General features: G+C 72.3%; 56 protein-coding genes (1 of these 56 only partly in view). 26 read left to right on the top strand and 30 right to left on the bottom strand.

Annotated features, from left to right (window positions below):
* Together CRP30_RS21490 and CRP30_RS21485 are read right to left on the bottom strand one after the other, a co-directional pair.
* Positions 1-214: the 5' portion of a hypothetical protein gene (locus CRP30_RS21490; RefSeq protein WP_097186078.1), read on the bottom strand. Its footprint begins 14 nt before the window's first position; 214 of the gene's 228 nt are visible here — the first part of the coding sequence; it begins with the start codon at positions 212-214; the stop codon falls past the left edge of the window.
* Between the two features lie 265 nt (positions 215-479).
* Positions 480-902, bottom strand: a complete 423-nt coding sequence (locus tag CRP30_RS21485; RefSeq protein ID WP_200814900.1) for a MarR family winged helix-turn-helix transcriptional regulator — start codon at positions 900-902, stop codon at positions 480-482.
* A 67-nt stretch (positions 903-969) separates the two neighbouring features.
* Here CRP30_RS21485 and CRP30_RS21480 point away from each other — a divergent pair, with 67 nt between their 5' ends.
* Entirely contained in the window at positions 970-2,841 is a 1,872-nt protein-coding gene (locus CRP30_RS21480) for an ABC transporter ATP-binding protein (protein ID WP_304528909.1), read from the top strand.
* Here the strand turns inward: CRP30_RS21480 and CRP30_RS21475 are convergent.
* Both CRP30_RS21475 and CRP30_RS21470 read right to left on the bottom strand, forming a co-directional pair.
* A complete protein-coding gene (locus tag CRP30_RS21475) occupies positions 2,790-3,257 on the bottom strand; it encodes an SRPBCC family protein (RefSeq protein ID WP_159961860.1) in 468 nt (155 codons plus the stop codon). The genes CRP30_RS21480 and CRP30_RS21475 overlap by 52 nt on opposite strands.
* Positions 3,254-3,661, bottom strand: coding sequence for a nuclear transport factor 2 family protein (locus CRP30_RS21470; RefSeq protein ID WP_097186076.1), 408 nt, complete (start codon positions 3,659-3,661; stop codon positions 3,254-3,256). The genes CRP30_RS21475 and CRP30_RS21470 overlap by 4 nt, the downstream gene beginning before the upstream one ends.
* Before the next feature lie 82 nt (positions 3,662-3,743).
* On the opposite strand from CRP30_RS21470, the gene CRP30_RS21465 reads away from it, so the two are divergent.
* From CRP30_RS21465 to CRP30_RS21450, 4 genes are all read left to right on the top strand, one after another.
* The gene (locus CRP30_RS21465) at positions 3,744-4,256 is read left to right on the top strand and encodes a MarR family winged helix-turn-helix transcriptional regulator (RefSeq protein ID WP_159961858.1); all 513 of its coding nucleotides are present in this window, start codon (positions 3,744-3,746) and stop codon (positions 4,254-4,256) included.
* 153 nt (positions 4,257-4,409) lie between these two features.
* Positions 4,410-5,318, top strand: a complete 909-nt coding sequence (locus tag CRP30_RS21460) for a diguanylate cyclase domain-containing protein (RefSeq protein ID WP_097186074.1) — start codon at positions 4,410-4,412, stop codon at positions 5,316-5,318.
* Between the two features lie 63 nt (positions 5,319-5,381).
* Positions 5,382-5,807, top strand: coding sequence for a winged helix-turn-helix transcriptional regulator (locus CRP30_RS21455; protein WP_159961856.1), 426 nt, complete (start codon positions 5,382-5,384; stop codon positions 5,805-5,807).
* A 24-nt stretch (positions 5,808-5,831) separates the two neighbouring features.
* Positions 5,832-6,176 (top strand): thioredoxin family protein, encoded by a 345-nt coding sequence (locus CRP30_RS21450; protein ID WP_097186072.1) that lies wholly within the window; start codon positions 5,832-5,834, stop codon positions 6,174-6,176.
* Here the strand turns inward: CRP30_RS21450 and CRP30_RS21445 are convergent.
* Positions 6,130-6,723 (bottom strand): EAL domain-containing protein, encoded by a 594-nt coding sequence (locus CRP30_RS21445; RefSeq protein ID WP_235003606.1) that lies wholly within the window; start codon positions 6,721-6,723, stop codon positions 6,130-6,132. The genes CRP30_RS21450 and CRP30_RS21445 overlap by 47 nt on opposite strands.
* Before the next feature lie 115 nt (positions 6,724-6,838).
* On the opposite strand from CRP30_RS21445, the gene CRP30_RS21440 reads away from it, so the two are divergent.
* Positions 6,839-7,459, top strand: coding sequence for a dihydrofolate reductase family protein (locus tag CRP30_RS21440; protein WP_097186070.1), 621 nt, complete (start codon positions 6,839-6,841; stop codon positions 7,457-7,459).
* A 73-nt stretch (positions 7,460-7,532) separates the two neighbouring features.
* Here CRP30_RS21440 and CRP30_RS21435 read toward each other — a convergent pair whose 3' ends face one another.
* From CRP30_RS21435 to CRP30_RS21420, 4 genes are all read right to left on the bottom strand, one after another.
* Entirely contained in the window at positions 7,533-8,192 is a 660-nt protein-coding gene (locus CRP30_RS21435; RefSeq protein WP_097186069.1) for an ABC transporter ATP-binding protein, read from the bottom strand.
* The gene (locus tag CRP30_RS21430) at positions 8,189-9,019 is read right to left on the bottom strand and encodes an ABC transporter ATP-binding protein (protein ID WP_097186068.1); all 831 of its coding nucleotides are present in this window, start codon (positions 9,017-9,019) and stop codon (positions 8,189-8,191) included. Before CRP30_RS21430 ends, CRP30_RS21435 begins: the two co-directional genes overlap by 4 nt.
* Complete coding sequence (locus tag CRP30_RS21425; protein ID WP_097186067.1) at positions 9,009-11,684, bottom strand: hypothetical protein; 2,676 nt, start codon at positions 11,682-11,684, stop codon at positions 9,009-9,011. Before CRP30_RS21425 ends, CRP30_RS21430 begins: the two co-directional genes overlap by 11 nt.
* A 109-nt stretch (positions 11,685-11,793) precedes the next feature.
* Positions 11,794-12,246 (bottom strand): hypothetical protein, encoded by a 453-nt coding sequence (locus CRP30_RS21420; RefSeq protein WP_143278526.1) that lies wholly within the window; start codon positions 12,244-12,246, stop codon positions 11,794-11,796.
* A gap of 217 nt (positions 12,247-12,463) precedes the next feature.
* Here CRP30_RS21420 and CRP30_RS21415 point away from each other — a divergent pair, with 217 nt between their 5' ends.
* Positions 12,464-13,177 carry a hypothetical protein gene (locus CRP30_RS21415; protein ID WP_143278525.1) on the top strand — a complete coding sequence of 238 codons (714 nt, stop codon included), beginning with the start codon at positions 12,464-12,466 and terminating at the stop codon, positions 13,175-13,177.
* A 21-nt stretch (positions 13,178-13,198) separates the two neighbouring features.
* Here the strand turns inward: CRP30_RS21415 and CRP30_RS21410 are convergent, their stop codons facing one another.
* Both CRP30_RS21410 and CRP30_RS21405 read right to left on the bottom strand, forming a co-directional pair.
* Positions 13,199-13,879, bottom strand: coding sequence for a response regulator transcription factor (locus tag CRP30_RS21410; protein ID WP_097186064.1), 681 nt, complete (start codon positions 13,877-13,879; stop codon positions 13,199-13,201).
* Entirely contained in the window at positions 13,876-15,012 is a 1,137-nt protein-coding gene (locus CRP30_RS21405; RefSeq protein ID WP_159961854.1) for a sensor histidine kinase, read from the bottom strand. Before CRP30_RS21405 ends, CRP30_RS21410 begins: the two co-directional genes overlap by 4 nt.
* Before the next feature lie 181 nt (positions 15,013-15,193).
* On the opposite strand from CRP30_RS21405, the gene CRP30_RS21400 reads away from it, so the two are divergent.
* Both CRP30_RS21400 and CRP30_RS21395 read left to right on the top strand, forming a co-directional pair.
* On the top strand, positions 15,194-16,069 hold the full coding sequence (locus CRP30_RS21400; RefSeq protein ID WP_097186062.1) for an ABC transporter ATP-binding protein: 876 nt from the start codon (positions 15,194-15,196) through the stop codon (positions 16,067-16,069).
* The gene (locus tag CRP30_RS21395) at positions 16,066-16,884 is read left to right on the top strand and encodes an ABC transporter permease subunit (RefSeq protein WP_097186061.1); all 819 of its coding nucleotides are present in this window, start codon (positions 16,066-16,068) and stop codon (positions 16,882-16,884) included. The genes CRP30_RS21400 and CRP30_RS21395 overlap by 4 nt, the downstream gene beginning before the upstream one ends.
* 43 nt (positions 16,885-16,927) lie before the next feature.
* On the opposite strand, the gene CRP30_RS21390 is transcribed toward CRP30_RS21395, so the two are convergent.
* Positions 16,928-17,428 (bottom strand): winged helix-turn-helix transcriptional regulator, encoded by a 501-nt coding sequence (locus CRP30_RS21390; protein ID WP_097186060.1) that lies wholly within the window; start codon positions 17,426-17,428, stop codon positions 16,928-16,930.
* A 99-nt stretch (positions 17,429-17,527) separates the two neighbouring features.
* Between CRP30_RS21390 and CRP30_RS21385 the strand changes: the two genes are divergently transcribed.
* On the top strand, positions 17,528-18,010 hold the full coding sequence (locus tag CRP30_RS21385; RefSeq protein ID WP_097186059.1) for an SRPBCC family protein: 483 nt from the start codon (positions 17,528-17,530) through the stop codon (positions 18,008-18,010).
* Between the two features lie 66 nt (positions 18,011-18,076).
* Here the strand turns inward: CRP30_RS21385 and CRP30_RS21380 are convergent, their stop codons facing one another.
* The gene (locus CRP30_RS21380; RefSeq protein ID WP_097186058.1) at positions 18,077-18,898 is read right to left on the bottom strand and encodes an SDR family oxidoreductase; all 822 of its coding nucleotides are present in this window, start codon (positions 18,896-18,898) and stop codon (positions 18,077-18,079) included.
* 65 nt (positions 18,899-18,963) lie between these two features.
* On the opposite strand from CRP30_RS21380, the gene CRP30_RS21375 reads away from it, so the two are divergent.
* Entirely contained in the window at positions 18,964-19,704 is a 741-nt protein-coding gene (locus CRP30_RS21375; RefSeq protein WP_097186104.1) for an SDR family oxidoreductase, read from the top strand.
* An 86-nt stretch (positions 19,705-19,790) separates the two neighbouring features.
* On the opposite strand, the gene CRP30_RS21370 is transcribed toward CRP30_RS21375, so the two are convergent.
* Complete coding sequence (locus CRP30_RS21370) at positions 19,791-20,303, bottom strand: hypothetical protein (RefSeq protein WP_143278524.1); 513 nt, start codon at positions 20,301-20,303, stop codon at positions 19,791-19,793.
* A gap of 127 nt (positions 20,304-20,430) precedes the next feature.
* Positions 20,431-21,075 carry an NAD(P)-dependent oxidoreductase gene (locus tag CRP30_RS21365; RefSeq protein ID WP_097186056.1) on the bottom strand — a complete coding sequence of 215 codons (645 nt, stop codon included), beginning with the start codon at positions 21,073-21,075 and terminating at the stop codon, positions 20,431-20,433.
* Between the two features lie 155 nt (positions 21,076-21,230).
* On the opposite strand from CRP30_RS21365, the gene CRP30_RS21360 reads away from it, so the two are divergent.
* Positions 21,231-22,361, top strand: a complete 1,131-nt coding sequence (locus tag CRP30_RS21360) for a serine hydrolase domain-containing protein (protein WP_097186055.1) — start codon at positions 21,231-21,233, stop codon at positions 22,359-22,361.
* 58 nt (positions 22,362-22,419) lie between these two features.
* Here the strand turns inward: CRP30_RS21360 and CRP30_RS21355 are convergent, their stop codons facing one another.
* Positions 22,420-24,618 (bottom strand): MMPL family transporter, encoded by a 2,199-nt coding sequence (locus tag CRP30_RS21355; RefSeq protein ID WP_097186054.1) that lies wholly within the window; start codon positions 24,616-24,618, stop codon positions 22,420-22,422.
* Positions 24,619-24,743: 125 nt separating this feature from the next.
* Between CRP30_RS21355 and CRP30_RS22865 the strand changes: the two genes are divergently transcribed.
* On the top strand, positions 24,744-25,331 hold the full coding sequence (locus CRP30_RS22865) for a TetR/AcrR family transcriptional regulator (protein WP_200814898.1): 588 nt from the start codon (positions 24,744-24,746) through the stop codon (positions 25,329-25,331).
* A 50-nt stretch (positions 25,332-25,381) separates the two neighbouring features.
* Positions 25,382-25,945: a hypothetical protein gene (locus tag CRP30_RS21345; RefSeq protein ID WP_097186052.1), complete on the top strand. Its 564-nt coding sequence runs from the start codon at positions 25,382-25,384 to the stop codon at positions 25,943-25,945.
* 26 nt (positions 25,946-25,971) lie between these two features.
* Here CRP30_RS21345 and CRP30_RS21340 read toward each other — a convergent pair whose 3' ends face one another.
* From CRP30_RS21340 to CRP30_RS21330, 3 genes are read right to left on the bottom strand one after another with little or no spacing between them, the layout of a single operon-like run.
* A complete protein-coding gene (locus CRP30_RS21340; protein ID WP_097186051.1) occupies positions 25,972-26,391 on the bottom strand; it encodes a hypothetical protein in 420 nt (139 codons plus the stop codon).
* Complete coding sequence (locus CRP30_RS21335; RefSeq protein ID WP_097186050.1) at positions 26,391-27,530, bottom strand: DUF4240 domain-containing protein; 1,140 nt, start codon at positions 27,528-27,530, stop codon at positions 26,391-26,393. The genes CRP30_RS21340 and CRP30_RS21335 overlap by 1 nt, the downstream gene beginning before the upstream one ends.
* A 57-nt stretch (positions 27,531-27,587) precedes the next feature.
* Positions 27,588-28,811: a sensor domain-containing phosphodiesterase gene (locus CRP30_RS21330; RefSeq protein WP_097186049.1), complete on the bottom strand. Its 1,224-nt coding sequence runs from the start codon at positions 28,809-28,811 to the stop codon at positions 27,588-27,590.
* Positions 28,812-28,939: 128 nt separating this feature from the next.
* Between CRP30_RS21330 and CRP30_RS21325 the strand changes: the two genes are divergently transcribed.
* A complete protein-coding gene (locus tag CRP30_RS21325; protein ID WP_097186048.1) occupies positions 28,940-29,869 on the top strand; it encodes an oxidoreductase in 930 nt (309 codons plus the stop codon).
* A 287-nt stretch (positions 29,870-30,156) separates the two neighbouring features.
* On the opposite strand, the gene CRP30_RS23390 is transcribed toward CRP30_RS21325, so the two are convergent.
* The 7 genes from CRP30_RS23390 to CRP30_RS21290 all read right to left on the bottom strand — a co-directional run bounded on the left by CRP30_RS23390 (position 30,157) and on the right by CRP30_RS21290 (position 38,887).
* Positions 30,157-31,686: a reverse transcriptase domain-containing protein gene (locus tag CRP30_RS23390; protein ID WP_097186047.1), complete on the bottom strand. Its 1,530-nt coding sequence runs from the start codon at positions 31,684-31,686 to the stop codon at positions 30,157-30,159.
* A 235-nt stretch (positions 31,687-31,921) separates the two neighbouring features.
* A complete protein-coding gene (locus CRP30_RS22370) occupies positions 31,922-32,476 on the bottom strand; it encodes an SLATT domain-containing protein (RefSeq protein ID WP_159961849.1) in 555 nt (184 codons plus the stop codon).
* A gap of 208 nt (positions 32,477-32,684) precedes the next feature.
* Entirely contained in the window at positions 32,685-33,368 is a 684-nt protein-coding gene (locus CRP30_RS21310) for an SRPBCC family protein (protein WP_097186045.1), read from the bottom strand.
* Positions 33,365-35,785, bottom strand: a complete 2,421-nt coding sequence (gene cutA / locus CRP30_RS21305; protein WP_097186044.1) for an aerobic carbon-monoxide dehydrogenase large subunit — start codon at positions 35,783-35,785, stop codon at positions 33,365-33,367. The genes CRP30_RS21310 and cutA overlap by 4 nt, the downstream gene beginning before the upstream one ends.
* A gap of 40 nt (positions 35,786-35,825) precedes the next feature.
* Positions 35,826-36,344, bottom strand: coding sequence for a (2Fe-2S)-binding protein (locus CRP30_RS21300; protein ID WP_097186043.1), 519 nt, complete (start codon positions 36,342-36,344; stop codon positions 35,826-35,828).
* The gene (locus CRP30_RS21295) at positions 36,341-37,216 is read right to left on the bottom strand and encodes an FAD binding domain-containing protein (RefSeq protein ID WP_097186042.1); all 876 of its coding nucleotides are present in this window, start codon (positions 37,214-37,216) and stop codon (positions 36,341-36,343) included. The genes CRP30_RS21300 and CRP30_RS21295 overlap by 4 nt, the downstream gene beginning before the upstream one ends.
* Before the next feature lie 195 nt (positions 37,217-37,411).
* The gene (locus CRP30_RS21290) at positions 37,412-38,887 is read right to left on the bottom strand and encodes a uracil-xanthine permease family protein (protein WP_097186041.1); all 1,476 of its coding nucleotides are present in this window, start codon (positions 38,885-38,887) and stop codon (positions 37,412-37,414) included.
* Between the two features lie 195 nt (positions 38,888-39,082).
* On the opposite strand from CRP30_RS21290, the gene CRP30_RS21285 reads away from it, so the two are divergent.
* The 3 genes from CRP30_RS21285 to CRP30_RS21275 all read left to right on the top strand — a co-directional run bounded on the left by CRP30_RS21285 (position 39,083) and on the right by CRP30_RS21275 (position 42,424).
* Positions 39,083-40,600: an AllF/FdrA family protein gene (locus CRP30_RS21285; protein ID WP_235003605.1), complete on the top strand. Its 1,518-nt coding sequence runs from the start codon at positions 39,083-39,085 to the stop codon at positions 40,598-40,600.
* Positions 40,597-42,018: a YlbE family protein gene (locus CRP30_RS21280; RefSeq protein WP_097186040.1), complete on the top strand. Its 1,422-nt coding sequence runs from the start codon at positions 40,597-40,599 to the stop codon at positions 42,016-42,018. Before CRP30_RS21285 ends, CRP30_RS21280 begins: the two co-directional genes overlap by 4 nt.
* 139 nt (positions 42,019-42,157) lie before the next feature.
* On the top strand, positions 42,158-42,424 hold the full coding sequence (locus CRP30_RS21275) for a metallothionein (RefSeq protein WP_097186039.1): 267 nt from the start codon (positions 42,158-42,160) through the stop codon (positions 42,422-42,424).
* A gap of 64 nt (positions 42,425-42,488) precedes the next feature.
* Here CRP30_RS21275 and CRP30_RS21270 read toward each other — a convergent pair whose 3' ends face one another.
* A complete protein-coding gene (locus tag CRP30_RS21270; protein WP_097186038.1) occupies positions 42,489-43,244 on the bottom strand; it encodes a DUF2470 domain-containing protein in 756 nt (251 codons plus the stop codon).
* Positions 43,245-43,321: 77 nt separating this feature from the next.
* Between CRP30_RS21270 and rpsD the strand changes: the two genes are divergently transcribed.
* The 6 genes from rpsD (at position 43,322) to CRP30_RS21240 (ending at position 49,538) form a co-directional block, all read left to right on the top strand.
* Positions 43,322-43,924 (top strand): 30S ribosomal protein S4, encoded by a 603-nt coding sequence (rpsD, locus tag CRP30_RS21265; RefSeq protein WP_097186037.1) that lies wholly within the window; start codon positions 43,322-43,324, stop codon positions 43,922-43,924.
* A 60-nt stretch (positions 43,925-43,984) separates the two neighbouring features.
* Positions 43,985-44,761, top strand: coding sequence for an SDR family NAD(P)-dependent oxidoreductase (locus CRP30_RS21260; protein WP_097186036.1), 777 nt, complete (start codon positions 43,985-43,987; stop codon positions 44,759-44,761).
* A 1-nt stretch (position 44,762) separates the two neighbouring features.
* Entirely contained in the window at positions 44,763-45,314 is a 552-nt protein-coding gene (locus CRP30_RS21255; protein ID WP_097186035.1) for an RNA 2'-phosphotransferase, read from the top strand.
* An 89-nt stretch (positions 45,315-45,403) separates the two neighbouring features.
* Positions 45,404-47,170: a PP2C family protein-serine/threonine phosphatase gene (locus tag CRP30_RS21250; RefSeq protein ID WP_200814897.1), complete on the top strand. Its 1,767-nt coding sequence runs from the start codon at positions 45,404-45,406 to the stop codon at positions 47,168-47,170.
* Positions 47,171-47,386: 216 nt separating this feature from the next.
* Positions 47,387-47,779 (top strand): hypothetical protein, encoded by a 393-nt coding sequence (locus CRP30_RS21245; protein WP_097186034.1) that lies wholly within the window; start codon positions 47,387-47,389, stop codon positions 47,777-47,779.
* Positions 47,780-47,849: 70 nt separating this feature from the next.
* Positions 47,850-49,538 carry a signal peptidase I gene (locus tag CRP30_RS21240; RefSeq protein WP_097186033.1) on the top strand — a complete coding sequence of 563 codons (1,689 nt, stop codon included), beginning with the start codon at positions 47,850-47,852 and terminating at the stop codon, positions 49,536-49,538.
* Positions 49,539-49,639: 101 nt separating this feature from the next.
* On the opposite strand, the gene bar is transcribed toward CRP30_RS21240, so the two are convergent.
* Genes bar through CRP30_RS21225 form a run of 3 tightly spaced genes read right to left on the bottom strand, consistent with a single transcriptional unit; the run spans position 49,640 to position 52,588 of the window.
* Positions 49,640-50,743, bottom strand: coding sequence for a barbiturase (bar, locus tag CRP30_RS21235; protein WP_097186032.1), 1,104 nt, complete (start codon positions 50,741-50,743; stop codon positions 49,640-49,642).
* Between the two features lie 29 nt (positions 50,744-50,772).
* A complete protein-coding gene (locus CRP30_RS21230; RefSeq protein ID WP_097186031.1) occupies positions 50,773-51,738 on the bottom strand; it encodes a carbamate kinase in 966 nt (321 codons plus the stop codon).
* A 52-nt stretch (positions 51,739-51,790) separates the two neighbouring features.
* Positions 51,791-52,588: a PHP domain-containing protein gene (locus tag CRP30_RS21225; protein ID WP_235003604.1), complete on the bottom strand. Its 798-nt coding sequence runs from the start codon at positions 52,586-52,588 to the stop codon at positions 51,791-51,793.
* A 115-nt stretch (positions 52,589-52,703) separates the two neighbouring features.
* Between CRP30_RS21225 and CRP30_RS21220 the strand changes: the two genes are divergently transcribed.
* A complete protein-coding gene (locus CRP30_RS21220) occupies positions 52,704-54,920 on the top strand; it encodes a RecQ family ATP-dependent DNA helicase (RefSeq protein ID WP_097186029.1) in 2,217 nt (738 codons plus the stop codon).
* Positions 54,921-54,968: 48 nt separating this feature from the next.
* Positions 54,969-55,598, top strand: a complete 630-nt coding sequence (locus CRP30_RS21215; RefSeq protein ID WP_097186028.1) for an alpha-ketoglutarate-dependent dioxygenase AlkB — start codon at positions 54,969-54,971, stop codon at positions 55,596-55,598.
* The last annotated feature ends 136 nt before the right edge of the window (positions 55,599-55,734 follow it).

Raw genomic sequence — 55,734 nt, 5'->3', positions numbered from 1 at the left:
GGCTCGCGTCGCGCGTGGTGTCGGCGGCGAAGCGGTCCAGCACGGCGCGCCGGTCGGCCGCGCTGTGCGCGGACCCGATGGCTCGGGTGGCCTCGATGGCGTCGAGCACGACGGCGCCGACCGAGGCGAGGGAACGGGTGAAGCGCTTCCCGCTCTGCAGGATGGCGCTCGCGTCGGTGGTGCGGGAGCCCGGTCGGCCGATGAACGTCGTCATTGTCTTCTCCTCTTTACTGCTGCGCGTCCGATGACGCCCTTTCCATCATCGACACGCCTCGCCCGGAAATTCGGCGTCCCACCTGTGACTCGGCACACGAACGACCATTTCGGTGGTGAGGTGCACCACGGAAGAGTCCATCATGTGACCGGCCCCACGTCGCCTGGCCTGCGGAATCATCGAACCGTCGCAGCGGAGTGCCGTCGACCAGAATGGTCACCGAATGGCTCGCCGGCCATTCGCGACGAGCATTCCGGAGCTGGATTCAGAGCTCGTCGGTGAGGGTGGTGAGGATCCGGTTCAGCGCTGCCCGGTCGTCCGCGGACAGGCGGCCGTAGAGCTGGGCGGAGTCGGCCGTCCGCGCCGCGTCGATCTCGCGGCGGACCGCCCGGCCCTCGTCGGTGGCACGCAGCAGGACCGCGCGCCGGTCGCCGGGGTCGGGGGAGCGCTCGATCAGGCCGCGCTCCTGCAGGGCGTCGGCCACCTCCGTCGCTGACCGGGGCGCGATGCGCAGCCCCTCGGCCAGGTCGGAGAGCCGGACGCCGTCGCGGGCGCTGATGACCATGAGGGCGCGCGCGTGGTGCGGGGACAGGTCCCACGGCGCCAGCGCCTCGCGGAAGCGCCGGCGCTGGAGCCGGGCCAGGCGCATGACGAGGTCGCCCAGCTCAGCCGTCCCGTCGTCCGCCACGGAGGAATGGTAGCGACGACGCTGCGGTTACCACACCGTGAGGTAACCTCAGCATCTTGACGAGGAGGTGGTCGGCATCGACGAGATGACGACGAACGGCAGGGGCGGGGACGGCAGGGGAGGCGACGGCGGTGGCCGGAGCGGCCGCCGGCCCGACCCGGCCGACAAGGCCCAGCTCGAGCGGTCGCCCGTGCGGTGGAGCCGCGTGGCCGGGCTGTTCCGGCCCTACCGGTGGCAGCTGGCCGTGGTGGTGGCGCTGATCGTGGCGTCCTCGACCGTCGCGCTGGCCACCCCGTTCCTGATCCGCCTCCTCATCGACGAGGCGATCCCCGCGCAGGACGTGTCCCTGCTGCTGTGGGCGGTCGGCGGCATGCTCGCCGTCACCGTGGTCACCGCGGTGTTCGGCGTGGTCCAGACCTGGCTGTCCACCACGGTCGGCCAGCGGGTCATGCACGGGCTGCGGACGGCGGTGTTCGGCCACCTGCAGCGCCAGTCGCTCGGCTTCTTCACCCGCACGCGCGGCGGTGAGGTGCAGTCGCGCCTGACCAACGACATCGGCGGCATGCAGTCGGTGGTCACCTCGACCGCGACGTCCTTCGCCGCCAACGCGACCACCGTGATCGGCACCGTCGTCGCGATGGCCGCACTCAGCTGGCGGCTCTCCCTGCTCTCCCTCGTCGTGCTGCCGCCGGCAGTCCTGCTGACCCGCCGGGTCGCCCGTCTGCGCCGCACCATTACCGCCCGCCGGCAGCGCTCGCTGGCCGAGCTGCACTCGCAGGTGGAGGAGGGCCTTTCGGTCAGCGGCGTGCTCCTCGCCAAGACCCTGGGCGCGGGCCCGGCCCAGTCGCAGCGCTTCGCGGCCACGTCCGACGACCTGGTCGCCCTCGAGGTCCGGTCACAGCTGGCCGGCCGCTGGCGCATGGCGACCATGAGCATCGTGTTCGCCGGCATCCCGGCGCTCATCTACCTGGCCGCCGGGCTGCCCGTGACGTCGGGTGGCATGACCATCGGCACGCTGGTCGCGTTCACCACGCTCCAGGGCGCGCTCTTCCGTCCCCTGATGGGGCTGCTCGACATCGGCGTCGCGCTGACCGCCTCGATGGCGCTGTTCAGCCGGGTCTTCGAGTACCTGGACCTGCCCGTCGACATCGACGACCCGGCCCAGCCCGTCCGCCTGGATCCCGACCGGGTGCGGGGCGAGGTCCGCTTCGAGCACGTCGGGTTCAGCTACCCCGACGGGCCGCGGGCCGCCCTCGCCGACGTCGACCTGACGATCCCGGCCGGGACGACGCTCGCGCTGGTCGGCGAGACCGGCTCGGGCAAGAGCACCCTGGCCTCGCTGGTGGCGCGGCTGAACGACCCGACGACCGGCCGGGTGACCATCGACGGCGTCGACGTCCGCGACCTCACCCTGGCCGACCTGGCCCGCCTCGTCGGTGTCGTCTCCCAGGAGACCTACCTGCTGCATGGGACCATCCGCGAGAACCTGCTGCACGCCCGGCCCGACGCCACGGACGCCGAGCTGGAGGAGGCCGCCCGCCGGGCGCAGGTGCACTCCGTGATCGCCGCGCTCCCCGCCGGCTACGAGACCGTCGTCGGCGCCCGGGGGCACCGGTTCTCCGGCGGGGAGAAGCAGCGGCTGGCCATCGCCCGCACGTTGCTGCGTGACCCGCGGATCCTGGTGCTCGACGAGGCGACCAGTGCGCTCGACAACGAGACCGAGCGGGCCGTCCAGGCCGCCCTCGACGAGGCCGCGCGGGGGCGGACGACGATCACCATCGCGCACCGCCTCTCGACGGTGCGCGACGCCGACCGGATCGCCGTCCTCGACGCCGGGCGGGTCGTGGAGCAGGGCTCGCACGAGGAGCTGCTCGCCCGGGGCGGCCGCTACGCGCGGCTGGTCGGTTCCGCCGAGCGGGCGGTCGAGCTCGTCGCCTGAGCCAGCGCGGCCAGCGCGTCGGCCTCGCTCGCGAGCCGGCGCCGGTAGACCGGTGCCAGCACCGGATTGAGCACGGCGAGCGGCCCGGTCATCCGGACGTCGACCTCGAGCACCACGGTGCACCCGCCGTCGGCCTCGGGGACGACGGTCCGCCGCCCCTCCACGGCCGCGGTGGCGTTGCCGCCGGCGAAGGAGGCCGACCGGGCCTCCGCCGCGGTGATCGTCGTCGGCGTGACGAACGTTCCGCCCGCGAAGCGCAGCTCCTCGGTGATCCGCTGGCCCACCCTCGCCGGGCCGGCGGGCTCGGTCTCCATCCTGCGGACGGCCGACCGCCACTCGCCGTCCCGTGACCAGTCGAGCACCAGGGCGGCCGCCTCGTCGGCCGACCACGGCAGGTGCCGGCGCTCCACGCTCACGACGCCACCTCCTGCGCGGCCGCGCCCCAGAACTCGTCGACGGCGTACTGGTCGCGGCTGTGCAGCCACGACTCGGCGATCCGGCCGTCCCGCAGCCGGGCCACGTGCGCGAGGTTGTTCTCCAGCGACTGCTCCCGGTCCGGGCGGGTGGCGGTGTAGGTGCACAGGGCCACGCCCCACTCGCCGTCGTCCAGGACCCGGTGGACGGTGAGGGCCAGGGTTCCGCCGGTGACCTCGGCCGCGTGGGCCACGAACCCCACGACGGCGTCACGCCCGGTGTAGGTGCCGGTGTTGGAGCTGCGGCCCGGCACGTGCAGCACGGTGTCCTCGGTCAGGCTCTGCGCGGCCGTGGCCAGGTCGCCGGCGGCCAGGGCGTCGTACCAGTCGGTCAGTGGTGACGGCATCTCGTCCTCCTCGGTTCTCCCCCGCGCTCATTTCGACGTCGAAATGATGCACCGCGAGGTATTTCGATGTCAAACTCTTTCCGTGGCCGAGGCTGGGGGAGATGCCGTGGAGCAGATGGTCGAGCAGTGGCGCCGGGAACGGCCGGACGTCGATCCGTCGTCCATGGCGGTCTTCGCGCGGCTGACCAGGGCGCACCTGGCGGCGTCCCGGGCGATCGAGGCGACGCTCGGGCGGCACGGCCTCAACCGCGGCGAGTTCGACCTGCTCGCCTCGCTGCGGCGGGCCGCGGAGCCCTATCGGCTCTCGCCCGGTGACCTGGCGCGGGCGATGGTGCTCTCGCCGGCCGCCACCACCAACCGGATGCAGCGGCTGGAGGAGCGCGGGCTCGTCGTGCGGCGCCCGGACCCGGCCGACGGGCGATTCGGCGTCGTCGAGCTGACCGACGCGGGCAAGGCTCTGGTCGACGCGGCGGTCACCGACCACGTGGCGACCCTGGACCGGCTGCTCGCCGATCTGCCGGTCCGCGACAGGCCCGGCTTCACCGCGCTCCTCGGCGCCGTCGAGCGGAACGCAGCGGCTGCACCGGAACGGTGAACTGACCCGTACCCGCGGTAACACTTGCGGCCTCCTGCGGGTATGGCCGCAGAATCGTCGGTGGGGGAGAGCGCGGAGCGGCGACCTGGGTCGTACGGTCCTTGCTCCCGGTGTACGACGACGTGCTCCGGTCCGACGGTGGAAGTTGGCCCGATGACTGTGCAGCCCGAGGTGGCCCAGGCCCCGGATCAGCTGCTGCGCGACTTCGTCGACGCCAGTGACGCGCTGCTCTGCATCGTGGACGGCGACGGGCGGATCCTGCTGACCAACCCGGCGCTGCAGCGGTTCACCGGCCGGACCGGAGCCGAGCTCGCCGGGCGGCTGTTCTGGGACGTCTACGTGGTGCCCGAGCACGCGGCGCTCTCCCAGGACGCCGTCGCGCGGGCGATGGCCACCGGGACGGCCTACCCGCAGGAGGGCGACTGGCTCACCGGCACGGGGGAGCGCCGGCGCGTGGCGATGCGCAACACCGTGCTCCGCGATGACGAGGGGCGGCCCTACGCCGTCGGCTGCGTCGGGCTCGACGTCACCGACGACCGGCGCCGCGAGGCGCAGCTGCACCGGCGCGCGCAGACCGATCTGCTCACCGGGATCGCCAACCGGGGCGCCCTCTTCGACGCCCTCCGGACGCGCCTCGCGGACGGTGCGGACTGCTCACTGCTCTTCTGCGACCTCGACCAGTTCAAGGCGGTCAACGACCGGTACGGGCACGCGGTGGGAGATGCCCTGCTGGCCGAGGTGGCCCAGCGGATGGCCACGGTGGTCGGTCCGGGCCACCTCGTGGCGCGCTTCGGCGGGGACGAGTTCGTGATCGTGTGCCACGGGCGGGCGGAGGACGAGCTCGCCGCGATGGCCGACCGGGTCTTCGACGTCGTCCGGGCGCCCTTCGAGGGTCCGCGGGGTCCGCTGTCGATCGGCGTCAGCATCGGCATCGCCGTCGGGCGCCCCGGTGACGACGCCGACGAGCTGATCGGCCGGGCCGACCGGGCGATGTACGGGGCGAAGATGCACCCGCATCGGCGATCAGAGCGGCCGCGGAGGTCCGAGGACCCCGGGCGCTGACCCGCGACGCGGCGGGACGCGTCCTCGTACCGGGAGCTGAGTCCTGGGTCTAGACTCAGCACCGTGAATGACGGAGTGGCGGGCGTCCTGGCTCTCGTGGGGGAACGGTGGGCGCTGCAGGTGGTCCGCGACGTGTCCCTCGGGCTCCGCCGGTTCAACGAGCTGGAGGCGGCCACCGGGGCGCCCCGCACGGTGCTGTCCGACCGATTGCGCCGGCTCGTCGACGCCGGCGTCCTCGACACCCGCCCGTACCAGGTGCCGGGCAGCCGCGTGCGCACCGAGTACGTGCTCACCGACGCCGGCTACGACCTGCTGCCCCTGCTGTCGGCGATGTCCGACTGGGGCGAGCGCCATCTCGGGGGCGGCGTCCCCGGGGATGTCGTCTACCGGCACGGCGGGTGCGGCGGCCGGGTCACCGCCCGCCTGGTCTGCGAGTGCGGCCAGGAGACCGCGCCGCGGGACCGGCTCATCGCCGAGATCAACCGCTAGTCAGCCGCCGAGGAGAGAGCAGCCATGTCCAGCACCCTGCCCACCACGTCCGACGCCACCTTCCGGGACGACGTCCTGGCCAGCGCCGTCCCCGTGCTCGTCGAGTTCACCGCCACCTGGTGCCCGCCGTGCCGCATGATCGCGCCCGTGCTGGCGCAGATCGCCGCCGAGCAGACCGGGCGGCTGCGGGTCCTGGCCATCGACGTCGACGAGAACCCGCTCACCACCCGGGCCTACGGCGTCATGGGCATGCCGACACTGGCGCTGTTCGTGGGCGGCGAGGTGGTCACCACCGTCGTCGGCGCCCGGCCGCACGCGATGATCATGAAGGAGCTGGAGCCGCACCTGGCGTCAGCGCACGCGCGCTGATCCGAGGCCGGGAACGGCCTCGCGGCGCGGGTGCGGCACCCGGACCGGCAGCGGGGTGATCTGGGCCAGGCCTCCGGCGGGCCGGGCGGCCGTAGTGCCAGCCCTCGCCGTGGTCCACGCCGAGCCGTCCCAGGACGGCGCCCTCGCCCTCGCCCTCCACCCCCTCGGCGACGACGCGCACCGCGCAGCCGTGACCGAACTCGACGAGCGAGCGGACGAGCGTCTCCAGAACGGGGCCGGCGTCGAGGCCGGCCACGATGCTGCGGTCGATCCTGATGACGTCGGGAGCGGTGACGACGATGTGCCGCAGCGACGAGAAGCCCGCGCCGACGTCGTCGATGGCCAGCCGCAGCCCGGCGGCGCGGAGCGGGGCCTGGGTCGCGTTCAGGGCGGCGTAGTGCTCGACCCGGTCCAGGTGCTCGGCCGCCCGCTCCAGGGCCAGCAGTTCCAGGATGTGCCCCGAGCCCACGCTGTGTGCCTGCGCGAAGACGACGTCGGGCGCCAGGCCCCACTCGGCGGGGAACCGGCTGAGCGCCTCGGCGCCCACCCGCCGGGCGGTGTCACTGCTGGAGGAATTTCCTCGATCGTGTCGATGACTGCGGTTCCCGTTCGACGTCTGGGTGAGGGGCCGGCACGCGGCCCACGCACCGGAGGAGATCGCCATGCGCCCGCTCGTCGTCACCACGTTCGTCACCCTCGACGGGGTCATGCAGGCCCCCGGCGGCCCCGGGGAGGACCCCTCGGGCGGCTTCTCCCTCGAGGGCTGGCTGCCGCCGTTCTTCGACGAGACGATCGGCGAGCAGATGAACGCCTGGTTCACCGGCGCCCAGGACTTCCTGCTCGGGCGCACCACCTACGAGATCTTCTACGCCTCGTGGCCGCAGATGATCGGTGACGACCCGGTCTCCCAGGGCATCAACTTCAAGAAGAAGTACGTCGCCTCCCGCACCCTCACCTCGGTGGAGTGGGGGACCGCCGAGCTGCTGCAGGGCGACGTCGGTGACGCCGTCCGTGCGCTCAAGTCCGAGGACGGCGGCGAGCTGCAGGTGCACGGCTCGGCGGGGTTGATCCAGACGCTGCTGACGGAGGACGTGGTCGACGAGCTGCGGCTCGTGGTCTTCCCCGTGGTGCTCGGCGAGGGCAAGCGGCTGTTCGGCGACGGGGCCATCCCCCGCACGTGGCGGCTGAGCGACCACCAGGTCTCCCCCACCGGCGTCCTGATGACCACCTACCGGCGCGTGGGTGAGGTCGAGACGGGCGCCGTCGGCCCCGAGTACGAGTGAGCCGCCGTGAGTGTGCGGAAGTCGGCCTTATCCCGCCCGGATGGGGCCGATACCTGCACACTCGCGCGGGAAGTCAGCCCTCGATCACCTGGCCGTCGCTGAGGCGGACCACGCGGTCGGCGTTGGCGACCACCACCGGGTCGTGGCTGGCCAGCAGCACACCCGTCCCGGCCGCCGCGTAGACCTCCCGCAGGGTCGTCAGCACGTGCGTGGACAGCTCCTCGTCCAGCCGGCCGGTGGGCTCGTCGGCGATGAGGAACGCCGGCCGGACGACGAGGGCCCGGGCGATCGCGGTCCGCTGCTGTTCCCCCAGCGAGACCTCGTCGGGCATCCGCCCGGCCAGGTGCTCAAGGCGCAGCGCCGCGAGCGCCGCGAGCGCCGCCGGTCCCGGCTCCGCGGCACCCGCCAGCCGGGCCGCCATCGCCACGTTGTCGGCGAGGGTGAGCTCGTCCAGCAGCCCGAACCGCTGGGGGACGACGGCGACCGTCGCCCACCCCGCCGCGTCGGGGCGGGCGGCGCCGGGCACGTGCACCGACCCGGCGTCGGGCTGCTCCCAGCCGAGCAGGCAGTTGAGCAGCGTGGTCTTCCCCGAACCGGAGCGGCCGAGCAGCGCCACCACCTCGCCCGGCCGCACCTCCACCGAGACCCCGCGCAGCGCGTGCACCTGCTCGCGACCGCGGCGGTAGCTCTTGTGCACGTCCGTCGCCGACAGCGTGCCGGTGGTGGTCGTCACGACGGGTCCCGCAGGACGACGCCGTCGGCGGTGAGCTCGATGAGCACGCGGCGGTCGGGGAAACGGGCCAGCGCCTCCTCGGGCAGTTGCACGCGGCCGTCGCCGTCGATCACCGCGAGCCGCCGCCCGGCGACCTCCTCGTGGGCGACCGTGCCCGAGCGGAGGTGGATGACCTGGTCGGCGGCCGCCGCGGCGAGCGGATCGTGCGTGGCCATGACGACGGTCGTGCCGGTGCGGGTCAGCTCGGAGACCGCGCCCAGCAGGTCGGCGGTGGTCCGGCTGTCCAGCTCGCTGGTCGGCTCGTCGGCGACCACCAGTGCCGGGCGTCCGACGACGGCCTGGGCGAACGCGAGCCGCTGCTGCTCGCCGCCGGACAGCTGTCCGGGCAGGTGCTCGGCCCGGTCGGCGATGCCCAGCAGGTCGAGGAGCTCGCTGGTCTCCCGGACGACGTCGGCCCGGGAGACGCCGCGCAGCTTCCCGGCCATGGCCAGGTGCTCGCGGGCGGTGAGGTGCGGCAGCAGGTTCTGCGGCGGGCGGGGGAAGACGTAGCCGATGTTCCGTCGGCGCAGCGTGCGCAGCCGGTGGGCCGACATCCCGGTCAGCGCGTGGCCGGCGACCTCCGCGCGCCCCGCGGTCGGCCGGTCCTGCGCGGCGAGGATCCGCAACAGCGAACTCTTGCCCGAGCCGGAGGGCCCGGTGATGGCGGTCAGCCGCCCGGCGGGGACGACGGCGTCGACGCCCTTGAGCGCGTGCACCTCGCCGCTCGGCGACCAGTAGATGCGGACCAGTCCCTCACAGACCGCCGCCGGGGTCGCGTCATGTGGCATCGCGCATCACCTGTCCTCCGGTCGCCCGCCGGGCCGACCGCCCGACCAGCAGAGCGCTCGCCGCGGTGACGAGCGCGACCCCCACCACGACGGCCGCGACGCTCCCCCACGGGAGGGCGAACAGGGGGTCCGGGCGCAGGTCGGGCACCGGGTCCAGCAGGCCGAGCAGCAGCGCCGACGTCGGCAGGGCCACGGCGACCGCCACGAGCGCCCCGAGCCCGGCCAGCAGCCCGATCTCCAGCGCGCCGGCCGCGTCCAGGGACCGGCGTCCCATGCCCATGCGGGTGAGCAGCAGCGCCGCGACCGTCCGGCGGCGTTGCTGCGCCAGGGCGTGCATGGCGATCCCGGTCAGCCCGAGCAGCCCGGCGGCGAGCGCGATGGCCCGCAGGTAGCCGAACGACCACGACTGGGCGCTGAGCTCCGGGCGGGCGGCGAAGTCGCTGCTCGTGCGCACCTGGTCGAGGTCGTAGGCGTAGTCCTCGGCGGTGAGGGCCTGCAGCACGGGTTCGACGGCGCCGCGGGCCCACACCTGCCGATCGAGCACGGCGTCCACCTCCCGGCCGCTCCCCTCTACCGCGGCGGTGAAGCTGTCCCAGTCGGCGACCACCATCGGCGCCCGGGCCGGCTGGCCGGGGAAGGCGTCGGTGCGACCGACCACGTCCAGCTGCATGGCGTAGACGCGCCCGAACTGCAGCACCAGCTCCGCGCCGACGTCGTCGTCGGCCGTCCCGGCCAGGACGACGGGCACGCCGCTGCCTTCGTGGTCGGCGAGGGCGGCCATCAGCTCGTCGAGCGGCTGGTCGGCGAAGGCGGGATTCCACCGGGTGATCGCGGCGACCTCGTCCGGCCGGACGACGAGCACGTCGGCGACCCGCTCGCCCGGGGAGAGCTCGGCTCGCGTGCCCACACCCACGATCGTCGTGCCCGGCGGCCGCGGTCCCGTCTCGATGGTCTGCCGGAGCAGCGGGACGACGACGTCGCTGCCGGTGCCGACCGCCTGCTTGGCCGCGATGGTGCGCTCGGTGGAGTCGGCCAGCGCACCGGAGTACGCGATCAGGCCGAGCGCGAGCGCCGTCGTGACGACCACGAGGCGGGTGGCGGAGCGCCCGGTGAGCACCCGGGACAGCGCCAGGAACGGCGCCGGGGGGAGTCGGTCCAGCCGGGCGCGGGCCCGCGCGCCCAGCCGGGGCAGTGCTCCGGTGACCGCGCCGGCGACGACGGCGGTGACCAGCAGGGGGAGGACCAGCTGCAGCAGGTCGATGCCACCGCCGTCCGCCCGGCCGGTGAACACCGGGATCGCGGTGACGACGGTGACCGCCGCGGTGACCGCCAGCCAGGGGATCCGCGCGAACAGCGCGTCGGGCCGCCGGCCGAGGGAGTCCGCGCGCGCCACCAGGGCGGTGGTGACGAGGCCGACGGTCAGCAGTGCGGCGATGCCGGCCGCTCCGACGACGACCAGGGCGGCGGGGGCGGAGGCATCCGGGAGGTCGGAGGCCGGACCGAAGGCACGGACCAGCAGCCATCCGGCGACCCCTCCGACGGCGAGCCCGGCGAGCGTGGGGAGGACGGCCTCGCGGACCGCCTGGGCCCCGGCGCGCGAGGGCGGGAGGCCGCGGGCCAGCAGGAAGAGCAGCTCGTCCTCGCGCCGGCGGGCGCGCTGCCCCGCCCAGGCGCCGACGAGCACCAGCGCAGCGGCGCCGGCCCCGATGCCGACCGCACGGACCGGGGGAGCGAGGAGGGCGACCGTCTCGTCGACCCGCTCGAGTGCGTCGGGCAGCTCGGACCGGGGCGCCGGGCGCTCGAAGCTGAACAGGTTGGTGATCCGGACCGCGCGGCTGCGTGGGACGACGAGGTCCGCCTCGAGCCGTTCCATCAGGTCGGCCCGGCCGCGGGCCTCGTCGACGCCGATCCCGGTCGGCAGCGGGAGGAACCACTCGAGTTCGACGTCCTCGTCGATGGCGACCGCGGTGGCGAGCACCTGGTGCCGCGGCGAGAAGACGGCGACGGTGGGGAACTCCGGGTCCTTGGTGCCCGGGTCCGGCGGGGGGATGAAGAGGTTCTCCAGGCCGCCCCAGTACGCGGGGAGGGGGACGGCGAGGTCCTCGTAGATCCCCGTGACCTCGAACGAGGCGACGGCACCCGAGTCCGCCTGGCCCGGGACCGTGCCGCCGGGCTGGACACCGATCAGGTCGACCAGGCGGGCGGGTGCCAGCACGCCCGGTTCCCCGGCGATCACGTCGACGTTCTGCTCCGCGCCGGTGCGGGAGACGTGGACGATCCGGGCCGGCCCGGTCGGGGTGTCGAAGAACAGCGGGTCGCTCAGGCGGACCAGGGAGAGCGGCTCGGGGAGGCCGAGAGCGGTGGCCGTCGCGACGACGGCGTCGTCGAGCTCGGCGGCCAGGGGGACCCGGGAGGCGGCCGGCTCCGGGGCGCCCGGGGTCGAGGAGGAGTGAAAGGTGGTGCCGATCTCGGACTCGGCGTGCCGGGCGCGCTCGCTCCGCCAGGCGCCCTCCTCGGCCGACCCGATCATCAGCGGGACGGAACCCAGGGCGGCGGCGAGCACCGCGACGAGGACGGCCAGCCCGACGGCCTGGCTGGGGACGGGCAGGAAAGCGAGCCGCAGGCGGCGCAGGACCGACCGGGGCCCGCCCCGTCGCGTGGTCATCGGGCGGAACGTAGCGGCCCGGACCGGTCCGGCGGGAGTGCCCGTTGCCATCCCGTTGTGCGCTGGTCCACCGAACGGGCGACGGATGAGGTCGATCAGCGCACGATCGTCAGCCGGCGGAGGCCCTGCGGCGCTTCGGACGGCGCTTCGTCACCATGCCCGGGACGGGCTCGTCGTCGTCCGGGCTGCGCGAGAGTCGCCAGGCGATCCAGATCATCAGCGGGATGCCGACGTGGAACGCCAGGACCGACGTGACGATGTACCAGTCGGCCTCGGACCGGAAGTACCCCGCGGAGACCGACCGCGACGTGCGCCCGGCCCTCCCCTCCGGCATCCACAGGATCGTCAGGTAGGTCCAGGCGGTGAAGCCGTAGAAGCCCAGCGGGGCGACCACCCACACCCGCTGGGAGAAGGCCAGCAGCACCAGGGGCGAGGCCGCCGCGAGCCCCACGAGGAGCCCGACCCCGGCGCGCTGCCAGCCGGTGAGCGTCGCCAGCCACGGGCCCCAGGAGTCGAACGTCGGCTCCCCCAGCAGGATCGCCAGCACGATCGACGCGGTCATCAGGAGCAACCCGCCGACGAGGTGGAGGCAACCGCCCCGCCGGTCGTCGTCCCTGCGTCGCCGCCTCGCCACCCGTCTCCCCCGCTACCCGAATCGGCGCGCACGAAGGCCCGCCATCCCGGCCGGAACGGTTCCACACTTCCCGATGGGCCTCGCCGCCCGGCCTGGCCCGGTTCACGGGAGGGGTGTCGCCATGGAAGCCAGAGCTGGATCCGGGATGAACGACCCAGCGGTTGCCGGTCGCATGCGGGACGACGGGATGGACGCGAGGTGGGACCGGATCACGGCGGTCGCCGGCCTGCTGTTCATCGCGCTGATCCTCGCCAGCTTCTTCACGCCGGCGACGCCCGACTACCCGAGCTCCGCCGAGCAGCTCGCGGCCGAGCTGACGGCCGATCGGTCCGGCCACCAGATGGCGCTGTTGCTGGGTTTCCTCGGCGACATCGCGGTCCTGGTGTTCCTGGCCGGCCTGTGGAGCCGGTTCCGTCGGCACGAGGGCACCGGCGGCATGATGTCCGGCCTCTTCGCCATCGCGAGCGCCACCTTCGCCGCGACCATCCTGGTGTCCGAGGGGCTCTACCTCGCCCTGATCCAGGCGGCGGAGAGCGCCGACCCGTCGACGCTGCCCACCATCCAGGCGCTCGACTACTGGGTCGGGATCTGCACCGTGCCGGCCGGCGTCGCGATGATGATCGGGGCCACCGGCGCCATCCTCGGTGCGCACGCGCTGCCGGCCTGGCTCGGCTACCTGTCCGGGCTCACCGGCGTCCTGCTGGTGCTCAGCCTGGCCGGCGTCTACGAGTCGGACGAGGAGTCGGTGCTGGTCACCATCGGCGGCTTCGGTGGGTTCCTGCTGTTCCTGGTGTGGGCGCTGGCGACCAGCGTCGTGCTCCTGATGCGCTCCCGTCACCACGCGGGAGCAGCCGCCTGAACGGGGTGCCGGCCTGCTGGGTCAGTGCTCCAGCAGGCCGGCCTCGTGGGCGAGGATGGCGGCCTGGGTCCGGTTGGCCAGGTCGAGCTTGGCCAGCAGTCGCGAGACGTAGGTCTTCACCGTCGCCTCGCTGACGAAGAGGCGCGTGGCGAGCTCCGCGTTGGACCCCCCGCTGCCCAGCAGTTGCAGCACCTCGCGCTCCCGGTCCGACAGCGACGCCACCCGCTCCAGTGCCCCGGCCCGCCGCGGGGCGGCCCGCCGCTCCACGTAGGAGTCGATCAGCGTGGCGGTCACCTTGGGGGACAACGTGGCCGTGCCGTCGGCCACCGCGCGGACGGCGGCGGCGATCTCGCGCGGCGGGGTGTCCTTGAGCAGGAAGCCGGCGGCTCCGGCGGCCAGCGCCGCGTACACGTACTCGTCGAGGTGGAAGGTCGTGAGGACGGCGACCTGCGGCGGATCCGGCAGCGCGAGGAGCTGCCGGGTCGCCTCCAGCCCGTCCATCACCGGCATGCGGATGTCGGTCAGGACGACGTCGGGCCGCAGCTCCCTGGCCGCCCGCACCCCGGCCGCGCCGTCACCGGCATCACCGACGACCTCGAAGCCGCCGACCGACTCCAGCACCGTGCGCAGGCCGAACCGCACGAGCTCCTCGTCGTCGACGAGGAGGACGCGGATGGCCGCCTGGCTGCCGGGACCACTCATACCGGCAGCACCGCCTCCACCGCGAAGCCGCCGTCCAGCCGGGGTCCGGCGGAGAACCGGCCGCCCAGGGTGCGCACCCGCTCAGCCAACCCCACCAGGCCGTAGCCGCCCGACACGGGCTGCCCGGAACCACCGGCTCCGTTGACGACGGACACGACGAGCCGGTCGCCGGGGCGGTCGACCGTGATGCACACCGGAGCGCCCGGCGCATGCTTCCCCGCGTTGGTCAGCGCCTCCTGGACGATCCGGTAGGCCGCGCGGCCGACGGCGGCGTCCACCGGGCTGCCGGACGGCAGTCCCCGCAGCTCGACCGTCATGCCCGCCTCGCGGGCTCCGTCCACCAGGACCGGAACGGCGTCCAGGGCGGGCTGCGGACCCAGGGGCGCGTCGTCGTCGACGTCCCCGCCGCGCAGGACGCCGACCATCTGCCGCAGTTCCTCCAGCGCCTGCCGGCCGGCGGTCTGCACCTGCCCGGCGAGCTGCTCGACCCGTTCGGCGTCCCGGGCGGCCATCTCGATGGCGCCGGCCTGCAACACCATGAGGCTCACCCGGTGGCCGACCGCGTCGTGCATCTCCCGGGCGATGCGGGTCCGCTCGCCGAGGACCGCCTCGCGCGCCATCAGCTCCCGCTCGGCCTCGGCGCGCTCGGCCCGGTCGCGCAGCGCGAGGAGCAGCAGGGCCCGGGTGCGCTGCCAGACGCCGAGGGCGCCCGGCAGCACGATCGCCACGGCCACCCCGCCGATCGCCCCCACCCACTCGTTCGACCCGGACAGCGCCCACGGCTGGAGGACCGCCACTCCGCCGACCAGCCCCGCGCCGATCCGGACCGGCCACCGCCCCTCGTACCGGCCGACCGCGTAGGTGGTGAGCAGCAGCCCGATCACGAGGTCCGGCATGAGCGCGCCGAGGGCGGCGCTGATCGCGAAGGGCACCAGCGGCGCCGACCGCCGGAAGAGGAACAGCGTGACCACGAGGAGCGCGCTGCCGGTCAGGAGGACGGCGTCCGGGACGAGCCCGGCCTCGGGGGTGACGACGCCGATGGCGATGGTCGCCGTGGCCGTGAGGGCCACGTGCGCCTCGAGCCAGAGCCCGCGCGTGCTGAGGCCCGGCCAGATGCGGTCGCGGAGCCTCATGTCCGGAGCGTATTTCGGCGGGCACCTCCGGCGGGTCGCCCGTGAGTGGACAGCGACGTCCACTTTCGGATGACGCCGTCGCGACCTCCGTGGATCCGAGGTGGAGACCTCAGGCCGACGCGCTGACCAGGGCGTTCGCGACAGATTCGTCGCCGACAGCGGACGACCCACGGAGGTTCCCATGATCACGGTCAGCGGCCTGACCAAGCGCTACGGCGACCGGACGGTCGTCGACGACGTCTCCTTCGCCCTCGAGCCGGGCACGGTGACCGGCTTCCTCGGCCCGAACGGCGCCGGCAAGACCACGACGATGCGGATGATGACCGGCCTGGTGCCGGTGTCGTCCGGCACGGCGACGGTCGGCGGCCGCCGTTACGGCGACCTGCCGAACCCGGGCGCCGTCGTCGGCACGCTGCTGGACGCCTCGGCCGTGCACCCGGGCCGGACCGGCCGGATGCACCTGCAGCTGCTGGCGTCGGTGATCGGCGTGCCGGACTCCCGGGTGGACGAGGTCCTGTCCGTGGTGGGGCTCGCCGACGCCGCGCGCCGCCGGGTGGGCGGCTACTCGCTGGGGATGCGGCAGCGGCTCGGCATCGCCGGCGCCCTGCTCGCCGACCCCCCGGTGCTGGTCTTCGACGAGCCGGCCAACGGTCTGGACCCCGAGGGCATCCGCTGGATGCGCGATCTGCTGCGCGGGCACGCGGCGCGCGGCGGGACCGTGCTGCTCTCCTCGCACCTGCTGGGCGAGGTCGAGCACACCGTCGACCGGCTGCTGGTCATCGGCGGCGGCCGGATCGTCGCCGACGGCTCGGTGGCCTCGCTCCTGGGCGCGGAGGGGACGTCGGTTCGGGCCGACGACGCAGCCGCCCTGGCCCGCGCGCTGGAAGCCGCAGGGTTCCACGTGCAACACGAGGCGGACGGCGCCCTGGTCGTGCCCGGCGCCGAGCCTCCGGCAGTCGGTGCCGTGGCCGCTTCCGCGGGCATCGCGCTGTCCGACCTGAGGCCCGTGCAGCGCGGCCTCGAGGACCTGTTCTTCCAGCTGACGACGGCGTCATGACCGCCGACGACACCCCGTCCACCACTGCTGCCGAGGAGGCACTCCCGATGACCGACACCATCACGCTGGCCCCGCCCACCGCCCCCGGGCGGCCGGGGCTCCGCCGGACCGTTCCGTCACTGCCGGGGCTCACCGGCATCGAGATCCGCAAGTCGCTCTCCACCAGGTCGGGGAAGGCGCTGGCCGTGGCGACCGTGCTCCTGGCGCCGGTGGCGACGGCGGTCGTCGCCGCGGCGAGCACCGAGCCGCTGACCGCCGTCGACGGGCCCATCGCGATCATGGGCCTGCTGACCGGCTACCTCCTCGTCTCGCTCGGCGTGCTGTCGACCGCGGGGGAGTGGAGCCACCGCACGGTGCAGACGACGTACCTGCTGGTGCCGCACCGCGGGCGGGTGCTGGCCGCGAAGGCGGTGGCCGTGGCCCTGATGGGCGCGCTCCTCGGCCTGGTCTCAACGGCGCTGACCTCGGGCGTCCTCGCGCTGATGGAGAGCGGGGTGTCGTGGGACGGCGCTCCGCGGGCGATCGGTGCCGCGGTCCTGGCGGGCGCGGCGTTCGCGGTGATCGGCGCCGGGGTGGGCGCGGCGCTGGCCAACAGCGCTGCGGCACTGACCGGCCTCTACCTCGTGCTCCTGGGCGTCATGCCGATCGTCTCGACGTTCGAGCCGGAGGTGGCCAACGCGATCGACCCGGCCAACGCCGTGATCAACCTGGGGCAGGGGGCCGAGCAGGCGCAGTCCGCCGTCAACCTCGGCGTCTGGCTGGTCGTGGCCTCCGTCGCCGGCTGGATCGTCACCCACCGCCGCGCGGTGCAGTGACGGAAGCGCGTCGCGGGCCCTCTCCCCGGTGGGGAGGGGGCCCTCAGCGTGCCTGCTCGGCGATCCGCCGCTCCATGCGTTCCCGGCGCTCGGCGGGCATGCCCGGCCCGGGCAAGGCGTCGATCGCGGAGAGGTCGTCCACGGGCCCGCAGGTCGAGCACGTGACGTCGTGGTGGACGGCGGATCCGCAGGCGCTGTGGCGGTAGAGGATCGGGGGGCCGTCGGGAGCCGACCAGCGATCACCCCACTCGGTGAGCGCGATGAGCGCGGGCGCGAGATCACGCCCCTTGTCGGTGAGCAGGTATTCGTACTGCTCGGGCTGCTCGGAATAGCGGTGCCGCCGCATGATCCCCGCCTCCACGAAGCCGTCGAGGCGAGAGGCGAGGACGTTGGTGGCGATCCCGAGGCTGCGCTGGAAGTCGGCGAAGCGGGTGGACCCGGCGAAGAGCGCGTTGCGGACGATCAGCACGCTCCAGCGCTCGCCCACCACCTCGAGGGCGCGGGCGATCGAGCACACCTCGGCGTCGTACGTCTTCCCCAGCATGGCGTCGATCGTAGCGCAGCCACTTGCATCATGAAAGTCGTTGTCCCTAGGGTGACTTGCATCATGCAAGCGCGACATCGAGACACCCCTGGAGCAGCCATGAGCACGCAGAGCTACACCACGTCGTTCGTCGTCACCCGCACGCCCGAGCAGGTCTCCGACGCCGTCACCGACGTGCGGGGCTGGTGGATGACGAGGATCGACGGGGACACCCGCGCCGTCGGGGACGAGTTCTCGTTCCGGGTCCCGGGCGTCCACTCGTGCACGATGCGCGTGACCGAACTGGTCCCGGGCGAGAGGGTGGTCTGGCAGGTCGTCGAGAACCACATGAGCTTCATCGACGACCAGAGCGAGTGGCTCGGCACCCACATCCGGTTCGAGCTGTCCGAGAGGGACGGCGGGACGGAGCTGCGGTTCACCCACGACGGCCTGGTGCCCACCTACGAGTGCTTCGACATCTGCCGGAACGCGTGGACGTTCTACGTCGGCGACAGCCTGCGGAGCCTCGCTGAGACAGGCGAGGGCAGGCCCTCGGACCCGGACACGCTCACCCTCGGCGCCGAAGCGGCGCGACTCGGCTGATGCCGTGCCCGCGGGAACGCCTGGCCAAGCTCCGTGGCTTGCTCCGACGTTCCCGCGGGAACGTGCTCAGCCGTGCGCCGCGACGGAGACCGGCTGCCATTCGCGCCAGGTGGCCAGGCGGGACTCGTAGTCGCGCTCGGCGATCTTCAGGGCGGCGTCGCCGAAGAAGATCCGCAGCGGCGGGTCCTCGGCGTCGACCACCTGCAGGACGGCGTCCCGGGTGGCGACCGGGTCGCCGGGGTTGCCGGCGCGGGCCTTGCGCTGCTCGGCGGCCTTCTCGCGGTAGGCGTCGTAGGCGGGGTTCGGCGTGGCGTGCTTCGCAGACGAGCCACCCCAGTCGGTGCCGTAGGCGCCCGGCTCGATGATCGTCACCTTGATCCCGAAGCCGGCGACCTCCGCGGCCAGGGACTGGCTGAACGCCTCGAGCGCCCACTTCGAGGCGTTGTAGATCCCGATGTTCGGGAAGGCGCTGATCCCGCCGATGCTGCTCACCTGCAGGAAGTGGCCCGAGCCCTGCGCGCGCAGGTAGGGCAGCGCCGCCTGGGTGACGAACAGTGCGCCGAACACGTTGGTGTCGAACTGGGCGCGGGCCTCCGCCTCGGAGATCTCCTCGATCATCCCGAACTGGCCGTACCCGGCGTTGTTGACGACGACGTCCAGGCGGCCGAAGCGGTCGTGGGCGTCCTTCACGGCGGTGACGACGGCGGCGCGGTCGTCCACGTCGAGCCGGAGCGGCAGCACCTTGTCGCCGAACTGCTGCACGAGGTCGTCGAGGGTCTTCGGGTCGCGGGCGGTGGCGGCGACGGTGTCCCCGCGCTCCAGGGCGGCGATCGCCCACTCCTTGCCGAAACCGCGGGACGCGCCGGTGATGAACCAGGTCTTGGGCATGTCAGCTCCCAACCGAGCGAGCCGGACCCATGTTCCGCCGGCCGCGCGCCTGGAAGGATCCGACGGTGACGACGATCCTGGTGACCGGCGCGACCGGCGCTCTGGGCAGGCCGACGGTCGAGCGGCTGCGCGCGGCAGGGCACGACGTCCGGGCGCTGAGCCGGCGCAGTGGCCCGGGGTTGGTCACCGGCGACCTGCTCACCGGCGCGGGTGTTCCCGCGGCGGTGACCGGCGCGTCCGTCGTCGTGCACCTGGCGACCGGGCTGCGCCGGAAGGACCCCGTGATCGCGCGGACCCTGCTCGACGCCGCCCGTGCGGCCCGGGTCGAGCACCTGGTGCTGATCTCGATCGTCGGGATCGAGCACATCCCGCTCGGCTACTACCGGGACAAGGTGGAGATCGAGCGGCTCGTCGCGGCGTCGGGAGTGCCGCACACGATCCTGCGGGCCACCCAGTTCCACACCCTCGTCGACCAGCTGTTCACCGTCCAGCGGCGGCTGCCGGTCCTGCTCGCGCCCTCTTTCGACGTGCAGCCGATCGCCCCGGTGGAGGTCGCCGACCGGCTGGTCGAGCTGGCGTCGTCCGCACCGGCCGGCCGGGTGGCGGACATCGGCGGTCCCGCCGTCCGTCCGCTCCCGGAGCTGGCCCGGGTCTGGGCCGCGGTACGGGGGCTCCGGCGCCGGGTCGTCCCCGCGCGGCTGCCGGGCAGGGTCTTCGCCGGCTACCGGGCCGGGCACAACCTCGTCCCGGGTCCGCCGTACGGCCGCGTGACGTTCGAGGAGTACCTGACTGGGCGAACGGCCTGACGAACGACACGGGCGCCCGTCCGGAGCCGGAGCTCCGGGCGGGCGCCCGAGTCAGTTCACTGCGTCAGGCGGACCTGACGGTGCGGTCAGTGGGCGCTGTGGCCCGTGCTGACGCGCTCGGTGCCGTGCCAGTCGTCGTCACCCTCGGGCTCCTTGGCGAGCAGGAACGCGCCCACGGCCCAGACGATCGCGCCGACGAGGCCGATCCAGGCACCCAGCTCGGCGGAGTAGTCGCCGCCGCGCTCGAGGGCGCCGGGGGCGTCCAGGATGTAGCTCAGGGCCAGACCGGCCGCGGCGATGCCGGCGGCCATGGTGGTCAGCGAGAGGCCACGGTGCTGACGGCCGCGAGCGCGGTTCAGCGCGTAGAGCAGCCCGGCGACCAGGCCGACGCCCAGGTAGGCGACGAGCGGGATGGTGGTGTCGGTCTCGTAGCCGGAACCGGTCACGGAGTCGTCCTGCGTGGACACCCAGTCCAGGAAGGTCGCGATCAGGAAGACGACGACGCCGGCGGTCGCGACGTAGGCACCCATCGGGTTCGCCCGCCGGTCGTGGCGGAGCTCCCCCTGGGGCGAATGTGCGGCAGTGCTTGAGTTGGACATGATCGCTCGTTACCCACCGTGAGCGAGTTGATAAACGGATAGTGACCGCAGGCACTCGTACGGGTGAACCGGGGCATCGCCTGACCACGGCTTTCCAGAGGAAACGCCGTGGTCAGGCGACGGTGGCTCAGTAGGCGACGGTGAATCGGGCGCGGCGGTGGGCCGGCCGCTCGATCTCGTCGACGACGGCCGTGCCGAAGTCGGCGCCGCCGATGAAGGAGCTGCCCTCGTCGTCGGCGAGCAGGACGTCGCCGCCGACGCGGTAGGTGCCGCGCGCCTCGCCCGGCGCGAATCCGCCGAAACCGGCGGGCGGGCAGAGGTAGAACCAGTCGAGGCTCTCGGGCGACTTGCGCAGGTCGTCGAGGGCCGCGGCCATCTCGAGGCTCTCCGGCTTGTACGCGGCCGGGAAGTCCGGGGTGTCGAAGAGACGCGGGCCGCCCTCGGCCACGTGCAGCGACCCGGCGCCGCCGACGACGCCGATGCGGACGCCGGCACGCTCGGCCTCGGCGGCCAGCTCGGCGATGCCCGGGGCGACGCGGCCCGCCATGTCGCCGCGCGGGGCGACGGCCACGACGACGACGTCCGAGTCGGCGAGGACCTTGGCGCGGGTGTCGGCGTCGAGGAGCGAGCCCTGGAGGTGGTCGACGCCGTCGACGGGCTTCTCCGGCGCGCTGCGGCTGACCGACGTCACGGAGTGCCCGCGCTTCGCGGCCTCCGCGACGATGGTGCTGCCGGCGTAGCCGGTCCCGCCGAACACGCTGATCCGCGCCATGTCTGTGCCTCTCGTCTGCTGGGTGGTGCTGGAGGCAACTCCGGGCACATGCTTGAACATTCCAGTAGTTCGGGCCCTCGTTGTCGCCGGGATGTGGTCGTGGTCTCATCGCTGTCGGCACGGCAACGAGGCCGTGCGAGCGACGGGGAGGCTCCATGGCCGAGGTCCACGGCACCTGCGACGAACGGTTCGCGGGGGTGCGGGACGCCTTGGCGGAGCACCTGGACGGCGAGGAACTCGGCGCCTCGGTCGCGGTGGATCTCGACGGCGAGGCCGTCGTCGACCTCTGGGGTGGCTACCGGGATCCGGAACGGACGACGCCGTGGACGCAGGACACGATCGTCAACGTCTGGTCGACGACGAAGTGCGTGCTCAACCTCGCGGCGCTGATGCTCGTCGAGCGCGGGGACCTGGACCCGTACGCGCCGGTGGGCGACTACTGGCCGGAGTTCTCGGCCAAGGGCAAGAAGGACGTCCAGGTGCGCCATCTGATGTCGCACACGTCGGGCGTCTCCGGGTGGGAGCAGCCGTTCTCGGTGCGCGACATGTACGACTGGGAGACGGCCTGTGAGCGCCTGGCCCTCCAGCGGCCGTGGTGGGAGCCGGGGACGGCGTCGGGCTACCACGCTGCGACGCAGGGCTTCCTGGTCGGCGAGCTGATCCGGCGCATCACCAACAAGACGTTCCACAAGTTCGTCCGCGACGAGATCGCCGGACCGCTCGCGGCGGACTTCCAGGTCGGGGCGCGGGAGCGGGACTGGGACCGGGTGGCCACCCTGGTCGCGCCGCCGCGGGCGGAGTCGGCCGACGACCCCGACCCGGCGTCGATCTCGGTGCGGACGTTCACCGCCCCCGTGATGTCGGTGAAGGCGACGTCGAGCCCGGAGTGGCGGGCGGCGGACCTCGGTGCGCTGAACGGGCACTCGAACGCGCGCGGCGTGCTGGACGTGCTGCGGGTGCTGTCGCTGGGCGGCGAGGCGGGCGGGGTGCGGCTGCTCTCGCCGGAGACGATCGAGCTGGTGTTCGACCAGCAGAGCGACGGCGTCGACCTGGTGCTGGAGGAGCCGTTCCGGTTCGGGATCGGCTTCTGCCTGGGCTCGCCGGTCGTGCCGTACGTGCCGTCGGGGCGCACCTTCTTCTGGGGCGGCTGGGGTGGCTCGCTGGCCGTGATGGACCTCGACCGCCGGCTGACGATCACCTACATGATGAATTCCATGGCGCAGGGGATCCTCGGATCGCCGCGGTCCGAGGCCTACGTCCGTGCGGTGTACGCGGCGCTGGACTGACGAGAACGCACTGAGGGCTGCCCGGAGCGTCGTCCGGGCAGCCCTCAGTGCGTGCTGATCACCGTCGGGCGCCGACCAGCTCCGGCCCGGGCGCGCGCACGTGGCGTTCGAGAGCAGCGCCCTCGATGTCGACATCGGGCATCGCCCGGTCCAGCCAGCGCGGCAGCCACCAGGCGGCCTTGCCCAGCAGGGTCATGACCGCCGGCACGATCGCCATGCGGACGACGAAGGCGTCGACCAGCACACCGAACGCCAGCGCGAAGCCGATGCTCTTGATGGTCGCGTCGTGGCCGAGGATGAACCCGCCGAACACCGAGCCCATGATCAGCGCGGCCGCCGTCACCACGCGGGCGCCGTGCCGGAAGCCGCCGATCACCGCCTCCTTGGGCTCGGCCCCGTGCACGTGCTCCTCGCGCATCCGGCTGACGAGGAACACCTCGTAGTCCATGGCCAGCCCGAACAGCAGGCCGATCAGCAGGATGGGCAGGAAGCTCAGCACCGGCCCGGTCTGCTCGACGCCCAGCAGGTCGGCGAGCCACCCCCACTGGAAGACCGCGACCAGGGCGCCGAAGGTGGCGGCCAGGCTGAGCAGGAACCCGAGCACTGCCTTGATCGGCACCAGGATCGACCGGAACGCGAGCGTCAGCAGCAGGAACGCCAGGCCGACGACGACGACGAGGAACACCGGCAGGGCGTCGGCGAGCTTCTCGGAGATGTCGATGCCGAGCGCGGTGTTGCCGGTGACCGCGAGCTCGGAGCCGGTGTTCTCGGTCAGGCCGGGGCGCAGGTCGCGGATGTCGGTGACCAGGTCCTCGGTCGCCGCGTCCGACGGCCCGGCGTCGGGGACGACGGAGATGATCGCCGTGTCACCGGCCTCGTTCGGGATCGCCGGGCTGACCGCGGCCACGCCGTCCACCTCGCCGACGGCGGCGGCCGTCTCCGTGAACGCGGCCTGCGGGTCGTCGGCGTCGGTCGCGTCGACCAGCACGGTGAGCGGCCCGTTGAACCCGGGTCCGAAGCCTTCGGCGAGCAGGTCGTAGGCCTGCCGCTGGGTGGTCTCCTCGCCCAGGTCGCCGTCGGTGGGCAGGCCGAGGCGCAGGTCGAGCGCAGGCAGGGCGACGACGCCCAGGCCGATGATGCCGGCGAGCAGGACGACCAGCGGGCGGCGCGTCACGGTGCGGGCCCACCGGGTGCCGGCGGACTCCTTCGTGGCCAGCGCGGCCTGCCGGCGGCGCAGGCCCGGGACCTTCCAGCGGTCGAACCGGTCGCCGGCGAAGCCGAGGAAGGCGGGCACCAGGGTCAGGGCGACGAGGACGGCGATGCCGACCATGCCGGCGGCGACCAGGCCCATGGTGCTGAGGAACGGAATGCCGACGACGCTCAGCCCCGCGAGGGCGATCATGACCGTGAGACCGGCGAAGACCACCGCGCTGCCTGCGGTGCCGACGGCGCGGCCGGCGGACTCCTGCGGGTCCACCCCGGCGGCCAGCTGCTCCTTGTGCCGGATGCTGATGAACAACGCGTAGTCGATGCCGACGGCCAGGCCGATCATCAGGCCGAGGGTCGGGGTGGTGCTGGTCAGGTCGATGACGGCGGAGAGGGCCAGCACGCCGGCCATGCCGACGCCCACGCCGATGAGCGCGGTGAGCAGCGGGAGGCCCGCGGCGAGCAGGGACCCGAAGGTGACCGCGAGGACGATCATCGCGACCAGGACACCGATCGCCTCGGCGGCGCTCTGCCCGGGGATGGCCTGGGTGGCCTCGCCGCCGAACTCGACCTGCAGTCCGGCGTCCTCGGCGGTGTCGGCGACGGCGAGCAGCTGGGCCCGGGCGTCGTCGGTGATCTCGTCGACCTGGACGCCGTAGCTGACGGTGGCGTAGGCGATCGACGCGTCGGGGGAGACGCCCTGGGCCTGGAACGGGTCGCTGACGGCGGCGACCTGGTCGGCCTCAGCCGCCTCGGCGAGGGCCTGCTGGATGGCCTGGGTCAGCTCCGGGTCGGTGACGGCGGCGCCGTCGGGGGCGGCGAACACGACGCGGGCGGTGGCCCCGCCGGCCGCGCCGCCGGGGAAGCGCTCCTGGAGCGTCTCGAGCGCGTTGACCGACTCGACGCCGGGGATGGTCAGCTGCGCGTCGGCGTCGCGGCCGAACGCGCCGGCTAGGCCGCCGAAGGCGACGAGCGCGAGGATCCACGCCAGCAGGACGGTCTTGCGGCGGTGGAAGGCCCAGCGTCCGAGACGGTGGAGGAAGACGGCCACGGGTGCGCTCCAGGAAGTGATGTCGGCGGGGCTGGATCACCTAGCCGATCGGCAAGCATGCTACTAGCCGATCGGCTAGGTGGACCATGAGTCCGGTCACGTGCTTTCGTGACTACTCTGTGCCGGTGACAAGCGTGGGTGCGGCGACGGCCGGTGGGCGAACGGCCGGTGCACAGCGCGTTCTCGACGCCGCACTCGAGCTCTTCAGCGAGCACGGGTTCGCAGGGACCTCGCTGCAGGACATCGCCGATCGGCTCGGCGTCACGAAGGCCGCCGTCTACTACCACTTCCACTCCAAGGACGACCTGCTGCTCGCGCTGGTGGAGCCGGTGATCGACGAGCTGATGGCGATGGCCGCCGAGAGCAACTCGGTGAGGGTCGGCCGCGGTATCGGCATCGCCCGTTACGTGGACTACCTGCTCAGTCACCGTCGCGTGGCCGTCTACCTCACCCGGGACGCGACGGCGATGGGCCACCCCCGGCTCGTGGAGAAGGGGGCGCAGCTGCGGGGGCGGGTCGAGTCGATGCTGCTGGGGTCCGACGCCGGTGACCTCGGCACCGTGTGGGGGGCGGCGACGCTGCAGGCGCTGGCCGGGGCGCTGCTTGCCGCGCCGCCGGACGTCCCGGAGGAGTGGCTGCGCGAGGAGCTCACCGAGCTGGGCGCGCACCTGCTGGCCGGCTACCGGAAGGCCGTGCGCCGCCGCGAGGCGTGATCTTCGCGGCTCCATGCGTGCGCGCCGGTCCTGCGGGAAGGAAGGCGGACGTGGAACTCGACGACGTGCTGCCGAACAGCCACTACGTGACGCGTCAGTCCCGGTGGATCGACGCGCCGCCGGACGTGGTGTGGGACGCGCTGCACTCCGTCCGGCTGAGCGGGCTGCCGGTGACCCTTGCGCTGAGCGCCGTCCGCTTCCTGCCGGTGCTGCTGTCGGGCAAGGGGTTCGGGCAGCTGCACGACCGGCCGTTCATCGAGGCGGTGCCGATTCCGCGGCTGTCGTCGACGGAGCCCGAGTCGGTGGTGTTCGGCGGGGTGCTGCAGGCGTGGCGGCTGAGGGGCGGCGAGGAGTCGCCTCCGCTGAACGCCGAGGAACTGGCTGGCTGGATCCGGCCGGGGTGGGTCAAGGCGGCCATGGACTTCCGGCTGACGCCGTCCCGCGGGGGGACAGAGCTCTCGTCGGAGACGCGGGTGCTGGCGACGGACCCGGACACCCGGCGACGGTTCGCCCTGTACTGGAAGGTCGTGCAGCCGGGCAGCACGGCGATCCGCTGGGAGGTGCTGACGGCGGTGCAGGTGAAGGCCGAGGCGCGTTCCCGGGCCGCAGCCTGAGTCAGACGACCCCCTCCCTGGCCCCGTCACAGGAAGGGGGCGGTCACCTCCATGCCTGCGTCCGTCCGGACGACGCAGACGAGCGCGTCGTCGGACTCGAACGTCCACCGGTGCGGCTCGCTCAGGAGCTGCCGAGCTGCAACCGGGTCGAGCCAGCGGAGATGCTCGCCGCCGTTCCAAACCCGCCACTCCTCGGCATTCCGGGGGCGGGGGACGTCGTCCGGCGGATCGGCGAACAGCTCGATCAGTCCGGCGTCGAACCAGGCCAGCAGCTGGCGGGAGCACTCGGCCGGGTCCCACGGGCCGTGCGTCACCGGGCCGCCGTCGCCGTCGGGCTCGGTCGCGCCCTGCAGGAACTCGAAGAGCCGCGATGCCTCGACGACGAGCCAGTACAGCTGGGTCTGGAACTCGGAGGGTTGGCCGCTGCGCTCCTCGTCTGTTCTCACTATCCCCGCCACTCCTCGAGGGCCTCGAGCGCGCCGGGGATGTCGTCCCGAGCCATCGCTTCGACTGCCCCGCGCAGCGCCTCCCGGGCTGACCGTGCCCGCTCCCGGACGGCTGCTCGCCGGCTCGTGAGGTCACGGTCGGTCCAGTCGAGCCAGTCGTCGAGGGTGTAGACGAGCGTGTCCATGTCCGGGTCGGCCCCGAAGGTGTCTCCCGTCCAGAGGAGTCGCACCAGCCAGCGGAGGTCCTCTCTGTCGGCCAGGACCTGACCCGCGCCCCACGCCATGGCCGCTCTCGGACCGCCCGGCGGCGGGCCGACGCCGAGTTCGGCCAGGACGAGCGGCCAGAGCTCGCCCACCTCGCGTTCGTGGCCGGTGAGTGAGGCGAGCTCCAGGAGTGCCTCACCCTCCCGCCCCTCGGCCAGCCAGTGGGCGGCCAGCATCGGGCGGTCGCGCTCCCGGAGGTGCCCACGGTCGTACAGCACGGCTGCGAGCGCTGGCGGCAGCGGTTCCACCGGTCGGTCCTCCTTCTCCCTCCGGGAGCGTTCGAGGAAGGCAGCGACGTCAGCGTCGGTGATGCGATCCGCGTCGGGACCACCGGTGGGGGCGTTCGCAGCGTTCCGCGCCGAGAGGCGTGGGAACGTGTGGCCGAACCAGTCGTCGTCCTCCTCCGGGAAGGGCTCACCGGGCGGCCAGTAAGACTCCACCGCGGGGACGAGCGAGTCGCCGGGCTTCGACCCGTGGCTCGCCAGGACGTCCGCGACGAGGTGGCCGACGTCCTCTCCGACGCCGAAGGCCGCTCCGTCGGCGTCCCAGTTCAGGTGGGCGAGGCGGTCGGGCTCGGCGACGACGCGCTCGAAGTTCTCCTGCCCCTGGCAGACGAGCCAGAGCCGGAAGTGCTCGAACGCGTCCTCACTCATCCCGCCGGTCGCGAGATAGCCGGCTGCCCACACCAGCCAGTCGTTGGCACGAGTGGTCTGCTCATGCAGTCGTCGCTGGAAGGCGAGGAGCTGGTGCTCCGCGAGCTCGGCGAGTCGTGCCCGGAGCGCACCGACCTGCTGTTCGATCTCCGACTCCGGGTGCTCGGCGTCGATCCGCGTTCGTGAGGCGTCGACGATCGCCCAGAACTCGTCGACGTCCATGCCGCGGACGCTACGGGTCGGGCCGGCGGGTGCAGCCGAACCTCGCCTGACCGGAAGTCAGACGCGGGAGGCGGCGCTGCGGGATCGGGGGACGAATGGGACGAGCGCCGTCCCCTCGTCGACGAGGCTGTCAGCGGACATCGGCCTGCCGAACAGCCAGCCCTGACCGCCGTCGACCCCCAGCTGTTGAAGCACGTCGTGCTCATCGGGCGTCTCGACGCCCTCGGCGATGACGCAGACGCCGAAGTCGTGGGCGAACTCGACGAGCGACCGGGCCAACCGCGACAGGACCGGGTCGGAGTCCAGGCCGCTGACGATGCTGCGGTCCATCTTGATGACGTCGGGCGCGGTCAGGACGATGTGCCGCAGCGAGGAGAAACCCGCGCCGACGTCGTCGATGGCGAGCCGCATACCGGCGGCCCGCAGCGGCTCGAGGGCCTCGCGGAGGGCGGGGTAGTCGGCCACCTGCTCGTGCTCGGAGAGCTCCAGCAGGAGCCGGTCGGGCGGCAGCTCGGCCAGCAGGTCGAGGCACTCGGGCAGGAGCAGCGTCCTCGGCGACACGTTCATCGACACGTAGCCGGACACCTCGTCCAGCAGTGCTGCGGCGCAGCGGAGCGACAGGAGCTCCAGGTCGTCCCCCATCCCGACGCCGTGCGCCTCGGCGAACACGACGTCGGGTGCGCGGCCCCAGGCGACGGGGAAGCGGCTGAGGGCCTCGGCGCCGATGCGGGTGCCTCCGGCCAGCTCGACGATGGGCTGGACGACGACGTCCGGACCGCCGCAGGTGAAGACAGGCTCCAGCCGGCTCCGGACGCGTTCCTGCTCGCGGTCGAGGAGCACCTGCGGTTCGATGACCAGCGCGGCGGCGTCGGCGAGGACCTCCATGAGCGCGAGGTCTCGGGGGGAGACCTCGGGGTCAGTCTCCAGACCGAAGGCGCAGAACGTGCCGTACACCGAGCCGTCGGTGAGGACGACGGGGACGCTGAGGTGGCCGCGGATCGGGGGCAGCCCGGGCGGGAGGAGGCACGCGGCCTCCGGGTTCCCGCGGGCGTCGGGCATGGCGCGGGGGAGGCGGTCCTCGACGACGGCGAGGCAGAAGCCGCTGTCCCGGGGGCCGGCCAGGCCGTCGTGGAAGTCCGGCAGCGCGGAGTCGACGACCTGCAGGGTCCGTGAGGTCTCGTCGATCCGGCTCAGGAACGCGACGCTCAGGTCCAGCTTCTGGCGCGCCGTCCGGAGCAGGCCGGCGACCTGCCGTTCTGTCTCAGTGCGCTCTCGCTGCACGCCGTCCCCCTCGGCCGCACGGTGTACCTGCCCGACAGCTTAGGGTCACCGACCCGGCCTCTGGGACGGAACCGTTCCACTCCTGGTCCCGCTCGGTGTGGCGGCCTGCGGACCGGGAGGATGCGGGCATGGCGTGGACCGAGAAGGACATCCCGGACCTGTCCGGACGCACCGCCGTCGTGACCGGGGCGAACGGCGGACTCGGATTCCAGACGGCGCTGGCGCTGGCGGGTGAGGGTGCGCACGTGGTGGTGGCAGCGCGGGAGTCGGCGAAGACGACGGCGGCGGCGGCCCGGATCGCTGAGCGATACCCGGCGGCGTCGCTCGAGGTGGTGCCGCTGGATCTGGGGGATCTGTCGGTGGTTCGTGCGGCGGCCGAGAAGGTGCTGGCCGGGCACGAGGCGGTGGACATCCTGGTGAACAACGCCGGGGTGATGGCGATGCCGCAGCGGGAGACGGTCGACGGGTTCGAGATGCAGTTCGGCATCAACCACCTGGGGCACTGGGCGTTGACGGCGCACCTGATGCCGGCGCTGCTGGCTGCGCCGGTGGCGCGGGTGGTGACGGTCACGTCGACTGCCCGGCACCGGGCACGGCGGCTGGACCCGGCGGACCCGCGCATGCGGCGCAACTACGGGGCGTGGTCGTCGTACGCGCGGTCGAAGATGGCGAACCTTCACTTCGCGCTGGGACTGCAACAGCAGTTCGAGCGGGCGGGGGTGGCGGTTTCCAGCCTCGCGGCGCACCCAGGGCTGACGAACACGGACCTGCAGGCGCGGTCGGTGCGAGAGGGCGGCGCCGGCTGGGTGGGTGAGTTCTTCGAGGTGATGACGGCGAGGTCAGGAATGACCCCGTTCGAGGGCGCGCGGCCGCAGCTCCGGGCGGCGACCGACCCGGGGGCGAGGGGTGGGGGGCTTTACGCCCCGCGCTACGGCTCCCACGGCCCCGCCGTTCGCCGGCCGATTCTCCGCCGCTTCGACCTGCAAAAGCAGATCGACACCCTGTGGCATGTGTCCCAGCGCGAGACCGGCATTCGACTCTTCCGTCTCCCGCACTGAGCTGTGCTGATTACCGACATGACTATGTGATTCGCGTCAATTTCTGTCCGAGGCATGCGCACGGTCTATGGAGTGGTCCCCGCCTGCGCTGCTGCGTCGCATCTATGGAACCTTCAGTCCGGCGAGGCCGCCGAGCAGCGAGGACGTTCGTTCAACCGGGTGTGGCGGTCGAATAATAGACATCGCCGTCACCGCGATTGAAGCGGTTCCGCGCCACTCCCAGGCTAGTCGTTCCTGGTGGTGGCCCTGGTTCCGGTACCGCGCCGATGTCTTCCGTTCCGGCCCTTCTAAAGACTGGTATCCCCGTACAGGGGCGTGGCGGACCCTACGACACGCGTGCCATGGGTCCGGACCGCCCGTCGCACCACCGATGCCATTCTCAGCGCACTTGGCATCCGAAGGTCGATGGTATCGCCGGTCCTGGCGGATTTCGTTGTCAAATCGATGAGCCTCTCCCGTGTCATGGTCCAAGGGACGGGAGGTGACCCAAAAGTCAGCGTCCGAGTTAGAAGCGCCGCTCTCTTCCGCAAGGCTAAGAGCGTCTGGGTCGTGATCCAGCGATCAAGCTCGCGCAGCGACGGGTCATCGTTGATCAATGGGAAGCGAGAGAGCACGCCTGTCAGATTTCGGGGAGGAGGAGCGCCACGATTGACTCGTCGCACTTCGTTCTCCGTCAAGTGGCCGTAGAGATAGCGGCGAAGCTGCCAGATGTATGTGACGTAATCCCGGTCGAGCCTGCCGACGCGAGTCCAGTCTTGAGTCCCCGCCTTTGGCTCGCGCAGAAGATTGTTGAATAGTAGGCCAGTGATGTGTCGGCGTACCTGCGCTTCGGCTCGATCTCTCATGCGAATCGACTGGAGTCCTAGAGCGTGGCCCAAGTACTCAACTTCTGACGTGAAGTTGATCTCCGCTCGCTCGGTTGACGGGGAAACCAGGAGCCGAACACCGTTGCTCTTAGACTGATTGATTGGTGATCCGATGTTCGCGGATACTCGATGGAGTTCATCCACGGCCCGGCAGATGGCGGCGTAATCGCGACTCCAGATAACCGTGTCGTCCGCGTATCGTACGAAGCCCACTCCCAGCCGTTCAAGCGCTCGGTCTAAGGGGCTTGCTGCCACATTTGCCAAGAAGAGGCTTACGGAAGTTCCTAGCGGCACACCCGACCGCCGTAGAGTCGACCCTCCATGGCCACTCGACGTCGACGCCTCCAAAAACGCACGTATCAGAACGCGCTCCAGACTCGTCATCACGATCCCCAGGGATTCTAGGGTGGACCAGATGTGATCATGACTGATCGAGTCGAAAAAGTTTGTAAAGTCGTACTCGGCGACGAAGACGCGATGTTCACTGCGCCATTCCGATTGAATGTGCGCGATCGCGTCATTCACGCCAATGTCGTCACGATATGCGTAAGACCGGGCGCTCAGTAGTGGACGGTTCTTGTCCAGAAGTGATCGATACAGGCGGGAGGAAATAACTTCGTCGGCAATAGCGAAGCTAGTTACGAGCCGCTTTCCGCCATCCGGCTTCGGGACAGAGAAGTTGATTGGATCCAGCGGTGAGTATGCACCGGATCGCAGCCGCTGTGTTATGGAGTGGCTGATTGATTTTGCGCGGGCCCGCACGTGGTAGGGGTCGAACGCAGGGTTCGCATCCCAAGTTGTAGGACGGTTCGGAGCTGATAGCGAAGGAGACCCTGTGCTCCGTCGGAGTCGACGTGCCCCTTCGTCGATGACGCGCTTCCTGTAGCGCTCGTGCTCTCGGATCTTCTTGGTCGCGGAAGCGCGGATATCCTTCTCTAGCTCCCACCACATGACGCCCCCGTACTTGTTGGAAGCCGGGCCCGACTAGGCGTCGGGCCCGGCTCGGCTTCCAACCTGGGAAAAGGTGCTTCACGCGGGGCCATCGCTCGCACGACAACCCCCGATGACGACCGGCCTTGAGAGCCGGTCCTCGCATCGGAAGGAGGCCTACCCCCTCTTGGGGGATGGCCCACGCTAGCACTGTTCAGGCCTGAAGCTGAACCACCTGGCTCGGGATGGCAGGGGCTTAGAACATCCAGCATAGAAGCGGTGGCAGTAGTAGAAGAGGGATGATCAAGGAAATGTAAGGGAAGAAGGAGAGCAGGCTTTCGCGCCGAACTGAGGCAGGCTTGCTGCCTTCGCCATTCGCGTGGAAGTAGTCGGCCTCGGTGTGGTTCTCAGATCCATCGAGAAGCTCGTCGTACTTCGCGTTCAACTCGGCCACTGTCGCGAAATTTTGCATGCTTGGTGTCCGCTTGGCCCGCTCCGCCTCGGCGGAGAGTCGTTGAATGCGCCGATAATTTGAGAACATGTCACGACTGCGGCCGGAGTAGTTCAGGCCCGAAGTGACAAGTGAAGCAGTCAAAGACAGTACGGCGAGACATACAAATAGCGTGTCGCCGTTTGGGCCATAAATGCCGTCATTGGCTAGGAGAGCCACAGAAGCGATGGTTGTAGATGTGGCCGTAGCGATGAGAGATGCGTTCCAGGCGTTATTGCGCGTCATGAGCCGCTTGGAAGCCCGCAAGCGCGCCTTATAGGTCGCGTAGGACCGTTGCTCAAGGAGTTCCAAGAGCTCCACGGGGCTTGCGCTCGGCGGCTGGGGCGAGCCAGCGTTCCCGTTCGGCGGCGCTTGAGTCATGTGCTTCCCCGTGGGTCATCTTGGCCATCGTCATCAAGACCTTAGTAAGAGAGACCCGCGCATCGACTGTCCCTCCCTTGAGCCGGCACGCCGAGGATCAAATGGATGGTGGCGTCAAGGTCTAGTCCGTAACGGGAAACGCCTTGTTCTAAGTGTTCGGCTCCCGGCGACGGCCCAGCAGGTAGCCGACCAGGACGCCGATCAGGGTGAGCACGGCGCCGCCGAGGGCGCCGAGCAGCAGGGTTTGGGCGTCGCCGGACGTTCCCGCGGGAACGCTGGCCTTGCCTGCGAACACCGTCGGGGCGGCCGCGATCGGCGCGCCACCGACCACCAGTGAGGCGTCGCTCGTCTGAGCGGCTGCAGCCGACGGAGCCGCCGCTACCGGCACAGCCTTGCCGGTCAGCTCGTCGTCGATGGCCTTGAAGAACTGGCCGGCCATCCGCTTCGCGACGCCGGTGATCATCCGCTGGCCCACACCTGCGACGGGGCCGCCGATCACCGCGTCGGCCGAGTAGGTCAGGTTCGTCTTCCCGCCGTCGGTCGGCTCCAGGTTGATCGTCACGGTCGCCCGCGCGTTCCCCGGCGCGCCCGCACCCGATGCGTGCATCACGTATGACGACGGCTTCTTCTGGTCCGACAGCCGCACCTCGCCCGCGTACGTCCCGCGGATCGCGCCGACGCCCACGGAGACGTTCATCTTGTACTCGTCGTCCCCGACCTGCTCCAGCGTCTCGCAGCCGGGGATCGTCCGCGCCAGGACGGCGGGGTCGGTGATGACCGCCCACACCTTCTCCGGGTCGCCGGACAGAACTGCCGAGCCGTCGAGGTTCACGCCATCACTCCAGTCCCCGCGCGGCCGGCAGCCACAGCGGTCATCTCCGAATCGGGGTTGCGCACGAGGTCGTACAGCTGGGTCGGCGAGATCGGCATCGACGAGATCCGCCGTCCCACCGCGTCCTCGATCGCCGAGGCGATCGCCGCCGTCCCCGGGATCACGCCGGCCTCGCCGGCGCCCTTGATGCCCAGCGGGTTCAGCGGCGACGGCGTCGTCTGGTGGTCGATAACGACGTCCGGCACCTCGCTCGAGTACGGCATGAGGAAGTCCATGTACGAGGCGTTCTGCAGCTGCCCGTCGGCGTCGTAGACCATCCGCTCGTACAACGCGCCGCCCACGCCCTGCGCGACGCCGCCCTGCACCTGGCCCTCGACGATCATCGGGTTCACCACGTTGCCGCAGTCGTGCACCACGGCGTACTTCACGATGTCGATCTCCCACGTCTGCGGGTCGATCTCCACGATCGCCGCGTGCGCGCCCGAGGCGAACGTCGACCGCAGCGGCGAGTAGTAGTCGCGGTGCTCCAGCCCCGGCGCATCGCCTTCGGCCACCGGCGGCTTCGAGTCGTCGTGCGTCGTGAACTGGGTGGCCTGCTTCGCCGCCTCGTCGAACGCGTAGCGCAGCGGGTTGGACAGCACGGCCACCGTCCGCAGGGGAATGGAGGTCCCCGGCACGCCCTTGACCTGCACCAGGCCCTCGTCGATCTCGAGGTCCTCCGGCGACGCCTCGAGCACGTCGGCCGCGATCCGCAGCGCCTTCTCCCGCACACCGCGCGCGGCCAGCGCGATCGCGTTGCCGCTCATCACCGCGGCCCGCGACGCGAAGGTCCCGACGGCGTACCCGAAGCGCCGGGTGTCGCCGGTGGTCACCTCGATGTCCTCGATCGGCACCCCGAGCTCGGAGGCCACGATCTGCGCGAACGCCGTCTCGTGCCCCTGGCCCTGCGACGTCAGCCCGGTCGACACCAGCACCTTGCCGCTGCCGAGCACCTGGACGTGCCCGCCCTCGTACGGCCCGGGCCCGGTGCCCTCCACGTACAGCGCCATTCCGATGCCGAGGTGCTTGCCCCGGGCGGTGGCCTCCGCCCGCAACGAGTCGACGGAGTCCCAGCCGACCAGCGTCTTCAGCTTGTCGACCAGACCCGGGTAGTCGCCCGAGTCGTAGATGACCGGCCGGCCGTCCTGGAACGTCAGGTGGTGGTCGTAGGGGAACTGGTCGGGCTGGATCAGGTTCCGCTCGCGGACGACGGAGCGGTCGAGACCGAGCTCGTCGGCGATGCGGTCCATCGTCCGTTCCATCGCGTAGCAGGCCTGCGGCCGCCCGGCGCCGCGGTACGGCGTCACGATCACGGTGTTCGTGTAGACGCTGTCCACGCGCACGCGGTACACCGGGATCACGTACGGCCCGACCAGCTGGGTCGCGGTGATGATCGGGACGATGATTCCGTAGGGCGTGTACGCGCCGTTGTCGTGGAGCACGTGGACGTCGAGCGCGGTGATCCGGCCCTCGTCGTCGTAGCCCACGGTGATGTCCTGGCGCTGCTGCCGCTCGTGCGCCGAGGAGATGAAGTGCTCGCGGCGGTCCTCGGCCCACTTCACCTCGGCCTGCAGCGCGATCGCGGCCATCGGCACCAGCAGCTCCTCCGGCCACGGGTGCACGATCTTCACGCCGAAGCCGCCGCCGACGTCGGGTGCGACCACCTCGACCTTGTCCAGCGACAGCTCCAGCTTCGCCGCGATCGCCGCACGCACCGACGTCGACGCCTGGGTGCTCGAGTAGACCCGCAACGACCGGTCGTCGGCGTCCCAGCGCGCGTGCACGCCCTTGCCCTCCATGGGCATGGAGGCGCTTCGCTCGATGTACTGGGTGAAGCTCATCGTGTGCGGTGAGGCGGCCAGCGCCGGCTCGACGTCGCCGGTTTCCTGGTGGTGCCGGGCGGCCACGTTGTCCGGGACGTCGTCGTGCACGGAGGCACGAGCCTCGGCCGCGGCGTCCACGCCGACGACGACGGGCAGCTCCTCGTAGCTGACGACGATCCGCTCGGCGGCGTCCTCGGCCACGTACCGGTCCGTCGCGATGACCATGACCACGGCCTCGCCGACGTGCCGGACGACGTCACGGGCCAGCGGGTAGTTGGTGCGCGGGTGGGTCAGCTGCGGGTGGGGGATGAGCACCGGCAGCGGCTCGGCCATCGGGCCGTTGAGGTCGTCGTAGGTGTAGATCGCGACCAGGCCCTCGACGTCCAGGGCACCCTCGACGTCGATGTCGACGATCCGGGCGTGGGCGTGCGGCGACCGCACGAACGCCGCCGCAAGCGCCTTGTGCCCGATGTCGTCGAGGTAGCGGCCCTTGCCGACGATCAGCCGGGCGTCCTCGCGCCGGCGGACCGGCTCGCCGAACAGCTTCGTCGTCATCGGGCGCCTCCCCGGGGGGCCATAGTGGCGATGAAGGCCCTCACTGGGCGTCCCGCATCGCGGCGTTGGCGTGGTGCACGGCCTTCTTGATGTTGGCGTAGCCCGTGCACCGGCAGAGGTTGCCGCCGACCATGTCGTCGACCTCCTCCTCAGTGAGCTCCGCGGCGTTGTCCCGCTTCTCCAGCCCCGCGGCGATCGTCGTCAGGAAGCCCGGCGTGCAGAAGCCGCACTGCAGCGCGTGGCACTCGCGGAAGGCCTCCTGCACCGGGTGCAGCACCTGGCCGCCGCGGCTGTCGTCGCGGGCCAGGCCCTCGACGGTGGTCACCTCGTGCCCGTCCACCTGGACGGCGAGCATCAGGCAGGACCGCACCGGGTCGCCGTCGACCAGCACGGTGCACGCCCCGCAGACCCCGTGCTCGCAGCCGACGTGCGTGCCGGTCAGCCCGAGATCGTGGCGCAGCGCGTCCGACAGCAGCCGGCGCACCGGCACGGTGGCTTCACGTGGAACACCGTTCACCGTGAGGGTGATCGTCCGTTCCGTGTCGACAGACGCGGTCACGCGGCCCTCCCAGCGGCTTCCGCCGCAGCGTCAGCAAGAGTTCGTTCGGTCAGGACGCCGACCAGCAGGCGCCGGTAGTCGGCGCTGGCGTGGATGTCGGTGTCCGGGTCGACCAGGGTGCGCGCGAGCGCGCCGGCGGCGGCCCAGTCGGCGCTGTCCACCGGCTTGCCGGCGACGGCCTCGGTCAGGTCGTGCACCTCGGGGGTGATGCCCACCGAGACGTAGGAGGCGCGGACCCGCTCGACGCGGCGGCCGGCGTCCAGCGTGACGACGACGCCGGCGCCGCAGACCGCGTAGTCGCCCTTGCGGCGGGCCACCTCGGCGAAGGCGGTGCCGGACCGCGCGGGCAGCGCCGGGAAGAACGCGGAGGTGACGACGGCGGGCCCGTGGACCGAGGTCTCCAGCGGGCCGACGAAGAAGTCGCGCCACCCGACGGCGGAGCTCCCGGAGGGCGTGGCGACGGTGACGGAGCCGTCGGTGAGGGCCAGGACCGACGTCATCTCGCCGGAGGGGTCGGCGTGCGCGATCGAGCCGACGGTGGTGCCCCGGTTGCGGATGGCCGGGTGGGCGACGTTCGCCGTCGCCCGCGCGAGCAACGGCTGGACGCCGGCGGCGGCGTCGTCGGACAGCAGCGCGTTGTGCCGCACCAGCGCGCCCACCGTCACGCCGTCGTCGGTGACCTCGACGGCGTCGAGGCCGGGCACCCGGTTGATGTCCACCAGCGTGGTGGGCGCCGCGAGCCGCATCGAGAGCAGCGGGAGCAGCGACTGACCGCCGGCCAGCACCTTGGCGCCCTCACCCTCGGCCGACAGGACCGCCAGGGCCTCGTCGAGCGTGCCGGGATCGGCGTAGCGGAACGGTGCGGGCTTCACCGGCTGCGGTCACCTCCGTGTGAGACGTGCGCGAACGGTCACTCTGTCACCGCCTCGGAGGCGACGAAAGTATCTCAGTGCTAAATCTTTGTTGCCTCGCGAGCGGGTGGCGGTCCGTGTCCCGGAACGCCGCACGCCGCCCCTGCGAGCAGGGACGGCGTGCGGTCGGAACAGCCGGCGATGCCGGCTCCGGAGCTAGCGGTTGGTGCCCGGGATGCCCGGGCGCCCGACCTCGTCCACCGAGGAGGGGTCGGACCCACCCAGGCGGTCGGAGTGGCCGCCGGCCGGCCCGCCGTGGTGGCCCAGCGACGAGCCGCTCTCCGGCACGCTGCCCTCGCGCAGCAGGGCGGCCTTCATGTCGGCCGGGGCCAGGGCGCGGGCGACGTGCCAGGCGACGACCGCGACGATCGAGCCGAGCGCGATGCCGTTGAGCGAGAAGTCCTCGGAGAAGGTCAGGGTCACGTTGCCGACACCGATGATGATCCCGGCCGCGAGCGGCACGAGGTTGATCGGGTTGGCGAAGTCGACCCGGTTCTCCTTCCAGATCTTGGCGCCCAGCAGGCCGATCATCCCGTAGAGGACGACCGTGATGCCGCCGAGCACACCGCCCGGGACGATGTTGATCAGCGCGCCGAACTTGGGGATCAGGCCGAGCAGGATCGCGACCAGCGCGGCCACGTAGTAGGCGGCCGTCGAGTAGACCCGGGTGGCGGCCATGACGCCGATGTTCTCGGCGTACGTCGTCGTCGGGGAGCCGCCGACGGCGGTGGCGACGACGGTGCCGACGCCGTCGGCGAAGACCGCGCGGCCCATGACCGGGTCGAGGTCGCGCTTGGTCATCTCGGCCACGGCCTTGACGTGCCCGACGTTCTCCGCGACGAGGGCGATGACGGCGGGGATGACCAGCAGGCTGAAGTTGAGCGAGAACGACGGCGCGGTGAAGTCGGGCAGGCCGAACCAGTCGGCATCGGCGACCTGGTCGAAGTTGATCCGGTCGCGCGTCGTGATGTCGCCGACGCTGGCGTCGAAGGACGTGATCTGCCCGGTGGTGGCGTCGAGCAGGATCGACAGCAGGTAGCCGAAGACCAGCCCGAGCAGGATGGCGATGCGGGCGAGGAAGCCGCGCAGCGCCAGCGAGGCGACGATGACGAACGCCATGGTCGCCAGCGCGACCCACTGGTCCTGGGGCCAGTACGTGCCCGCCGCGACCGGTGCGAGGTTGAAGCCGATCAGCATGACGACGGCGCCGGTGACGGCCGGCGGCAGCACCTTGTTGATCAGGCCGAGCCCGGAGAAGTGGATCAGCAGACCCACCAGCGCCAGGACGACGCCGGCCACCAGCAGGGCGCCGACGACGTCGCTGGAGTCACCGCCGTTGGTGCGGATCGCCGCGACCCCGCCGACGAACGCGGCGCTGGTGCCCAGGTAGCTGGGCACCTGGCCCTTCACGATGAGCAGGAAGATGATCGTCGCGACGCCGCTCATCATGATCGCGAGGTTCGCGTCCAGGCCCATGATGATCGGGAAGACGAAGGTCGCCCCGAACATGGCGACCACGTGCTGGGCGCCGATCCCGACGGTCCGCGGCCAGGAGAGCCGCTCGTCCGGGGCCACCGCCTCACCCAGGGGCGGGGTCTTGCCGTCCCCGTAGAGCTTCCAGCTGAACGCCATCTGAGCGCCTCCTCGACCTGACCTGCGACCCGTGATCGGTGCGGGACAACGGGCCCTGTCTGGCCCCCTGCCTCCACCGAGAGCGGCCAATGTGTCACCAGAACACGCCCGGCGGAAGTACCTCAGTGCTAAATCGTTATTGCAGGTAGATGCCGATACTTCACCGCTGAGACATCTGTGGGTACGGTCGGTGAGGTGACCGCCTCAGCACCCCCGGGAGAACCTTCCGCCACGGCCGGAGTGCGTTCGGTCGCGCTGCGGTCCGGCGTCTACGCCGACTCCGTGAAGCTCATGCAGGTGAGCCGCGACGTCGCGGCCGCGGACGGCGTCAGCGCGGTCCTGGTCGCGATGGCCACCCCGCTGAACCTCGAGCTGGCCGCGAACATGGGCCTCGCCCCGGAGGAGCCCACCTCCCCGGAGCAGCTGCTCATCGCGATCCGCGCCGACGACGACGACGCGCTCGCCGGGGCGCTCGCCGCGGTCGACGCCGCGCTGGCCGCGCGGGAGCGTTCCACCGGCTCGGCCCAGGCCATCCCGCAGCGCACCATCGGCGCCGGTCTCGACGAGCTCGGCGGCGACGGGTCCGCGCTCGCGATCATCTCCGTCCCCGGTCAGTACGCCGTCGCCGAGGCTGCCGACGCCATCGCCGCCGGCCGCAGCGTGCTGGTCTTCTCCGACGGCGTCCCGGTCGAGCACGAGGTGGCGCTCAAGCGCGCGGCGCACGAGGCCGGCGTCCTGGTCATGGGCCCCGACTGCGGGACGGCGATCGTCGCCGGCGTCGCGCTCGGCTTCGCCAACGTCGTCCGCCCCGGACCGGTCGGCCTGGTCGCCGCGTCCGGCACGGGCGCCCAGCAGATCTCCTGCCTGCTGGATATGGCCGGCGTCGGCGTCTCGCACGTGCTCGGTGTCGGTGGCCGCGACCTGAAGGAGGAGGTCGGCGGCCTCGCCACGCTCGACGCCCTCGCCGCGCTCGACGCCGACGAGGCGACCGAGCGCATCCTGCTGGTCTCCAAGCCCCCCGCGCCCTCGGTGGCGCAGGCCGTCGAGCAGTTCGGGAACGGCCTGTCGGTGCCGGTGCGCTCCGCCGTCCTGTCACTCGAGACGCCCGACCTCACCGCCGCTGTCGAGGGGCTGCTCACCGACATGGGGCTCGACGTCCCGGTCTGGCCGTCGCGGCCCGGCCCGGCGGAGGCCGTCGTACCTGGTGCCGTGCTCAAGGGCCTCTACTCCGGCGGCACGCTCGCCGACGAGACGATGCTGCTGGCTGCCCCGGCACTCGGCGACATCCGCTCCAACACCCCGCTGCGGCCCGAGCTCGACCTCGGGACGGACCTGTCCGCCACGGGGCATGTGGTCATCGACTTCGGGGACGACGCCCTGACCGTGGGCCGCGCGCACCCGATGATCGACCCGACGCTGCGGCTCGAGGCGCTGGCGAACGTAGCGGCCTCGGGCGAGCCGGCCGTGCTGCTGATGGACGTCGTCCTCGGCTACGGCGCCGATCCCGACCCGGCGGGCGCGCTCGTGCCCGCGCTGACCGCCGCCCGCGCGCAGGCCTCGCTGCCCGTCGTCATCGCGCTGGTCGGCACGGAGGGTGACCCGCAGGGCTGGTCCCGCCAGGCCGACGCCCTCGCCGCGGCCGGCGCGGCCGTGTTCGCCTCCAACGCCGCGGCCACGCGGTACGCCCTCGACCTGCTGGGAGCTTCTTCGTGACTCTGGGTGGACTGCTCTCCGGGCCGCCGGCCGTCGTCGCTGCGGGTGTCGACGTCTTCTCCGACGCCCTGCGCGCCCAGGGCGCCGAGGTGCACGACGTCGACTGGCGTCCGCCGGGCTTCGGTGACCCGGCCGACCTGGCCGCGCTCGCCCTGGATCCCCGCCGGAACGCGGCCAACCGGGTCGCCGTCGAGCGGATCCTCGCCGCGGGTTCCCAGCTGGTCGACGTCCGGCCGGCCCGCGAGGTCATCGGCCTCGCCGACCGCACGCTGCTGCACTCCGGGCCGCCGCTCACCTGGGCCACCGCGTCCGGCCCGATGCGCGGCGCGCTGATCGGCGCCTGCCTCTTCGAGGGCTGGGCGACCGACGTCGAGGACGCCGAGCGGATCCTGGCGAACGGCGAGATCACCCTCGACCCGTGCCACCACCACCGCACGGTGGGCCCGATGGCCGGCGTGACGTCGCCGTCGATGTGGATGTGGTGCCTCAAGGACCCGGTCCACGGCGGTCAGGCGTTCTGCAACCTCAACGAGGGCCTGGGCAAGGTGCTGCGGATGGGCGCCTTCAACGACGAGGTGCAGACCCGGCTGGTCTGGATGCGCGACGTCCTCGGCCCGATCCTGCAGAAGGCCGTGCGCGGCTCGATCGACGCCGGCAACGACCCGCTGGACGTGAAGAGCGTCCTCGCCCAGATGCTCCAGATGGGCGACGAGGGGCACAACCGTAACCGCGCCGGCTCGCTGATGACCCTGCGCGAGCTGTCCCCGTCGATCGTCGCGGTGGAGGGCGTCCCGTCGTCCGACATCGCCGCGGTGCTGAAGTTCATCGGCGGCAACGAGCACTTCTTCCTCAACCTGGGCATGCCGACGGCGAAGCTCGCGATGGACGCCGCCCGCGACGTCCCCGGCTCGTCGCTGGTCACCGTGCTGTCGCGCAACGGCACCGAGTTCGGCATCCAGACCGCCGGCACCGGCGACCGCTGGTTCACCGGCCCGGCCAACACCCCGGTCGGCCTGTTCCTGGGTGATTACGGTCCGGACGACGCCAACCCCGACATCGGCGACTCGGCAATCATGGAGGCCTACGGCGTCGGCGGGTTCTCGATGGCCGCCGCGCCGGCGATCGTGCGGTTCGTCGGCGGCACCGTCCCAGACGCGCTGGCCACCACCGAGCGGATGTACCAGGTGACGCTCGCGGAGAACCCCGCGATGGCGATCCCGATCATGGGGTTCCGCGGTTCGCCGACGGGGATCGACGTCCTCAAGGTGGCGCGCACCGGCTGGCTGCCGCAGATCAACACCGGGATGGCCGGTCGCATCGCCGGCACCGGTCAGGTCGGCGCCGGGCTGGTCCAGCCTCCGCAGGAGTGCTTCGAGAAGGCGCTCGCCGCCCTCGCCGAGGCCACCCGCACCGCCTGACCTGGGGCGAGATCGGCGTTCTCGCCCTGTTCAGGCACCTGATGCGGGCGACATCGCCGATCTCGCCCGAGGGGCAGCCGGTGCGTCTGACCGGCCGGGGCAAGGGGTAGGGCCCCGGCCCGACACCGAGGAGGCACCCATGGCCAGCTGCGAGGTCTGCGGGAACGACTACCGGCTCAGCTTCGAGGTGCACGCCGCGGGGGCGGTGCACGTCTTCGACAGCTTCGAGTGCGCGATCCATGCAATGGCGCCGGTCTGCGAGCACTGCGGCGTGAAGGTGGTCGGGCACGGCGTCGAGGCCGACGGCGTCTTCTTCTGCTGCGCGTCCTGCGCCCGCATGCACGGAGGGCCGGAGAGCGCCGCGCAGCTGGTCGACCACGCGGGCCGGGCGCCGGACGAGCGCTGATCGATTGCGACGAAATGGTGGCGATCAGCCGCTGATCGCCACCACTTCGTCACACTCGCCGGGCTCAGGCGGGGCCGCACCTGAGCAGGTGCTCGACCGCGGCGCCGAAGCCGTCGGGCCCCTCCAGTGGCGACTCGAACGGCACCCGCACGTCGTAGCAGCCGCGCCGGCTCTGCACCCGGAAGCGCACGCCGAACCGGTCCAGCCCGAGCAGCCGGACGTCGTCCTGCCGGCCGGCCCAGCGCTGCACCCGGCCCGACAACCGGTCCAGCGCGCAGCGCTCGGCGGCCATCAGCTCGGCCTCGGCTGCGCTGACGACGTCCGGGCGGGCGGCGAGGAAGTCCTCGGGCTCGACGTCGGTCGACATCCCCGCCTCCTCCAGCACCACCTCGGCCAGGTCGAGCCGGACCAGCGTCGCGGTCAGCCCCACGTCGAAGAGGGCGTCGCAGGCGTGGGCGTCGGCGAAGTCGAGCACCAGCCGCGCCATGTGCTCCTCGGTGACCGGGGTGACCCAGCCCGACAGCTGGACCAGTCCGCGCACGGGGTGCGCCAGCGGCAACGACGTCCGGTCGGTGACGGTCAGCCGCGCCGGGACGTCGCCGAGCGGGGAGTCCGCCAGTGCCGTGGTCACCGCACCGGCGGTAGGGACGACGAGCAGCACGTCGCCGTGGCGCGTGGTCGCGGCGCCCCACAGCTGGCTGATGCCCAGGCCCGCGCAGTACAGGGAGGCGGCGGGGCGGGCGGCCACGGTGCGGGCGCGCTCGGCGGCGGGCGGCTGGTGCGCGGTGGTCGCGGACGAGTGCGTCGAACCGGCCGTCATGGGACCACCTCGGGGGAGTAGCGGACGAGTTGTAAGGTGAGCCTAACCAAACACAGTCCGGCCATGAAGAGGTCCCCGTGAACACGCCCCGCCCCAAGGTCCGGCTCAGTCGCGCGCTGGGCATCCCGCTCACGCCGAAGTGCGTCCAGTACTTCGAGCGCCGGCCGTACCCGCCGGGCGAGCACGGCCGCAAGCGCCGCAAGGACAGCGACTACTCCACCCGGCTCAAGGAGAAGCAGCGGCTGCGGGCGCAGTACGACATCAGCGAGACGCAGCTGCGCGCGGCGTTCGACCGGGCCAAGCGCTCGGGCGGCAAGACCGGCGAGGCGCTGATCCAGGACCTCGAGTCGCGGCTGGACGCCACCGTCCTGCGCGCCGGGTTCGCACGGACGATCTACCAGGCCCGCCAGTTCGTCACCCACCAGCACGTGCTGGTCAACGGCAAGCGCGTCGACCGGCCCTCCTACCGGCTCAGGCCCGGTGACTTCATCGAGGTGGCCGAGAAGTCGAAGAAGATGGACCCCTTCCTCGTCGCCGCGTCCGGCGCGCACGCCGAGCCGCCGAAGTACCTCGAGGTCCGGCTGGCGGACCTGGTGGCGCGCGTGGAGCGGACGCCGTCCCGCGAGGAGGTCCCGGTGATCTGCGAGGAGCAGCTGGTCGTGGAGTACTACTCCCGCTGATAGCGGCGGCGCCCGGAGCCGGCGGGAACAGCGCCGGTCAGCCGCGCCTTGGCCCCTCACATGCAGATCGACCTGAGCGGCCGCACCGCGCTCGTCACCGGCTCCTCGCAGGGCATCGGCCTCGCCATCGCGACGGGGCTGGCGCATGCCGGCGCCGACGTCGTCCTCACCGGCCGCGACGCCGGCAGGCTGCGGGCCGCCGCCGACGGGATCGACGGCCGGGTGACCACCGTGGCCGGCGACGTGACCACCGACGAGGGGACGGCGGCCCTGCTGGCGGCGGTCCCGGACGTCGACGTGCTGGTCAACAACCTCGGCATCTTCGGCGCGCAGCCGGCCCTGGAGATCTCCGACGACGAGTGGCGCCGCTACTTCGAGACCAACGTGCTGACCGCCGTCCGCCTGACCCGCGCCTACCTGCCGGGCATGCGCGAGCGCGGGTGGGGCCGGATCCAGTACATCGCCAGCGACTCCGCGGTGGCCATCCCCGCGGAGATGATCCACTACGGCGTCACGAAGACCGCGCTGCTCGGTGTCTCCCGGGGCTTCGCCAAGGAGGCCGCCGGCTCGGGCGTCACGGTGAACTCGGTCATCGCCGGCCCGACGCACACCGGTGGCGTCGAGGACTTCGTGCACTCCCTGGTCGGTGACCTGCCGTGGGAGGAGGCGCAGCGCGAGTTCATGCGCCTGCACCGTCCCCAGTCGCTCCTGCAGCGGCTCATCGAGCCCGAGGAGATCGCGAACATGTGCGTCTACCTGGCGTCGCCGCTCGCGTCGGCGACGACCGGTGCTGCGGTGCGCGTCGACGGCGGGTACGTGGACTCGATCCTGCCCTGAGATGGACGTCGTCCGGGTGAGCAAGCGGCTGTCCTTCGTCCTGCGCCACCAGCCGGCGAGCATCGGCCTCACGCTCGACGAGGCCGGCTGGGTCGACGTCGACCGGCTGCTCGGCGCGCTGGCGGCGCACGGGCTGCCGCTCTCCCGCCAGGACCTCGACGACGTCGTCGCGGGCAACGACAAGCAACGCTTCGCGTACGACGGGTCGGGCACGCGGATCCGCGCCAGCCAGGGGCACAGCGTCGCCGTCGACCTGGGCTACGCCCCGGCCGCCCCGCCCGCCGAGCTCTTCCACGGGACGGTGGAGCGGTTCCTCCCGTCGATCCTCGCCGAGGGGCTGCGGCCCGGACGCCGGCACGCGGTGCACCTCAGTGAGGACAGAGCGACGGCGCACACCGTGGGGGGCCGGCGGGGGAAGCCCGTCGTCCTCCGGGTGGACGCCGCCCGCCTCGCCGCCGACGGGGCGCAGTTCGCCGTCTCGGCCAACGGCGTGTGGCTGGTCGCAGCCGTGCCGCCGGCCTACCTGGAGCTGACCGAGCGCGAGCGACGATGAACTGCTCGTAGGCAGGGCGCGCCGTTCGGCACCGCGGGTGGGACCATTGCGCCCAACACGTTCGAGCGGCACTGCCCGGCTACCGCGACGTGGGTGATCGAGGGGGTGCGGCACTGGACGGGCGGCTGGCCGAGCTCATCCCGGGGACCACCCGCACCGAGATGCAGCGGCGCGTCCTCGAGCACGACTGGGGGTCGACGGCACTCGGCGACGAGGAGTCCTGGTCGCCGACCCTGCGCAGCGCCGTCAGCACCTGTCTGAACAGCCGTTTCCCGACCCTGCTCATGTGGGGGGAGCAGCTGGTGATGATCTACAACGACGGCTACGCGCCCATGCTCGGCGCCCGGCACCCGGACGCGCTCGGCAGCCCGGCGACGACGGTCTGGGCCGACATCTGGGTCCATCTGCAGCCGATGGTGGACGAGGTCATGGCCGGTCGGGCGACGTACTCCGAGGACCTGCCACTGGTCATGACGCGGTACGGCTTCGTGGAGGAGACCTACTTCTCCTTCTCCTTCAGCCCCGTCGTGGAGCCGGGGGGCCGGGTCGCGGGTCTGCTCGACACCGTCGTCGAGACGACGCACCGGGTGCTCGCCACCCGGCGGCTGACCGTGCTGCAGCGGCTGGGCAGCCTGACGCGGTCGGTGCACGGCAGCACGCTCGACGCCGTGACCGCCACGCTCGAGGTGCTCGCCGAGGCCCGGACGGACTGCCCGTTCGGGCTGGTGTTCCTCGAGGAGCGGCCCGGGGCCGTCCGGTTGGTCGCCGGCCACGGCACGGGCGTCGACAGGGACACGGCCAGCTCGCAGTTCGCCGGGGCCGTCGCGACGGCGATCGACACCGGCACCGAGCAGGTCGTCGGCGGGTTGGCCACGGCTGTGCCCGGGCTGTCCCGCGGAGGCGCGAGCCCCGTCGGTGAGGCCGATGTGGACGCGGCCGTCGTGCTGCCGCTCACGCTCGTCGGTGCGGTCCGCCCGACCGGAGCGGTGGTCCTGGGCACCAGCCCGCACCTGCAACTGGACGACGACTACCTGACCTTCCTGTCCCTGGCGGCGGGGCAGATCTCCGCCGCGCTGGCCGACGCGCAGGCCGTGGAGATCGAGCGCCGGCGCGCCGCCGAGCAGTCCGAGCTCGATCGCGCCCGGGCCCAGTTCCTCACCGAGGTCGCCGTCACCCTGCAGCGCGCCGTCCTCGGCCCGACGGCGCTCCCCGAGGGGTTCGCCGTCCACTACGAGCCGGCGACGGGCACGCTCGAGGTGGGCGGCGACTGGTACGACGTCATCGACCTGCCCGACGGCCGGTACGGCGTCGTCGTCGGCGACGTCGTCGGCACGGGACTGTCGTCGGCGGCGATCATGGGCCAGCTCCGCAGCGCCGGCCGGGCGCTGCTGCTCGAGAGCCGGTCGCCGGCGCACGTCCTCTCGGCGCTCGACCGCTTCGCCGCCCTGGTCCCCGGCGCCTCCGTCAGCACTGTCTTCTGCGCCGTCATCGACCCGGTGACCGGGATCCTGCGCTACAGCAGCGCCGGCCACGTCCCGGGCATCGTCGTGGACGCCGACGGCGGCACGCGCCTGCTCGAAGCGGCGGGCTCCCTTCCGCTCGACGTCGTCGCGGACCTCGACCGCCCGGAGGCCGAGGTCGAGCTGACGCCCGGTTCGACGGTGCTGCTCTACACCGACGGCCTGGTGGAGCGGCGCGACGAAGCGATCGACGAGGGGATTGCGCGGGCGGTCGCCGCGCTGACCGCCGGCCGCGAGCTCCCGCCGAAGGACCTGGCGGAGGAGCTCCGCACCGAGCTGCTCGACGGGGCTCCGGACGACGACGTCGCCTTCCTGATCTACCGCTGCGGCGGCTGATCGGCGCTCACCTGCCGACCATTCTCGAGGGCCGCGGCAGTTGTTCGGTCACCGCATTTCCATTGTCGCCTTAGCGACTGCAGTTTCTTTTGGGACTGAAGTCAAGTCCTGGGTCCAGCGGCCGAAGCTCCACCTGTCAACGAACAGGCCAGCCGTCGCTGAGCCGGGTGAACCCATCCGCGCCGTACTGAGCCACTGAGAGAACAGGACCCTGCCATGCGCAAGTCGCGCGTTCTGCTCGCCGGTGTCGCGGTCGCGGCCGCCGGTGCCGCCACCTCGGCCTTCACCGCCAGCAACACCGTGCCCCAGAGCACCGCCGGTTACGCCGCCGCGACGGTGAGCGGTGCGACGGTCGAGGACATCGAGTACGTCGTCAACTCCTCCGACCGGTCGCTCCTGGACCGGATCACCTTCCAGGTGACCGAGGACATCACGGGCATGAACGCCTACCTCACCCTGCGCACCGGTGTTGCGCCCGGCACGGTCGTCGGCTCCCCCATCACGTGCACGGTCGGGACTCGGGCGTCCACCACCTCACCCATCACCTGCCTCACGCCGAGCCAGCCGATCGCCGGGTTCAACTCCGTCGCTCTGACGGTGGCCCAGTAAGCCCACCCCCCGGCTACGGGCGGGGCGGCCGGACGGCCGCCCCGCCCGCACCCAGATCGGTCTCCACACCATGACCAGCGCCACCAAGCTCGCCAGCACCAGCGCCGTCGCCGCGCTGGTGCTCGCGACCGTGTGGCTCTTCTGGCCGTCGTCCCTCGGGGGCGCGACGACCTACGTCTCCACCACGGGGACGAGCATGGAGCCGGACTTCCACACCGGCGACCTCGCCCTGCTGAGCACGGCGGACTCGTACGCGGTCGGTGACGTGGTCGCCTACCACAGCGAGAGCCTGGACACGATCGTCATGCACCGCGTCGTCGCGGTCGAGGGCGGTCGGTTCGTGACCCAGGGCGACAACAACGACTGGCTGGACGACGACCGGCCGACCGAGGACGAGATCCTCGGCGAGCTCTTCTTCAGCATCCCCCAGGGCGGCACCGCGCTCGACGCGCTGCGCTCGCCGGGGGTCTTCCTCCCGCTCCTGGCCGTCGCGGCCGCGGTCCTCGCCGCCGGGGCCCGCAAGCCGCCCGTGCGCGCGAGCCTCCGGGCGCTGCGCCGTCGGGCCGCCCGCTTCTCCCTCCCCGCCGCGGCGGCCGAGGTCGATGAGCCCCAGGCCGCCGGGGGCGCCCGGACGCGGTTGTCGTCCACCTCCGCCCGCGCGCTGGCCCGGCAGGTGGCGCTCGGCGCCGGCGGCGTCACGCTGCTGGCCGCGGTCGCCTGCGGCGTCCTGCTGGCCGTCCCGACCACCCAGACCGAGACGCGGACCCTCCAGGTGACCCAGGAGGGCCGCTTCAGCTACACCGGTGATGCCGTCGTCGGCACGACCTACCCGACCGGCGTCGTCTCCACCGGCGACACGGTGTGGAACCGCCTCGTGGACGACCTGACGGTGTCCCTGGACACCGCCGTGACCGGGGCCGGCATCACCGGCACCGCAGGGACCCTCCACCTCGACGTCGTCGTGTCGGCGCCGGACGGGTGGAGCGCCGTGCTGACCAGCGGAGCCCCCGCGACTCTCACCGGCGGCCGCGCCACCGCCGCCGTGGACGTCGATCCGGAAGCGGCCGCGGAGCTGCTCGGTCGGCACCACGAGGAGACCGGGACGTCGGCGGGCGGGGCCACGCTCACCGTCACCCCCGTCGGCGAGACGACCGGCACGGTCAGTGGCCGGGCCTTCCGCGCGGAGGCGCCGGCCGGCCTGGCGTTCGCCCTCGACGGGACGTCGCTGCGCCCCACCTCGACCGACGACGCCGCCTTCGCACCGGTCACGCGGACCGCCGTGGACATCGAGGAGGCGGGCCCGCGGAGCATCGCGGTGCTCGCGCTGACCGTCTCGATCGGTCAGGCGCGGACGTTCGCCGGCGCCGTCCTGCTGCTCGCGCTGGTGACCTTCGTCGTCGCCGCGTGGCTGGGCCGCCTCGGGCGGGACGACGTCGCCGACAGCTTCCTCGTGCGGCACGCCGACCGGATCCTGCCGGTCGCGTCGTTCAGCCCGGCGGGAACCGTCATCGACGTGTCCGACGCCGAGTCGCTGCACCGGGTCGCGGAGCGGTTCGACACGGTCGTCCTGCACCACGCCGGCGACGCCGAGGACACCTTCGCCGTCCGGGACGTCGACGCCACGTACCGCTTCGTCGTCCCCATCGGTCCCGATGGCCGGCGTGGCAAGCCGCCGGTGCCTGCCGCGCGCGTCGCTGACCCGGCGCCCGAGCCGGCCGACGTCACCGGCCCGCTCGGCTACCGCGGCCTCTTCGCCTGAAGAAGGACCCCGCTGCCCCCCACCGCTCGCACGCTCGCGGTCGGCCCCGTCCCGAGGCTCGCCCCGAGCCCGCGAGGGGTGAGGAGGACGGGGTCCTTCTACTAGGCCTTGACGATCGCGGCGACCGGGCCGCCGCCCGACGGGCCCTGGTGCACCGCGGCCACCGACACGAAGACGGCCGGGTCGCCGGTCACCGACGCCGTCACACCGCCGACCGTCGCCTTGATCTGGCGGTGCCAGGAGACGTCGGAGTCGTCGAGCATCGCGTTGCGGCGCCCGCGGACCTTGCCGTCCGGCGAGGCCTCGCACTTGAGGAACACGTTGACCAGGCGGTCGCCCAGGTCGGTGTGGTGCGGCCGCTCGGGCAGCTCCAGGCCGGCGTCGCGGATCGCGGCCCAGATGCCGTCCTGGTCGAGCGCGTCCTTCATGACCGAGTGGCCGACGCGGTAGGTGCCGCCGTGCCCGCGGGCGTTGCCGACGACGACGATCTGCGCCCGGTCCAGCTCGACGCCGGAGGAGCAGGAGGCCACGGCGCTGTACAGGGATAGGTCGTGCATGACCTGCTCCTGCGTCGGCATCTCGATCTCGCCGAGGGCGACCGCGATGCCGAGCGCCGTGGTGCCGTTCGACAGGTCCATCGAGCCGTGCGGCTCCTGCATGTACGTCGTCTTCCCGCGCTCGCGGGCGTCGCGGATGGTGTCGATCGTCAGCAGCGGGGTCTTGGTCTGCACGTAGTGGACGTCGGCCGGGTCGGTGATGCCCGCGGCCTCCATCGCCTTCTTCACGCCCTCGGCGACCTTCTCGACCATGGCCAGCCGGCCGATGTCCTCGGGCAGCAGGACGTCGCTCATCGCGTAGCCGACGGTCAGCCGCGGCTCGTCGGTCTTCTCGACGGCGTCCTCGGGCAGCGTCGCGAAGACGGTGGCGTGCGGGCTGATGACGCCGTCCGTGCCGCCGGACCAGACGATCGGGATCTGCTTGACCTCGTCGAGGGACCGGGAACCCTTCTCCAGCAGCACCTCGCGGAAGGCGCGGTCGGCGATGATCCGCGTGTAGTCGTTGATCCCGCCGTTGCCCTCGGTCTTGCCGATGACGGCGACGACCCGGTCGGCCTCCATGACGCCGTCGTCGATGAGCTTGGCGAGCTCGGAGGCGTCACTGACGTTGTGCAGCGGGACCTTGCGGACCTCGATAGGTGCGGGCACAGCGGTTCCTTCCGGTCAGGGGATCGGGTTCAGCGGGTCAGGACGGTGCCGGCGTCGTCACGACTGACGGCGTCGGCGATGTGCTCGAGGGAGGTGATGACGGCTCGGCGTCGTCCGCCTGCGGAGCCTCCACCCTCGACGAAACGGAGGGCGGCCTCGACCTTGGGGCCCATGCTGCCGCGCGCGAACTGCCCGGCGGCGGCGTGCTCGCGGATCTCCGCGACGGTCAGCCGGCCGAGCGGCCGCTGGGACGGCGTCCCGAAGTCCACCATGACGTTCGGGACGTCCGTGGCGATCACCAGGGTGTCCGCGTCGAGCTCGGTGGCGAGGATCGCGGCGGTGAGGTCCTTGTCGATGACGGCCTCGACGCCGCGCAGGCCCGGGCCGTCCCGGCCGTCGTCGGCCACCGGGATCCCGCCGCCGCCGGCGCAGACGACGACGAAGCCGGCCGCCGCGAGGGCGTGGATGGCGGGGGAGTCGACGACGGACTTCGGCTCGGGGCTGGCCACCACGCGGCGCCAGCCCTTCTCGCCGCGGTCCTCCCAGATCTGGCCGAGCGAGACGAACCGTTCCGCCTCCTCCCGCGGGAGGAAGCGGCCCACCGGCTTCGACGGCTCGCGGAATCCGGGGTCGTCCACGTCGACGAGGGTGCGGGTGACCAGGCCGGCACTGCGCTGGGGGAGGCCGCGGGCCTCGAGGGCCGCGTCCAGTTCGTCGGCGAGCGTGAAGGCGATGGTCGCCTGGGTCTGCGCGACGTTCCAGTCGAGCGGGACGGGGGGGACGACGTGCGCCGCCATCTCGTTCTTGACCAGCAGGTTGCCCACCTGGGGCCCGTTGCCGTGCGTCAGGACCACCTGGACGCCGGACGCGACGACCTCGGCGATGTGGCCGGCCGCCTCCCGGATCGCGTTCCGCTGCGCCTCGGGCGTGGCCGACCCGTCGGCCCCGGTCATGGCGTTGCCGCCCAGGGCGATCACCACACGGTGCGACGTCACTCGGGGGACCCTAGTGGGATTTCTCTTAGCGGTGAAGTACCCGCATCGAGGATCAACGTCTCCAGAAGTCGAACGGGTCGCGTCCCGGCCGGAAGCCGGCCGACTCGACGATGTCGACAGCGACGTCGAAGTGCTGGCCGACGGCGGCCGGCTGGTGGGCGTCGCTGCCGAAGCTCACCGCCTCGCCGCCTTCCTCGTGGAACCAGCGCACCTGGTCGACCGACGCCAGGGGGCTGCTGGTGTTGACCTCGAGCGCCCGGCCGGTCGAGGCGAGGGCGCGGAACACCGCCCGGTACTCCTCCTCGTAGGTCTTCTCCACGTACCGGTGCGAGCCGCCCGGCCAGTAGCGGCGGGGGAAGTCGACGTGCGCGAGGACCTGGAAGACGTCGCTGCTCTCGATCATGTCCACCAGCTCGCCGAGGTAGCGGCGCATGGTGCCGTCGGCGTCCTCCCAGAGCAGGTGGCCCACGCCGTAGAGCCGGCCGTCCTTGGCGAGCGAGTGCAGCGAGCCCAGGACCCGGTCGACCGGGGCGTTCCGCAGGTAGGCCGCGACGCTCGCCTCGAAGAGGTGTGGCTCGCCCGTCTCGACGCCGGACCAGATGCGCAGCTCGGGGAACCGGTCGCGGACCTCGGCCAGTTCGGCGAAGTAACCCTCGACGTCGATGTCCGCGTGGCGGGAGGAGTGCCGGTCGACCAGCCCCTCGTCGGTGGCCCTGTCGTCCGGGTCCCAGACGGTGAAGTCGAGGTGCTCGGTGAAGGCGATGGCCGGCAGCCCCAGCTGGACCGCCTTCTCGCAGGCCCGGCGCATCGTCGAGGAGTCGGCGGTGTCCCAGGACCAGTGAGTGTGCACATGGTTGTCTGGCGGCAGGCGGTCCGGGGTTCGCATCGCTGTGGATTCTCCCCCGTCGTCCACCGGGGCCGCAGGGCGGTCGGTTCCGTCGTCCGGACTGCCTACTGTCATCGGCATGAGCACCGCCGCACCGCCGTCCGAACTGGCCACCGAGGCGCTGGGCGTGCTTCGCGATCTCACCGGCCGCCCGGACGCCGTCTTCCGCGACGGCCAGGACGCCGCGGTCTCGGCGCTGGTCGAGCGCTCCGAGCGGGCGCTCGTCGTCCAGCGCACCGGGTGGGGGAAGTCGGCGGTCTACTTCGTCTCCACGGCCCTGCTGCGCCGCCGTGGCAAGGGCCCGACCTTGCTGGTCAGTCCGTTGCTCGCGCTCATGCGCGACCAGGTCGCCGCCGCGGCCCGTGCCGGCATCCGGGCCGTGGAGATCTCCAGCGCCAACATGACCGAGTGGGACGACATCGCCGCCCGTCTCACGGCCGACGACGTCGACGTCCTGCTCGTCTCCCCCGAGCGCCTGACCAACCCACGGTTCCGCGAGGAGCAGCTGCCGGGACTGGTGGCCCGCTGCGGCCTGGTCGTGGTCGACGAGGCGCACTGCGTCTCCGACTGGGGGCACGACTTCCGGCCCGACTACCGCCGCATCCGCGACCTGCTGGGCACGCTCCCGGCCGGTACGCCGGTGCTCGCCACGACCGCGACGGCCAACGAGCGCGTGGTGGCCGACGTCGCCGAGCAGCTGGGCGCCGGCGGCGTCGGGGTGACGACGGTCCGCGGGCCGCTCTCCCGTGACTCCCTCCGGCTCGGCGTGCTGCGGCTGCCGTCCGACCGCGCCCGCCTGGCCTGGCTCGCCGCCCGCATCGGCGACCTGCCGGGCAGCGGCATCGTCTACACGCTCACCGTCGCCGCGGCCGAGGAGACGGCCGCGCTGCTGCGCGGCGCCGGTCACGAGGTGCGCGCCTACACCGGCCGCCTCGACGACGCCGACCGCAAGGACGCCGAGGAGGCGCTGCGCAACAACGAGGTGAAGGCGCTGGTCGCCACCTCGGCGCTCGGCATGGGCTTCGACAAGCCCGACCTCGGCTTCGTGGTCCACCTCGGGGCGCCGTCGTCCCCCGTCAGCTACTACCAGCAGGTCGGCCGCGCCGGCCGCGCCGTCGAGCACGCCGACGTGCTGCTGCTCCCCGGCCCGGAGGACCTCGCGATCTGGCAGTGGTTCGCCACGTCGTCCATGCCGCGGGAGGACCACGCGGCAGCTGTCCTGACCGCGATGGCCGACGGCAAGGCGTGGTCGGTGGCGCGGCTGGAGACGGTGGCCGACGTGCGCCGCTCGCGGCTGGAGCTGCTGCTCAAGGTGCTCGCCGTCGACGGCGCCGTGGAGCGGGTGCAGGGCGGATGGCGCTCCACGGGCGTCCCGTGGGTCTACGACGCCGACCGGTATGCCCGCGTCACGCGGACGCGCGAGGCGGAGCAGCGGGCGATGATCGCCTACGCCCGGCCGGTGGACGAGGCCACGTGCCGCATGGCTTTCCTGCAGGAGGCGCTCGACGACCCGACCGCCACGCCGTGCGGTCGGTGCGACGTCTGCGCCGGCCCCTGGTACTCCACCGACGTCCCGGAGGCGGCTGCCGAGGCGGCGTCCGCCGCGCTGGACCGGCCCGGTGTGGAGCTGGCTCCTCGCGCGCAGTGGCCGACCGGCGCCGACCGGCTGGGCGTCGACGTCAAGGGGAAGATCTCGCCGTCGGACCAGGTCGAGATGGGACGGGCGGTGGCCCGGCTGACCGACCTCGGCTGGGGGCAGCGCCTGCGCACCCTGCTGGGGGACGACGGCCTCGGCGGTGTGGTCGACCTGGAGGCCCCCAGCATCGAGGAGGACCCCGACGCCGCCTTCGACGTCCCGGTGAAGCGCTCGATCTCCGACGTGCCCCCCGACGAGGAGCTGATCCGCGCGTGCGCGCGGGTGCTCGGCTCCTGGGACTGGAAGGAGCGTCCGGCGGCCGTGGTCGCCGTTCCGTCGCGTCGTCGACCGCAGCTGGTGACCGGCCTGGCGCAGGGGCTCGCCGGTCTCGGACGCCTGCCCTACCTCGGGGAGATGTCGATCCAGCACGGCGGACCGACCGGGCAGCCCGGGGGCAACAGCGCCTTCCGGTTGGCGGCGGTGTGGGACCGCATCGTCGTCGGGCCGGAGCTGCGCGAGCGGCTTGCCTCGGTCTCCGGGCCGGTGCTCCTGGTGGACGACCTGGCCGACTCGCGCTGGACGATGACGGTGGCCGGCCGAGAGCTCCGCCGTGCCGGGGTGAGCGCCGTCCTGCCCTTCGCTCTGGCCCTCACCGCGTAATCCACAGGGTTTCGCACATATGTGCGAAACCCGGAGTAGCGTGCTCCCATGTCGCTCGCGCACCAGCCCTCCATGTGGGACCTGGCCGAGGAGGCCACGCTCGGCCCGCTGGTCGGCTCCGTGGTCAGGCACCAGCTGAGTGACGGCGCCTGGGTGGACCACCTGCCCGGCTGGGTCTCCGGCTCCGACGAGGTGCTCGAGGTCCTGCTCGGCGACATCGGCTGGCGGGAGGACCGCCGGCAGATGTACGAGCGCGAGGTCGCCGTGCCCCGGTTGCTCCGGTGGTACGGCGGCGGCGAGCCGCTCCCGCACCCCTTGCTGACCGACGCCCGCAACGAGCTGAACAGCTACTACGGCCCCGAGCTCGGCGAGCCATTCGTCAGTGCCGGTATGTGCCTGTACCGGGACGGGCGGGACAGCGTCGCCTGGCACGGAGATCGACTGGGTCGCGGTCGGTCGGCGGACACGATGGTCGCCATCGTCTCCTTCGGATCGCCCCGCCCGCTGATGCTGCGGCCCGCAGCCGGCGGCCCGAGCCTCAGGTTCCCCCTGGGGCATGGCGACCTCGTCGTGATGGGCGGCTCGTGCCAGCGCACCTGGGAGCACTGCATCCCCAAGACGACCAAGCCCGTGGGGCCACGCGTGAGCGTCCAGTTCCGACCCTCGGGCGTGGCCTGAGAGACCGTGACGGGGACCTCTCCGCACCCCCGTGCAGACCTCCTCAGAGGTCGTGTAGTGTTCTCCATGCGCCGCGCGGACCGGATACGGTCTGCCGGTCCAGCCCCCCGGGTGGGGAGTTGCTGGAAACCGGCGT

It is taken from the genome of Blastococcus haudaquaticus (assembly GCF_900230285.1).
GTDB lineage: Bacteria > Actinomycetota > Actinomycetes > Mycobacteriales > Geodermatophilaceae > Blastococcus_B > Blastococcus_B haudaquaticus.
Note: the sequence above shows the minus strand (reverse complement) of the source record. Positions and strands in the feature narration are given on the sequence as shown.

What these genes read in the sequence shown, in the direction of transcription:
- CRP30_RS21425 (WP_097186067.1), bottom strand. Translation starts at nt 11,684, where the DNA reads ATGACCACGCGACGGGGCGGGCCCCGGTCGGTCCTGCGCCGCCTGCGG.
- CRP30_RS21240 (WP_097186033.1), top strand. Translation starts at nt 47,850, where the DNA reads ATGACCAGCGCCACCAAGCTCGCCAGCACCAGCGCCGTCGCCGCGCTG.
- CRP30_RS21215 (WP_097186028.1), top strand. Translation starts at nt 54,969, where the DNA reads ATGTCGCTCGCGCACCAGCCCTCCATGTGGGACCTGGCCGAGGAGGCC.
- CRP30_RS21440 (WP_097186070.1), top strand. Translation starts at nt 6,839, where the DNA reads ATGCGCCCGCTCGTCGTCACCACGTTCGTCACCCTCGACGGGGTCATG.
- CRP30_RS21335 (WP_097186050.1), bottom strand. Translation starts at nt 27,530, where the DNA reads ATGGACGTCGACGAGTTCTGGGCGATCGTCGACGCCTCACGAACGCGG.
- CRP30_RS21360 (WP_097186055.1), top strand. Translation starts at nt 21,231, where the DNA reads ATGGCCGAGGTCCACGGCACCTGCGACGAACGGTTCGCGGGGGTGCGG.
- CRP30_RS21420 (WP_143278526.1), bottom strand. Translation starts at nt 12,246, where the DNA reads ATGACCGCGTCGATCGTGCTGGCGATCCTGCTGGGGGAGCCGACGTTC.
- CRP30_RS21380 (WP_097186058.1), bottom strand. Translation starts at nt 18,898, where the DNA reads ATGCCCAAGACCTGGTTCATCACCGGCGCGTCCCGCGGTTTCGGCAAG.
- CRP30_RS21270 (WP_097186038.1), bottom strand. Translation starts at nt 43,244, where the DNA reads ATGACGGCCGGTTCGACGCACTCGTCCGCGACCACCGCGCACCAGCCG.
- cutA (WP_097186044.1), bottom strand. Translation starts at nt 35,785, where the DNA reads ATGACGACGAAGCTGTTCGGCGAGCCGGTCCGCCGGCGCGAGGACGCC.
- CRP30_RS21325 (WP_097186048.1), top strand. Translation starts at nt 28,940, where the DNA reads ATGGCGTGGACCGAGAAGGACATCCCGGACCTGTCCGGACGCACCGCC.
- CRP30_RS21450 (WP_097186072.1), top strand. Translation starts at nt 5,832, where the DNA reads ATGTCCAGCACCCTGCCCACCACGTCCGACGCCACCTTCCGGGACGAC.
- CRP30_RS21370 (WP_143278524.1), bottom strand. Translation starts at nt 20,303, where the DNA reads ATGTCCAACTCAAGCACTGCCGCACATTCGCCCCAGGGGGAGCTCCGC.
- CRP30_RS21255 (WP_097186035.1), top strand. Translation starts at nt 44,763, where the DNA reads ATGGACGTCGTCCGGGTGAGCAAGCGGCTGTCCTTCGTCCTGCGCCAC.
- CRP30_RS21290 (WP_097186041.1), bottom strand. Translation starts at nt 38,887, where the DNA reads ATGGCGTTCAGCTGGAAGCTCTACGGGGACGGCAAGACCCCGCCCCTG.
- CRP30_RS21390 (WP_097186060.1), bottom strand. Translation starts at nt 17,428, where the DNA reads ATGCTGGGGAAGACGTACGACGCCGAGGTGTGCTCGATCGCCCGCGCC.
- CRP30_RS23390 (WP_097186047.1), bottom strand. Translation starts at nt 31,686, where the DNA reads ATGTGGTGGGAGCTAGAGAAGGATATCCGCGCTTCCGCGACCAAGAAG.
- CRP30_RS21410 (WP_097186064.1), bottom strand. Translation starts at nt 13,879, where the DNA reads ATGAGTGGTCCCGGCAGCCAGGCGGCCATCCGCGTCCTCCTCGTCGAC.
- CRP30_RS21415 (WP_143278525.1), top strand. Translation starts at nt 12,464, where the DNA reads ATGAACGACCCAGCGGTTGCCGGTCGCATGCGGGACGACGGGATGGAC.
- CRP30_RS21220 (WP_097186029.1), top strand. Translation starts at nt 52,704, where the DNA reads ATGAGCACCGCCGCACCGCCGTCCGAACTGGCCACCGAGGCGCTGGGC.
- CRP30_RS21430 (WP_097186068.1), bottom strand. Translation starts at nt 9,019, where the DNA reads ATGCCACATGACGCGACCCCGGCGGCGGTCTGTGAGGGACTGGTCCGC.
- CRP30_RS21365 (WP_097186056.1), bottom strand. Translation starts at nt 21,075, where the DNA reads ATGGCGCGGATCAGCGTGTTCGGCGGGACCGGCTACGCCGGCAGCACC.
- CRP30_RS21405 (WP_159961854.1), bottom strand. Translation starts at nt 15,012, where the DNA reads ATGAGGCTCCGCGACCGCATCTGGCCGGGCCTCAGCACGCGCGGGCTC.
- CRP30_RS21460 (WP_097186074.1), top strand. Translation starts at nt 4,410, where the DNA reads ATGACTGTGCAGCCCGAGGTGGCCCAGGCCCCGGATCAGCTGCTGCGC.
- CRP30_RS21385 (WP_097186059.1), top strand. Translation starts at nt 17,528, where the DNA reads ATGAGCACGCAGAGCTACACCACGTCGTTCGTCGTCACCCGCACGCCC.
- CRP30_RS21275 (WP_097186039.1), top strand. Translation starts at nt 42,158, where the DNA reads ATGGCCAGCTGCGAGGTCTGCGGGAACGACTACCGGCTCAGCTTCGAG.
- CRP30_RS21470 (WP_097186076.1), bottom strand. Translation starts at nt 3,661, where the DNA reads ATGCCGTCACCACTGACCGACTGGTACGACGCCCTGGCCGCCGGCGAC.
- CRP30_RS21260 (WP_097186036.1), top strand. Translation starts at nt 43,985, where the DNA reads ATGCAGATCGACCTGAGCGGCCGCACCGCGCTCGTCACCGGCTCCTCG.
- CRP30_RS21245 (WP_097186034.1), top strand. Translation starts at nt 47,387, where the DNA reads ATGCGCAAGTCGCGCGTTCTGCTCGCCGGTGTCGCGGTCGCGGCCGCC.
- CRP30_RS21400 (WP_097186062.1), top strand. Translation starts at nt 15,194, where the DNA reads ATGATCACGGTCAGCGGCCTGACCAAGCGCTACGGCGACCGGACGGTC.
- CRP30_RS21395 (WP_097186061.1), top strand. Translation starts at nt 16,066, where the DNA reads ATGACCGCCGACGACACCCCGTCCACCACTGCTGCCGAGGAGGCACTC.